The sequence below is a fragment of the Pseudomonas pudica genome (genome assembly GCF_015680405.1).
Taxonomy (GTDB): Bacteria; Pseudomonadota; Gammaproteobacteria; order Pseudomonadales; family Pseudomonadaceae; genus Aquipseudomonas; species Aquipseudomonas pudica.
On record NZ_JADLJS010000016.1, the window covers coordinates 1 to 57,671 of the forward strand.

Here is a 57,671-nt window from a genome sequence, read left to right on the forward strand (position 1 = left end):
CTCCCACAGGAATTGCGCAGCCCTTGAACGCTGCGGGGTACCTGTGGGAGCTGGCTTGCCGGCGACAGGGCCGGGGCAGCAATAATCAATCACTCGTCGTCCGCAGTCCCGTCGGCACGCCAGTAGGCCACAGCCTTGAGCGCATCCTCAGGCAAACCTTTCTCCAGCAACAGTGCCTTGGCCTGCCGGGTCAGGGCTTTTTCCAGTGCCACCCAGCCAAACAACCGGCCTTGCGGCAAGGTCAGGTTCTTCACCAGCGCCAGCAAGTCATCCTGTTGGCGACGTACCCAGATCACCTCCACCTGCGCCTTGCTTGGCAGTGGCTGGCGTTCCTGCTCGTCTTCGATCTGGATAACCGCCAGTACCTGGCGGCCCGCTGGCAACTCCTCCAGGCGGCGGCCAATGGCCGGGATGGCGGTTTCGTCGCCGATCAGCAGGTAGCTGTCGAAGATGTCCGGCACCACCATCGAAGCCCGCGGCCCGGCGATGTCCAGGGTTTGCCCGGGGGCCGCCTGGGCGGCCCAGGTGGATGCAGGGCCATCGCCGTGCAGCACGAAGTCGATATCCAGCTCATTGGCCACCAGATCGATGCGCCGTGGCGTGTATTCGCGCATGGTAGGCCGCGCGCCACCCTCTCGACCCAGGTTACGAGCCTCGATGGCCTGCTGTTGCTCCGGCGTTTCGGCGAACAGCAGTTTGATGTGGTCGTCGCTGCCCACGCTGGTGAAGCCCTGCAGCTCGGCTCCCCCGAGGGTGATGCGGCGCATGCGTGGGGTCAGTTCGGTGACCCGCAGCACCTGCAGGCGGCGTTGGCGGATTTCGTGGTTCACGCGGTGAATGGTGTCACTCATGGGGTGTCTCCCTGACAGGTTCGGTCGGCCCGGAGGCGATGGCCTTTGCGGTGTGGTTGAGCAGGTCGCGGACCCGCTCGATTTCTTCCGGTGTCCAGCGGCCACTGTGCATGTGCAGCGCGTGGCGCAGGTTACCGACCGCTTCATGAATCTCTGGTGGGCGGTCGTGGCCACGCAGGGCGCGCTTGCTGACTTCGATGCGCATGCGCACGCCGTCCAGTGCTACGGCCTGTTCGGCCAGGGCGGTGCGGCCGGCTTCGGTAATGGCATAGAGGCGTTTGCTGCCCTGCACCTGGCCGCTTATCAGCTCGGCCTCTTCCAGGAAGTTGAGGGTGGGGTATATCACCCCGGGGCTTGGGCTGTAGCTGCCGTCGAACAGGTTTTCGATCTGTCGGATCAGGTCGTAGCCGTGGCCTGGCTGCTCGGCGAGCAGAGCCAGCATCAGCAGCTTGAGGTCGCCGGGTGCGAAGACGCGAGGGCCGCGTTCGCCACGACCTGGGCGCCGCTCGAAGGGGTCATGGGGGGTATGTTCGCGCATGGGGGCAGGGCTCCGTCGTTTGCGATATATCGTAAGATATTACTCAAGATATATCTGAAGACAAGCCCTCAATTGCAGATGATTATCATCTAGTTGTTCGATGTGTCCTCTTGCGGCGTGGCTGTGTGCATGGCCACCTGCGGCGGCTTGCACTCGTTCGGATTGCCCGGTTGCAGGTACGGCATGAGAATCGGAGCCATGCCCTTGAGTACCTGCACTGGCAGCGCCGAGGTGAACTTGAAGGCCTCCGCAGAGCGCCCCGGCACGAACGCAGTCAAGGTGCCGAAGTGGTTGTCGCCCAGGAAGAACACGAAGGTGGCGGTACGGTTCAGCGAGCGTGAGCCGATCAGCCGGCCGCCGGCACCAAAGCTTTCGATTCGGTTGTCACCGGTACCGGTCTTGCCACCCATCACCAGTGGCGTGCCGTCCTGCAGTTTGAAACTGCCGGAAATACGCCGCGCGGTGCCGGCATCCACCACCTGCGACATGGCGCCTTTGAGGGCGCGCGCCACTTCGACCGGCAGAATTCGCACACCCCGGTCCGGGTCGGTGATCAGCTTGGTCTCGTAAGGCGTATTGGCCGCGAAGTGCAGGGTGTCGATCCGCAAGGTCGGCAGGCGCACGCCGTCGTTCTGGATGATGCCGACCAGTTCGGAGAGGGCGGCGGGGCGGTCGCCCGAGCTGCCGATGGCGGTGGCCAGCGAGGGTACCAGGTGGTCGAATGGATAGCCCACGCGCTTCCAGCGCTGGTGAATGTCGAGGAACGCTTCGATCTCGACCATGGTGCGAATGCGGCTGTCACGGGCGCCCTGATGGCGGCTCTTGAACAGCCAGCCGTAAACCTCCTGGCGCTCGAAGCGGCTGGCATTGACCATTTCGGTCAAGGTTGAACCGGGGTTCTTAAGCAGGTAACCCAGCAGCCAAAGGTCCAGCGGGTGGACCTTGGCGATATAGCCTTGGTCGGGCAGGTCGTACTTGCCAGGGCCATAGGCGTCGTACATCTCCGACAGGCGGCCATCGGTCAGTTTGCCCAGGACGATCTTGTCACCCTTGAGGTGGGCGCGGACGAAGGCGTTGAAAGTTTCCTGGCCAGCCTCGGGGAACAGGTAGCGGTGCACGGCCGCCAACCGTTGTGGGGTCACGCGCATGCTGTCGAGGAAGGTGTCCAGGCGCTGCTGCGAGGTCTTGCGCTGGTATTTCTTCCAGAAGCGCATCAGGTAGTTGGTGCCTTCCTTGTCGGCGAAACGGGCCAGGTATTCCTGGCGGCGCGGGTCGGAGTCGTCCTTGAGCAGCGGCACGCGGTTGTACGGCTGCTGGTAGGTCACGTAGCGCACCAGGTCGCGCATCAGGCGGATGAACGGAAGGTTGATCGACTCGCGCAATGCATCCTTGAGGGTTGGATTGCGGCTGTTGTCTTCCTTGCGGAAGTTGTTGAACACATGCATGCCGCCGCCGGTGAAGAAGGCTTCGCCGGTGTTGGCCGAATACTTGCGTTCCAGCGCCGCATCGAGCATCGCGTCCAGGCTCTGGTTCTTGCTGTTCTGCGCCAGCCATTCCAGCGACCACTGGCTGATACGGTCAAGTTCGGCGACTTCGACTTTCTTCAATTCGGCGGCAGGCTTGCCGGCGTACTTGTCGTGCAGCTCGGCGATGATCTCCAGGTAAGTGGTGAGCACCCGCAACTTGGCGGTGGAGCCCAGCTCCAGCTTGCTGCCCTCGTTGATGTCGAAGGGCTGATCGGTGCTGTCGGTCTGCACCCGCACCCGCGAGCCGTCGGCGGTGCGCTCGAACAGGGTGAAGCTGTAGCTCACCTGATCGGTGGTCTTGGCGGTGAGCAGGCGTTCGCCGATCAGGCCGATCTGCGCTGCAAATTCGGGGTCGGCAAGGTTTTTCAGGTATTGGCTGACCTGCAGCTGCAGGTCGGACTGCAGGGTACTGGTGGCCGAAACGTCGAGCCGGTCGAGGTCGTACAGGGGGCGGTTGAGCATGGCCGCCAGGCGGTTGCGTGCCAGGCTGATGCCCTTGTTGGTGACGATCGGCACGATGGTCGGTTGCGCCACCCAGTCGCGGTATACCGCCTTGCTGGCCAGTGCAGCGTCGGCCAGTGGCTGCTCGATGATCTTGTTGGCGGCCAGCACGCGGATGTGCGCGTCGGTCAGTTCGGCCAGTTCGAGCCGCCCTTTGGACAGATAGTGCGACGGCCGGCGCTGGGCAATCATCAGCGACAGCACCTGGCGCAGGGCCAGGCCGCGTGCGGCCATGCTCTCGGGGTCGCTGGCGGTGGAGTTCAGGGCCTGGTTGACCTGGTCGAAGTCAGCGCCGTACCACACCCGCAGCCCCTCGGCCATGCCATGTACTTCGCCATGCCCAGGCACTGCCGACAGCGGCACGCTGTTGAGGTAGTCCCGCACGATGCGCTGGCGTGCCTCCGTGGTGTCAGGGCCACCCTGGTAGGCACGCACGCTGGCGGAAATCATCTGGCGGATCTTCTCGGCGCCGGAAACGGTCAGGCCGTCTGGTGAATGGCGGTACTTTTCCAGCTGCGTGGCCAAGGTACTGCCGCCAGCGGACTGGCCGGGCAGGGCCAGGTACTTGGCCACCTGGCTGTAGGCGGCCTTGGCGAAGCGTGGCCAGTCCACGGCCGGGTTGTTGCGTGGGTCCTTGGTGTCGAGCAGGTCGCGGTTCTCGATGAACAGCAGGCTGTTGACGATCACCGGCGGGATCGCCGCAAAGTCCGGGTACAGGTGTTGCGGGTAATTGTACTGGTACAGCATGTCGCCGCGGCAGTCGGTGATCGACAGGCCAGCCTGGATTTTCTCGATATAGGGGGCGAACAGCCCATGGTCGACGTAGTTCATCAACGCCGGCGAGAACCTCACCTGCTCGCTGATCAGGTAGTCGCGCTTTAGCAGGCGCGGCAGGAATTCGCCCAGGGCGCTGTAGCCCAGGCGTTTATCGAACGGCCCTTCGCCGGGGTACACGATGGCATCGCTGGGGCCTGGTTGCAGCGAATAGGTGAGGGTGCTGGCCAGCTTGCTGAATTCCCGCGACTGCAGGTTGGAGGTGCGGAATTCGTCATACGCAGCGAAGCCGATGGCCACCAGCGCCACCAGCAGGATGAGGATGATCAGCCGCCACCATAGCCGACGCTGACGGGGGGATTTGGGTTGTGGCGTCTCGGCCGGAGGTATCTCGGGTGCTTCCGTTCTGCTTGGTTCCGATTGCCACAGTGCGCCCATAGTCTTCTATCCGGCCAGGTATTTTCGTCTTGCTTGTCTGAAGCTTAGACGTTGAGCGGGTCAGGTGAAAAATTTGTAAGAGACGGGAAAGTGGCGTAGGGCTATGCGGCTTTGGTGTGGGTTTCTTCATACGGCGATGTTGCTATGTTGGCCGGGCGATTTTGGGGCCGCTTGCGCCCCATTCGCAGCACAAGGCTGCTTTTCCAGGGGGAATGCGTATCCTTTGTAGGAGCAGCCTTGTGCTGCGAATGGGGCGAAGCGGCCCCAGAGATCTTGCTGAATTTTCCTGTTTATACAGCGAAAAACCCTGCAACGGTCTTCCTATACTGCTCGCCCCCTTCGCCTTGCCGGGCGCTCTATTCCGGCACACGGGCCGGCCCACAAGGCCAGCTCGGCAAGCCAACGCCATGCCTATCGGCCTGGCCGGTGCTGCACGAAGGTCAAATCCAATAACAAAATGAGGTTGTATTGCTATGCCAGTCGGCAACCACCCTGCCCACGGCCAGGCCACCGAAGGCGGCCCGCTCAAGCGCGAACTGGGCGAACGGCACATCCGCCTGATGGCGCTGGGCGCCTGTATCGGTGTCGGTCTTTTCCTCGGTTCGGCCAAGGCCATCGAAATGGCCGGCCCCGCCATCATGCTGTCCTACATCATCGGCGGCCTGGCCATTCTGGTGATCATGCGCGCCCTTGGCGAAATGGCCGTGCACAACCCTGTCGCCGGTTCGTTCAGTCGTTATGCCCAGGACTATCTCGGCCCGCTGGCGGGCTTCCTTACCGGCTGGAACTACTGGTTCCTGTGGCTGGTGACATGCGTTGCCGAAATCACCGCAGTGGCCATCTACATGGGCATCTGGTTCCCCGACGTACCGCGCTGGATCTGGGCCCTGGCGGCGCTGGGCAGCATGGGTGCGGTCAACCTGGTGGCCGTCAAGGCCTTTGGTGAATTCGAATTCTGGTTCGCCCTGATCAAGATTGTCACCATCATCGCCATGGTCCTTGGCGGCATCGGCATCATTGCCTTTGGCTTCGGCAATGACGGCGTGGCAGTAGGTATCTCCAACCTGTGGAGCAACGGCGGCTTCATGCCCAATGGCGTGACCGGCGTGCTGATGTCGCTGCAGATGGTGATGTTCGCCTACCTGGGCGTGGAAATGATCGGCCTGACCGCCGGTGAAGCACGCAACCCGCAAAAGACCATTCCACAGGCCATCGGCTCGGTATTCTGGCGCATCCTGCTGTTCTATGTCGGTGCGCTGTTCGTGATCCTGTCGATTTACCCGTGGAACGAAATCGGCAGCCAGGGCAGCCCGTTCGTCATGACCTTCGAGCGCCTGGGCATCAAGACCGCCGCCGGCATCATCAACTTCGTGGTCATCACTGCAGCGCTGTCGTCGTGCAACGGCGGCATCTTCAGCACCGGGCGCATGCTCTACAGCCTGGCGCAGAACGGCCAGGCCCCGGCGGCCTTCGCCCGTACGTCGAAGAACGGCGTGCCGCGCAACGCGCTGCTGCTGTCGATCGGCGCGCTGCTGCTGGGCGTGCTGGCCAACTACCTGGTGCCGGAAAAGGTCTTCGTCTGGGTGACTTCGATCGCTACCTTTGGCGCGATCTGGACCTGGGTGATGATCCTGCTGGCGCAGCTGAAGTTCCGCGCAGGCCTCAGCGTCACTGAACGCAAGGCACTGAAATACCGCATGTGGCTGTGGCCGCTGAGCTCGTACCTGGCGCTGGCCTTCCTGGTGCTGGTGGTCGGCCTGATGGCGTACTTCGAGGATACCCGCGTGGCGCTGTACATCGGCCCGGCGTTCCTGGTGCTGCTGACGGTGCTGTACTACGCGTTCCGCCTGGCGCCGAAAGACGCGCAGGGTGTAGCCAGTACTGCTTCCTGATCTGAAATGGCTGGGGCCGCTTTGCGGCCCTTTCGCGACACAAGGCCGCTCCCACAAGAGATAGCGTACTCCTGTGGGAGCGGCCTTGTGTCGCGATGGGCTGCGTAGCAGCCCCAGGTTCAATCAGGCCGCCACCTCGCTGTGCGGCTCGAAGCTGTCGGCCCGTGCCAATTGCCACATGCGCGAATAGAACTGCCCGTTCACCTCGCCAGTCAGCAGTTCACCCGGCTTCAAGAACACATGCATCTGTGAGAACAGCTTGATCTCGGTGGCTGAAATGCGCCGTACCAGGTGCTTGGCCTCCAGCTGCGCCGGGTGCTCCAGGCCTGCTGCCGCAAGCATTTCGGCCAGGGCACGCAGGGTATTGTGATGGAAGTTCAGCACCCGCTGGGCTTTGTCCGGCACCACCAGCGCGCGCTGGCGCAGTGGGTCTTGCGTGGCGACACCGGTCGGGCACTTGTTGGTGTGGCAGCTTTGCGACTGGATGCAGCCGATGGCGAACATGAAACCGCGCGCCGAGTTGGCCCAATCGGCGCCAATGGCCAGCACGCTGGCAATGTCGAAAGCGCTGACGATCTTTCCGCTGGCGCCCAGCTTGATCTTGTCGCGCAGGTTCAGGCCGACCAGGGTGTTGTGCACGAACAGCAGCCCTTCGCGCAGCGGTACACCAATGTGGTCGGTGAACTCCACCGGCGCCGCGCCGGTGCCACCTTCCTTGCCGTCGACGACGATGAAGTCCGGCAGGATGCCGGTTTCCAGCATGGCCTTGGCGATGCCCATGAACTCCCATGGGTGGCCCAGGCAGAACTTGAAGCCTACCGGTTTGCCGCCAGACAGTTCACGCAGTCGGGCAATGAACCGCATCATCTCGATGGGGGTGGAGAAGGCGCTGTGGCGCGACGGTGATATGCAGTCTTCGCCCATCAGCACGCCTCGGGTTTCGGCAATTTCCCGGGTTACCTTGTGCTTGGGCAGGATGCCGCCGTGGCCGGGCTTGGCGCCCTGGCTCATCTTGATCTCGATCATCCGCACCTGCGGGCTGCGCGCCTGGGCGGCGAAGCGTTCGGGGTCGAAACGCCCGTCCGGCGTGCGGCACCCGAAGTAGCCACTGCCCAGTTCCCAGACCAGGTCGCCACCATGCTCGCGGTGATAGGGGCTGATGCTGCCTTCGCCAGTGTCATGGTGGAAATTGCCCAGCTTGGCGCCCTGGTTGAGGGCGCGGATGGCGTTGGCGCTGAGCGAGCCAAAGCTCATCGCCGATATGTTGAAGATCGATGCCGAGTACGGCTGGCTGCACTGAGGCCCGCCGACGATGACCCGGAAGCTTGCCGGGTCGGCCAAGGGCGCCGGGCGCATGGAGTGGCCGATGAATTCGAAGCCGGACTCGTACACGTCGATCAGGGTGCCGAAAGGTTTGTCCGAGGCTTCGTTCTTCGCCCGTGCGTACACCAGCGAGCGCTGGGCGCGGGAGAACGGCAGGGCGTCGCTGTCAGCCTCCAGCAGGTACTGGCGGATTTCCGGGCGAATGGCCTCGACCAGATAGCGGATGTTGCCCAGGATCGGGTAGTTGCGGCGTACCGCGTGGCGTTGCTGCAACAGGTCGAACAGGCCGATCAGGCTGAGGATGGCGGTGCTCAGGGTGAACGGCCACAACCATTCGTGGTGGATGAAGGGCAGGGTCGCCAGGGTGAACAGCACACAGGCGGCGAAGAAGGCATAGCGGCTGAGAAGTGACAGGCTCATACAGGGTCCTTGCGATGGCGCGGTCAGGCTCAGGGCCTGGGGCAAACCCCGAACATAGCCAAGTTGCACGGCTGTGCAAATTAAAATCGGGGTAGCGAAAATCATTCTCGCCAAGCCTGGCAATAGTGTTCAGGCCAAGACGGGCTTTTGTAGGAGCAGCCTTGTACACATTGCCTTCGTCAATAATGGCTTCTTCGCAGCACAGGGCTGCTCCTACAGGTGCTGTGCATGCCTGAAATCAGCATCAAGGGATTCAGATAGAGTCGCGCAGCAGCTTCTGCCGCCAGCATTCCTGCTCTTGTGCCGGCGCTTCGACCAGGTACGAATAGTGCCCGGCCACCCGCACCGCTATCGGCACTCCGTCGCGATACAACAAACGGTTGCCACTGACCGCCGGCACTTTCGCACCTGGCAGCAACGACCCGACCAGATTCAGCGGGTCACTGGCACTTGCCACCACCAGTGCCCCGTCCAATTCACGGCGTCGTACCTGCCGCAGCAGCCCCACCGCCTCCGTCAAGGCGAACTGTTCGCCGGCCAGCCCGGCAATGAAGCGCCCGCCACGAATCTCGCCACGTGCTTCCAGCCGGTGATAGCAGCGCAGCAGTTCGCGCCAGGGCGGCAGCACATCGCTTTCGCGCTCCAGCAGGCGCCAGCAAACCACGCCATAGCGCCGAAGCAGGGCCCGGGCGATGTGCTCCAGGCGCTGGCTGTCGTCTACAGCGCCCCTGCGTAGCAAGGCCCAGCGCCCGGCCTGGGACATGCTGCTGGACAGCGGCGGGTGGCCGCGCCGGCTGTTGCGCGCTGTGCGTTTCGCCGCCGGGGTGATCAGGCTGCGCAGGCCGGTGAAGCTGTCGGCCCCCACCAGGCCTGCGCCTACCAGCTCCTGTAACGCCGTCTCCAGTTCGCTGGGCAGCAGGTGGGCGTCGTGTGCCAGCTCGTCGAAGAACAGCGCGCCATGTGTGTTCAGCACCTCGTGGACGCGTTGCGCCCGTGTACCGAGGCTATCAAGTGCTGGCAGGGGGGCAAGGCTGCGCCACAACCCAAGATGCTCGCGCGGCAGCAGCACCAGCGGTGTGCTCGACAAGGTGTTGCTCGACACGGTTGCCGCCAGCCGGCTCCAGGCGAACTGCCCGCTGCGGCAGGCATCGTCGAGCCAGTGTGGGCTGTAGTCCTTGATACGTGCCGGCAGCAATTCGGCCTCCCAGGCTCCGGCTGCACTCGGGAACCCTTGCAACTGGCCAAGTACCTCGGTCACGGCTTGCGGGCCGCGAAGGCGCGTGTCATCAGCCAGGTGCTGCCAGTCGAACAGAAAACGCATGAAGTCTTGCAGGCTGACCGGCTCGATCTCCCGGCGCAGGCGTTTTACCGTGTAGCGGTGGATGCGCGCCAGCAAATGGCGCTCGCACCACTGCAATTCGCTTGCGCCGGGGCTGAAATACCCACGCAGCACATAGCCTTCGGCCTCCAGGTGGGCCAGTGCCTGTTCGATGGCCGGCAGCGGTTTGCCAAGTGCTGCCGCAATCTGCGCACGGGTCAGCGGGCCATGGCCGCTCAGGCGGGCTCGGAGCAGTTCGACCAGCGCAATGTCCGGCTCGATGGCCTGATCGAAGCCTGGCAGTACCTGCAACGCAGGCTCAAGCCTGGAGCCGGGATACAGCACCTGCAGCAGGTTCAACCGCTCACGCGCCAGCCACAGTTTTTCATCCACCAGGCGCAAGGCCCGGCCGGCCTTGGCCAACTGCCTGAGCAGCAGCTCCCAGCTGGCATTGCCCTGCACTTCGTCCTGACTGATGGCCCCCAGGCCCATCAACGCTTCATGCATCTCATCGGCATTGCCCGGTTGTGGCCATGCCTCGGCTGCGACGGCGGCAATGGCATCGGCATCCAGCGCGCCCAGGTCGTCGCCGCTCTGCACTTCGCTCCAGCGCCGGCTGAGCACCGCCTGAGTGCGCCGTTCTTCCAGCGGCGCGTCATCCAGGAAGGCATAGGGCCGTGCATTGAGGATGGCTGCCGCCAGCGGCGAAGGAGCGGGCAGGTCGCGACACAGCAGGCGCACCGTGCCGCTTTCCATACGCCGCAACAGCGCCAGCCAGCCTTCGCTGTCCATCGCCTCGTGCAGGCAGTCGTCGAGTGTTTGCTCGACCAGCGGATGATCGGGAATCTGCCGCTCGCCGACGATGTTCTCCAGGCAGGCGATCTGGTCGGGGAACACGGCGGCAATCAGGTCTTCACTCTTCATCCGCTGGATCTGTGGCGCCACCTTGCGACCGCCGACAAAGCGCGGTAGGGCCATGGTCACGCTGGCGTTCCAGCGCCAGCGCACCCCGAACAGCGGGGCATCGAGCAGCGCCTGGACAAGAATCGGCTCGGCGCTGCGGCTATTCAGGTAACGCCACACGTCGTCCAGTTCGAAACTGTGACTGGAAGACAGCGACAGCACGATGGCGTCTTCGCTGGCAGCCGCCTGCAGCTCGAAGTTGAAGGTGCGACAGAAGCGCTTGCGCAGGGCCAGGCCCCAGGCGCGGTTGATGCGGCTGCCGTAAGGCGAATGGATGATCAACTGGGTACCACCGGACTCATCGAAGAAACGCTCCATCACCAGCATGTCCTGCGAGGGCAGGGCGCCGAGCACTTCGCGGGTGCGGGCCAGGTAGTCGAGCAGCTGGCCAGCGGCGTCTTCGCCCAGTTCGAAGGTAGCCTGCAACCATGCCAGCACCTCGGCCTGGTTGTTGTCAGCCAGCTGTTGGTCGATCTGCGCCTGCAGTCGGGCCACTGCGGCAGACAGCTCATCGCTGCGCCCCGGGGCCTCGCCCAGCCAGAACGGGATGGTAGGTGGCAGGCCCTGGGCATCCTCCACCCGCACCCGGCCCGGCTCGACCCGCAGGATGCGATAGGAGGCATTGCCCAGCTGGAAGATATCGCCGGCGATGCTCTCGACGGCAAAGTCTTCGTTGACGGTGCCAATGTTCAGCGCCTGCGGTTCGAGCAGCACGGCGTAGTCGGCGTTGTCGGGAATGGTGCCGCCGCTGGTCAGGGCGGTCAGCTGGCTGCCGCGTCGGCCACGCAGTGTGCCGCTCACCGCATCGCGGTGCAGGTAGGCACTGCGCACGCCCTGGCGGCCGTTGTAGCCCTCGGCGAGCATGCGCAGCAGGGCCTGGTAATGTTGCTGGTCGAGTTCGGCGTATGGCGTGGCCTGGCGCAGGCAGTCGAACAGGGCCTGTTCGTGCCAGGGCTGGTTGCTGGCTTCGGCGACGATCTGCTGGGCCAGCACATCCAGCGGCGCCCGGGGAATGTGCAGTTCGTCCAGTTCGCCCCGGCGTATGCAGTCGAGCAGGGCCACGCATTCGATGAGGTCATCGCGCGAGGTCGGGAACAAGCGCCCCTTGGGCACGCCATCGACCTGGTGTCCGGCGCGGCCAACCCGCTGCAGCAAGGCCGCGATCGAACCTGGCGAAGCGATCTGGCAGACCAGGTCGATGTCGCCGATATCGATGCCCAGTTCCAGCGAAGCAGTGGCCACCAGCACCTGCAGCTGGCCATTCTTCAGGCGTTGTTCGGCATCCAGGCGTAGCTCCTTGGCCAGGCTGCCGTGGTGCGCGGCAACCGCCTCCTTGCCCAGGCGGTCGCTGAGGTGGCGGGTGATGCGCTCGGCCAGTCGCCGGGTGTTGACGAACACCAGGGTGGTGCGGTGTTCGCGCGCCAGGGTGGCCAGGCGGTCATAGACCAGGCCCCAGACATCGGTGGCCATCACTGCCCCCAGCGGCACTGGCGGCACCTCGATGGCCAGGTCGCGCTGCCGAGCATGGCCGACATCGACGATTGCACAGGGGCGGCCGTTGCCGACCAGGAACTGTGCCACCCGCTCGACCGGGCGTTGCGTGGCCGATAGGCCGATGCGCCGCAACGGCCGGTTGCACAAGGCCTGCAGGCGCTCCAGGGTCAGTGCCAGATGAGCGCCGCGCTTGTTGCCGGCCAAGGCATGGATTTCGTCGACGATTACAGTATGCACGCTGGCCAGGCCTTCACGGCCAGAAGCCGAGCCCATCAGCACGTAGAGCGATTCGGGGGTGGTCACAAGGATGTGCGGCGCCAGCTTGCGCATGGCGGCACGCTCCTTCTGAGGGGTGTCGCCGCTGCGTACGGCGGTGGTGATGCGCGGGGCATTCAGGCCTTGGTCCGCGAGGGCTTGGCTGATGCCTTCGAGCGGGGCTTGCAGGTTCAGGCGGATATCGTTGGACAGCGCCTTGAGTGGCGACACGTAGACCACCTGGGTTTGCGCTGGTAGCTCGCCGTGGCGCTCCAGGCCTTGGCGGAACAGTTCGTCGAGCACGGCCAGGAACGCACTGAGGGTCTTGCCCGAGCCGGTCGGCGCGGCCAGCAGCATCGACTGGCCCGCATGGATCAACGGCCAGGCCTGGGCCTGGGCATTGGTCACCGTGGCGAAGTGGCGACGGAACCAGGTGCTCACGGCGGGGTGGAACAGCTCGAGCACCGGGTGGTGTTTGGCGGGCAGGTTCATGTGTTGGTTATGGAGGGTGTGGGGCGGGTTGGCAAGGGGCCGTTCGTCTGGCCGGTCGGCTATGTCCTGTGCCGGCCCTTTCGCGGGCATGGCCGCTCCCACAGGCACTGCGTTGCTCTCAAGAGCTGTGGAGGACTTGTGGGAGTGGGCGCGCCCGCGAAAGGGCCGGCGCAGGAAACACTGGCCTTGTCAGGCCAGGACCCTCATGGGATCCTCCCCGGCCATTGTTTCAAGCGAGCCCAGCCCATGCCCAACACCATCCGCATCGCCGCCGCCCTGTTGATCGACCCCCAGGGCCGCACCCTGCTGGTACGCAAACGCGGGACCCAGGCCTTCATGCAGCCCGGTGGCAAGATCGATGCTGGCGAAACCCCGGTGCAGGCGCTGGTGCGCGAGCTGCATGAGGAACTGGGCCTGCACATCGACCCGTCCCAGGCCGTGCACCTGGGCCAGTTCAGCGCCCCGGCCGCCAACGAGCCGGGCTTCGAGGTACAGGCCGAACTGTTCCGTGTCGACAGCGCCGCAGCCGTGCTGCCGGCTGCGGAGATCGAGGAGGTGGTGTGGCTGGCCGCAGACCAGGTACCCGCCATGCAGCTGGCACCCCTGACCCGCGACCTCATCCTGCCGCTATACCGCCAGGCCGTCAGCGCACCGCGCTGACACCATCGAGGGTGGCGAACGAGGTGTCCTTCGCCGTCAGCAGGAAGTCGCGCATGTATGGCGCATCGAGCATGTCGGTGCGCACGGCAGCATAAAGCGTGGCGAACAGGCCTTTTTCACCCAGGCGCTTGCCCTTCACATACCCGCGCGAACTGTACTCGTGCAGCGCCCAGTGCGGCATGCCGCACACACCTCGGCCGCTGGCCACCAGTTGCATCATCATCACCGTCAGCTCCGACGTGCGCACGGCGGCGGGCTCGATGTCGGCCGGCTCCAGGAAGCGGGTGAAGATGTCCAGGCGATCGCGCTCCACCGGGTAGGTGATCAGGGTCTGGTCAAGCAGGTCCTGCGGCACGATGTAGGGCTTGCTGGCCAACGGATGCTGGTTGGCCACCGCCAGCATCGCCTCGTAGGTGAACAGCGGCACGTAGGTGATGCCCGCCAGGTCCAGCGGGTCGGAGGTCACCACCAGGTCCAGGTCGCCGCGAGCCAGGGCCGGCAGTGGGGCGAAGGCAAAGCCGGAGGCCAGGTCCAGCTCCACCTCCGGCCAGGCGTCACGGAACTGGTCGATGGTCGGCATCAGCCACTGGAAGCAGCTGTGGCATTCGATAGCCATGTGCAGGCGCCCGGCGGTGCCACCGGCCAGGCGCGCGATGTCACGTTCGGCGCCGCGAAGCAGCGGCAGGGTGGCATCGGCCAGTTGCAGCAGGCGCAACCCGGCGCTGGTGAAGCGGATCGGCTTGGTCTTGCGCACGAACAGCGGCAGGCCCAGGCGCTCTTCCAGCTCCTTGAACTGGTGCGACAGCGCCGACTGGGTCAGGTGCAGGCGCTCGGCGGCCTCCACCAGGCTGTCGGCCTCGCGCAGGGCATGAAGGGTTTTCAGGTGACGGATCTCCAGCACAGCTGACTCCGGTGTGTGGACTTGAGGAAACAGGGGGTGAGTTGAGTTTCCCTCATGTTGCTGCGCCTGTCGACTGGGCGTTTGGCCGCACCGCCTGGCGGGAGTCATCAAAATGTCACTGAAGTGTGGCAGCGCGCCCGAACAGAATTCATCAGACTCGCGCTCTACTGGGGATTTGCATTCTGGTGTTTCTTTCATGCGGGCTTATTGGCTTCTTCTTTTCTTTGTATTCGGCGTACCTGCGAGTTTCGCTGAACAGCGTTGTGATGCCCACGTGCCGGTGCAGCGGGCCGAGCTGGGCGCGGTCAGCCTGGTGTACCAGAGCGTCGGTGCGCCACGCGACCCGGCCTTGCTGCTGGTGATGGGCCTTGGCGGGCAACTGATCCACTGGCCGGACGACGTGGTCGAAGCTTTGTGCCGCCAGGGCTTTCGGGTAATTCGCTACGACAATCGCGATGTCGGCCTGTCACGCTGGAGCCAGCTGCCACCGTCGGCCAACCTGACGGTCGAACTGCTGCGCTACAAGCTGGGCCTGCCGGTGGCTGCGCCATATACGCTGACCGACATGGCGGACGATGGCCTGAGCCTGATGGATGCGTTGGGCGTGCACGAGTTTCATGTGCTGGGGGTGAGCATGGGCGGCATGATTGCCCAGCACCTGGCGGCCATGGCGCCCGAGCGCGTGCGCAGCCTGACGTTGGTCATGTCCAGTTCAGGGGCGGCGGGGTTGCCGGCGCCGGATCCGGCGCTGGTGCAGCTGCTGGCCCGGCGCAGCGCGCCGAACCGCGAGGTTGCCATCGAACAGCAGGCCGACCTGCTGGCGGCGCTGGGCAGCCCCGAGGTGCGTGACGACCGTGCGGCCTTGCTGCAGCAGGCGGCCGTGGCCTATGACCGGGCGTTCAATCCTGAAGGCGCCAAGCGCCAGATCATGGCGATACTGGCCGAGCCGAGCAGGGTCGAATTGTTGAACCAGTTGCGGGTGCCGACCCTGGTGGTGCATGGCACGGCCGACCCGTTGCTGCCGGTGATGCATGGTGTGCATCTGGCCGCGCATATCCGGGGTAGCCAACTGCGTTTGATACCGGGGTTGGCGCACCGCTTCCAGGAGCCGTTCAAGGCGCCGTTGCTGGGGGCGGTGTTGCCCTACCTGCAGGCACATCGGCAGGATGTCACGCATATCGCAGGGCTGTGAATTTCCATGCTTCCAGGCTGATGCGATCCCCTGTAGGAGCGGCCTTGTGTCGCGAAAGGGCCGCAAGGCGGCCCCAGCAATATTCGCGGCGAAGCTGAAATCGGGGGCCGCTACGCGCCCCATCGCGACACAAGGCCGCTCCTACACGGACCGCGTCAGCCGACCGGCCTCAGTGCATCCGCACCCACAAGGTCACCAGCACGGTGGCGGCCATCAGCCAGGCCACCGTGGCCAACGCCAGCGATGCCTCCAGGCGCATGCGGTCGACCAGCACATACAAGGTCGCCAGGTACACGAAGTACGGAATGATCGACCACATGCCGAACAGGATGGTGGTCTTCAGGTCGGTAATGCTGCGCCCCTTGCCAACTATGTAGTGGGCAATCAGGGCAAAGGTGGGGAATAGCGGCACCAGCCCGGCGATGTAGTAATTGCGTGTTTTCGACAGCACCGCCAGCAGGAGCACCACGCCAGCGCCCAGGGCAGCTTTGAATACCAGGTCCACGATGTGTTTCCAGGTTGGGTTGAGGTCAGCCGAGGCCGTATTTCTTCACTTTGTCGAACAACGTGGTCTTGGCCATGCCCAGTTCCTGGCTGGCCTGGCTAAGGTTGCCGCCGGTGCGTTGCAGGGCATCGCCGAGCAGGTTGCGCTCGAACGCTTCCACCGCCTCGGCAAAGCCCAAGCCTTGGCTGGCACCACCGCTGGGGCCTTTCTTGAACGCTGGCAGGCCGAGGGCATAGCGTTCGGCGACGTTGCGCAGTTCACGCACGTTGCCCGGCCAGTCGTGGGCCATCAGGCGCGACAAGGTCTGGCTGTCCAGCGCAGGCGTTTCGCGGTCGAAGCGCAGTGCCGATTGCTGCAGGAAGTGCTCGAACAGTTGCAGGATATCTTCGCGGCGCTCGCGCAGCGGCGGCAGCTCCAGGGTAACCACGTTCAGCCGGTAATACAGGTCGCTGCGGAACTGGCCGCTCTGGCCCATGGCATCCAGGTCGGACTTGGTGGCCGCGATCACCCGGCAGTCCACCGGAATGCTCTGGTTCGAGCCCAGCCGCTCCAGGGTGCGCTCCTGCAGCACGCGCAACAGCTTGATCTGTAGGTTGATCGGCATGCTCTCAACCTCGTCGAGGAACAGCGTGCCGCCATTGGCATGTTCAATCTTGCCGATGCGGCGTTTGCCGGCACCGGTGAAAGCGTTGGCTTCGTGGCCGAAAATCTCGCTTTCGAACAGGTTTTCCGGCAGGCCGCCGCAGTTCAGTGCCACGAACGGCTGGCCCTGGCGGCGGCTGAAGTCGTGCAGGCAGCGGGCGACCAGTTCCTTGCCGGTACCTGTCTCGCCTTCGATCAGCACGTTGGCCGAGGTATCGGCGACGTTGGCGATCAGTTCGCGCAAGTGCTCCATGGCTGGCGAGCGGCCAATGATGCGCCCCTCCAGGCTGCTTTGCTCGGCCAGCTGGCGGCGCAGGGCCACCACTTCGCGCGACAGCCCGCGCTGTTCAAGGGCGCGGCGCACCACATCGACCAGGCGCTCCGGGGAGAAAGGCTTTTCCATGAAGTCGTAGGCGCCATTGCGCATCGCGCCGACCGCCATGTCGATATCGCCGTGGCCGGTGATCAGCACCACCGGCAGGCTGCGGTCGCGGGCCTTGAGGCGGTTGAGCAGCTCCAGGCCATCGATGCCCGGCAGGCGGATATCGCTGACGACGATACCGGCGAAGTCGTCGCCGATGCGTTCCAGCGCCTGCTCGGCGCTGCCCACGCCTTCGCAGGCGATGTCTTCCAGGGCCAACGCCTGTTGGCAGCCGAGCAGCACATGCGGGTCGTCTTCGACGATCAGGACGGTAAGAGGCGCTTGGTTCATGGTTGCTCTGCCGATTCGCTAGGGGGTGAGACCAAGGGCAGGGCCAGGACGAAGGCCGTGCCGCCGCTGGCGGGGTGCTCGACGTTGAGGCTGCCCTTGGCGGCGGCGGCAAGGCTCGCCGACAGGGTCAGGCCCAGGCCCAGGCCGTGTTCGCCCGGTTTGGTGGTGAAGAAAGGTTCGAAAAGATGCTTGCGCGCCTCGGCATCGATGCCGTGGCCATTGTCGCGCACCTGCAAACGGTACTTGTCGCCCTGCAGCTCGCCTTCCAGCCACAGTTGCGGAAGCGGCTGGGCGGTCATGGCATCCAGGGCGTTGCCGATCAGGTTTACCAGGATCTGCTCCAGGCGGGTCTGGTCGATGGCCAGCTGTTGGTCCTCGAACTGATTGTGCAATTGCAGGTGGCAGGCGCTGATGCGGTTGGCCAGCACCTGCAGGGTAGCGTCCACGGCCTTGGCCAGCGAGGCCTGGCCGCTGTCGTCGCTGCGTCGGGCGAACGAGCGCAGGCTGGCGGTGATGCGGCCCATGCGGTCGATCAGGTCGTTCATGGTGCGCAAGTTGGTGCTGGCGGTTTCCAGTGCCCCACGCTCGAGGAAGCGCACGGTGTTGCCGGACAACGTGCGCAGCGCGGCCAGCGGCTGGTTCAGTTCGTGGGCGATGCTGGTGGACATCTGCCCGATGGCGGCCAGCTTGCCGGCCTGTACCAGTTCATCCTGGGCGTGGCGCAGGGTCTGCTCGGCATGTCGGCGCTCGCGAATCTGGCCCTTAAGGCGCTCGTTGCTGGCGCGCAGGTCGGCCGTGCGTTCGGTAATCCGTCGCTCCAGCTGGCTGTTGGCTTCCTGCAGGGCCTCGCGGGCTGCCAGGCGGGTGGCGATGACCTTGCGCCGTTCGTTCCAGGCGATGCCCAGGATCGCCAGCAAGGCGAAGGCAACGCCCACCAGCACGCCCTGTACCATGGATTCGCGGCGCAGGTCCTGCAGCGGTGTCAGCAGGGTGAAGTGCCAAGGCGTGTCGACCAGGCGCCGGGTCTGGGCCAGGTAGGCCATTTCGCTGGCCTTGCCCTGTGCGGTTTCGCTGTTTGCCGGGAAGGTCAGCTTTTCCACACCATCGGCCAGGGTTTCCCGAGCCAGAGGCTGCAGTTCGTTCAGCGGCCACCAGTAGTACTGCAGGCTACGGGCCAGGCGCTCCTTGATCTGCGGGGTCAGCGGGCGTACCGACTTCAGGCGCCGCGCTGGGTCGCTGGAGAGGATGATGATGCCGTTCTCGTCGCTGACGAACGCTTCCAGGCGGGCACGCTGCCAGCGCTCCTCGAGGGTGTCCAGGCGCACTTTGATCACCGCCACGCCAATGATCTTGCCGTGTTCCTCCAGGCCGTGGGCCAGGTAATAGCCGGCCTCGCCGGTGGTGCTGCCGATACCGTAGAAACGCCCGGGCTCGCCGCGCACGGCAGTCTGGAAGTAGGCACGGAACGACAGGTCCTCACCCAGGAACGAGTCGGCATCGCGCCAGTTGCTGGTGGCCTGGACCCGGCCATTGGTGTCGAGGACGAAGATGGCCCGGCTGCGGCTGCGACGGTTCAGGCCTTCGAGGTATTCGTTGACGATCTGCCGCGAGCCACCGTCAGGGTCGGTGAGCAGGTGCGAGACGCTGTCTTCCAGCTCCAGCAGGCTCGGCAGGTAGGTGTACTTGCTGATTTCGCTCTCGACCGTGCGCGCGTGCAGCTCCAGCTGGCGCTCGCCGTTTTCGCTGAGGGTGCGGATGCCGTTGCTCTCGCTGATCAGGTAGCCAGCCATTCCCAGGCCGACCATCAGCAGGATGATCAGTGGCGGCAACAGCAATTGGCGGAGCAGGCGGGATTTCACGGCAGGCTTGGCAGGGAGAAGAAGCGAAGGATCGCATTTCATCACAGTGGCCTTGTCACGACCAGCGCCTGCTGCCCGAAAGGACAGCGGCGCCGACCGCTTCAGTGAGGCAAAATCAGTGTTGCAGGATCTTGCTGAGGAAGTGCTGGGTACGCTCGTGGCGGGCGCTCGGGTTGCCGAAGAAGTCTTCCTTCTGGCAATCCTCGATGATGTTGCCCTTGTCCATGAAGATCACGCGGTTGGCCACCTTGCGGGCGAAGCCCATTTCATGGGTCACGCACATCATGGTCATGCCTTCGTGGGCCAGCTCGACCATCACGTCCAGTACTTCGTTGACCATCTCCGGGTCCAGTGCCGAGGTCGGTTCGTCGAACAGCATGACGATCGGGTCCATCGACAGGGCGCGGGCGATGGCCACGCGCTGCTGCTGGCCGCCGGACAGCTGGCCCGGGTGCTTCTTGGCGTGGGCACCGAGGCCGACACGGTCGAGCAGGGCCAGGCCCTTCTTGGTCGCTTCCGCTTCGCTGCGGCCAAGCACCTTGCGCTGGGCAATGGTCAGGTTCTCGGTGATGGACAGGTGCGGGAACAGCTCGAAGTGCTGGAACACCATGCCAACGCGCGAACGCAGCTTGGGCAGGTTGGTCTTGGGGTCGGCGATCGAGGTGCCGTCGACCACGATGTCACCTTTCTGGAACGGCTCCAGGGCGTTGACGCACTTGATCAGGGTGGACTTGCCCGAACCCGACGGGCCGCATACCACCACCACTTCACCCTTCTTGACCTCGGTGCTGCAGTCGGTCAGTACCTGGAAGTCCCCGTACCACTTGTTGACGTTCTTGATGGAAATCATACGGTGATCCTTTTTTGCAGGCGCTTGACCAGCCACGAAGCGGAGAAGCTGATGAGGAAGTACACGACACCGGCGAAGATCAGGAACTCATGGGAGCGCCCGATGATGTCGCCGTTGGAGCGTGCCGAGTTGAGGAAGTCCACCAGGCCCACGGTGTATACCAGCGAGGTGTCCTGGAACAGGATGATGCTCTGCTGCAAAAGCAGTGGCGTCATCTTGCGGAAGGCCTGGGGCAGGATGATCAGGCGCATGGTCTGGCCGTAGGTCATGCCCAGCGCCTGGGCGGCGCCCATCTGGCCCTTGGAGATCGACTGCACGCCGGCACGGACGATTTCGCAGAAGTACGCGGCCTCGAACATCATGAATGCCACCACGCAGGAGGTGAAGGCACCCACCGGGGTGTCTTCACCAGTGATCCAGCGCAGCACGAACGGTACCGCCAGGTAGAACCAGGTGATGACCAGCAGCAGCGGGATCGAGCGGAAGTAGTTGACATAGGCGCCGGCCAAGTTCGACAGCAGCTTGCTCGACGACAGGCGCATCAGGGCCAGGATGGTCCCCAGCACGATGCCGCCGACCACGCCCATGACCATCAGCTGCAAGGTCATGACCATGCCTTCCCACAGGGCAGGCAGGGCCGGGATGATTTCGCTGAAATCCATGTCCATTTATTTGCCCCCTACGGAAATCAGGCCGGGCACCGAGACTTTCTTCTCGACCATGCGCATCAGCAGCATCAGGCCCATGTTCAGGGTGAAGTAGATCAGCGTGGCCAGGGTGAAGGCCTCGAACAGGTTGGCCGAGAATTCGGCGGTCTGCTTGGTTTGTGCCAGCAGCTCCATCAGGCCGATCAGCGACGCCACCGACGAGTTCTTGAACACGTTCAGGAATTCCGAGGTGAGCGGCGGAATGATGATCCGGTAGGCTTGCGGCAGCAGCACGTTGGTGTAGATCTGCGGCAGGCTGAAGCCCATGGCGCGGGCGGCGGCTTCCTGGCCCCGGGGCAGCGCCTGGATGCCGGTACGTACCTGTTCGCACACGCGGGCGGCGGTGAACAGGCCCAGGCAGATGACCACGCTGATCAGCGCCGAAGTGGTCGGGTTGAGGTCCTGCTTGAACCATTCCTGCAGGCCTTCTGGCAGCAGGTCCGGCACCAGGAAGTACCAGATGAACAGCTGCACCAGCAGCGGTACGTTGCGGAACAGCTCCACGTAGGCAGTGGCGATACCTGCTACCACACGGTTCGGCACGGTACGCATGACACCGAGGACCGAGCCCAGCAGCAAGGCGATGATCCAGGCGGAGATGGCGATGGCGATGGTCCATCCCAGGCCGGTGATGTACCAGTCCAGATAGGTTTCGCTGCCCACGCCGGTGGACTTGAAGAACACGCCCCAGTCCCAGTTGTAATTCATCGGGATTTCCCCTCAGACGATCGTTTCACGGGCACCTTCGAGCATCCGAGGGCGCTTGGCGCCCTCGGATGAAAGGTTAGACACTAATGAGTGGCCTGCAGTATTGATTGGTGCTGTAGAGCACCAGGCCACTATCTGAGAGTCAGGACTTCTTCTCGTCCGCAGCCTTGTCGGTCGGCTCGGCGATCAGTTTCTTCAGCTCGTCGCTCATCGGGAACTGCAGGTTCAGGCCCTTTGGCGGGATTGGCTGCTGGAACCACTTGTCATAGCTCTTGTTGACTTCGCCCGACTTGAAGTAACCAACGATGGCGTCATCGACCGCTTTCTTGAAGGCCGCGTCATCCTTGCGCACCATGCAGCCATAGATTTCGTACGACTGCGGGGTACCGGTGATGACCCAGTCCGACGGCTTGCGAGCCTTGGCCATTTCGCCGGCGAGCAGGGCGTCGTCCATCATGAAGGCCACGGCGCGGCCGCTTTCGAGCATGTTGAAGGCTTCACCGTGGTCCTTGGCGGAGATCACGTTCATCTTCATCTGCTTGTCGGCATTCATCGCCTTGAGGATGCGCTCGGAGGTGGTACCGGCGGTGGTCACCACGTTCTTGCCGGCCAGGTCCGGGAAGTCCTTGTATGCCGGCTGACCGTCCTTGACCTTGGTCAGCAGGCGGGTACCGACTTCGAAGATGCCGACCGAGAAGCCGACCTGCTGCTGGCGCTCGACGTTGTTGGTGGTGGAGCCGCACTCGAGGTCCACGGTGCCGTTCTGCACCAGCGGGATGCGGGTCTGGGAGGTGACGAGGTTGTAGCGGACCTTGATGTCCGTGCCCAGCTGCTTCTTCAGGGCGTCGACGACAGCCAGCTGGATGTCATGCGAGTAGCCTACGGGCTCGGGCTTGCCGGCCAGGTAGGAAAACGGGATGGAGGAGTCGCGGTGGCCCAGGGTGATGGTGCCCGAATCCTTGATCTTCTTCAGGGTGCCGGTCAGTTCCTCGGCCATGGCCGGCGAAGCGATCACAGCGGCCGCGATGGCGGCGCCCAGCAATTGACGAACGATGCGCATCAAATTTTCCTCGACGTGTTTGTTTTTTTTATGGAGCCGTTGGCGGACTCTTCGTTCAACGAATACAGAAATAAACGATTGCATTCGGCTACCAAGTGTAGAGCATGAGTCGTGCCAAGCCCTGACATTGATCATAACGCCGCAGATTCATTGGGAATCAAACTTTATTGCGCATCTTGTGACGGTACGTTTCATCCGCCATTCCGAATGAATTGCTGTTTTCTGTTCGGAAATCCGAACGAATTTGCAATTCCCCGGCTACCAAGCACTGGGGCGATCAGGCCGCCGTCACGAGAGGCCTGATCGCAGCGCTGTCCGCCATTTCAGTGGGGCATCAGCCGCTCTAGCGGCGACTGGTTCCAGCGCGCCCAAGCCTCGGTAGTGAGGGTGCGTATCAGCGTTGATTCCTCGGCGGCAAGTTCGCGCATCAGGTTCCGGGCGCGGTCTTCATAGCCTGCTTCCTGGCCGGCCATGGCTTGTGCCTCGAGCGCTTCCATTCGCTCGTGATAAGGCCGTGCTATCGCCTCGAAGCGGTCAGCATAGGTTTCTCGCAAGTAGTTCTGCCAGTAAGGGCGGCTTGCCAGCGCGTCCAGCATCGACAGGGTACTGTAGGTTTGCAGCACTTCTATTTCTGCCGCGTTCAGATCCCGCGTTGTAACGTGGGCGAATGAAGCGAAGTGCATTTCATCCGGTGGTGCTGGCAAGTCAAGTGCCCCTGTCAGCTGCAGGCGATAGAAAAGCCGAACTTCGATTTCATCCACTCCGCGCCCTGCTTCGCGCAGGGCCTGGACGTGGCGGTTGGCAATATCGTCAAGCAGGTCCAGGCGGTGCAACTGGCCTCCCAGATACAGCAGGCGGCTCTCTCTCATTGCAACCGGCACGCCTTCGATGCCCTGAAAGGGCCAGCACACCCACCTCCATCTGGTTGAGCAGCAGCAACAGGCGATCCTCGCAGGTACGCGGCCCGTCGGCCTCGCGAAATAACTGCTCGCGTAACGCTTCGTTGTTTTCGCAGGCTTCGAGGATATGCCAGATGCGGCGTCGATAATGCCGGGGATGGGCCTCGAAGTCCTCGCTCTGGGCGAAGTCAGCCAAAAATCTGAACAGGCCTCCCGAACCGGCTCCTCGCTCAGGCGGTCCCAGGCTGCCTCACGTTCTGCACGTAGCAGCACGTTTCTGGATGCTACCCAGTTCGCGCGGGTCTCCTCACCGATCGGCTCGTGGACATACGACGCGCTGCCTCGGGCACCTGCTTCGCTGGCTCCTTGTGCCTGGTCCAGATACTCGATGCTGTCTTCGCTCAAAGGGTTGTCGTGCAGATTCAGCCGTTGCAGGCGCAGGCGCAAGCCGCGCATCTCGCGTTGCAGTTCGCTGATTCTGTTGTCGCGCAAGTCGATATGGGCGCGTAGCGCCACGTTCTGGTGGACCAGGCCAATGTCCGCCTGACCCGTTGCTCGCAGGTGCAGGTCCCGCACATGTGGCAAGGCCGAGAGGTCGGGCATGCCGTTGAGCGGGTTGTTGTTGAGTATCAGCGTGTTCAGCCGTTGCAGTTGAGCCAGGCGGCTGTTGCCTGCGGCATCCAGCGCAATCAGGTTGTTGCTCAGGTTCAAGCGCCGTAGCTGGCCGAGAGCCTCGATGCCCTCGGGGACCAAAGTCAGCCGGTTGCCGCTGAGGTCCAGGTCCACGACGTTGGGGAACAGCCTGAGGAACCGCGCGTCGATCTGTTGCAAGCGCATGTTGCGCAAGGTCAGCCGGCGCACATGTCGGTATTCCACACCCTCCGGCAGGCCTGGCAACGCATTGATGTGCTCGCCATCGATGGTCAGTTCATACTGGTCGTTGCCGTCCACCAGTTTGCGCCGCCAACTGCGGCGAAGGGTATCGGCTATGCGGCGTCTGCGAATGGCGTCGATTGGCGATTGCCAATCGGCCTGCCAGATCTGTAGTGCTTCGCGCAGGTCGGCAAGCTGGCGTTGCAGCGCCTGGTAATGGTCCCACAAGCTCTCCCCGCGCTGGCGCACCGCTTCCAGATAAGCGTCCAGTTGCAGTTCGGAGAGTGTGGGGAATATTTGATGGATCCCTTGGCGAATAGCGCTCTGGCTGCTTTCACCTCCGCCGCTGAGTGCATAGGCCAGCCTGCCGTCGGCGAAACGCCGGGGCGGCCTGATATTTGCGCGGATGCCGGAAATGCCGAGCAGGCTAGCCGTAGAGTTGCGATCCTGTTCGGCCGCCATGGCCAGTACGTCACGTAATTGCTTGAGCTGCAGGTTGCGGTTTCCCAGGCGGGTTTTCTGCTCGTCGTCCAGGCACCCCAGGACCGCTGCCAGCAAGGGCTTCCCCTGGCTGTCTTCGCCTGCCAGGGCGTAGCCTTGCGTGTTTTTGACAATGGTTCGTACGTTCTGCGCGGTCTCGCTCTGGCTGGCAAATATCAGTAATCCATCCTGGGCGCCTTGGCGTAACTCTATTCGCACGGAGTCTGGCCATGGGGCGTCCCGTTCGATGAGGCGCAGCGCCAATAGGTCGCTATCTGTGTTGGCCAACTTTTGCAGACGCAAGCCAAGGCAAGCCCGATCAATACGGCTGGCGCTTTCATACCACCGCGCATGTTGCGCCATGCTCAGTGGCATCCGTCCGGAAACTCGCAACTGTTCTATCTGGGCGGTACTACTATGGTCGATGATTTCCTGGGCGCCCCTTGGTGACAAACCCCGGAAAACCCCGATCAGCCTGGCCTGGTCGGCAGATTGCGGTGTTTGCCACGCCTGAAGTTGCTGCTCGAAGGCGTGTCCTTTCAGGGTCGGATCCTGCTGGTGCAGCTTGATCCGGTCGTGGAGATCGAGCAGCCGCGCGGGTGGTGCAGCGTTCTCCAGGCAAAGTCGGCGCAACTGGTCCACGTTGAGGCCTGTGGCCTGTAGAAGTATCCGGCCATGATCTGACAAAGTATCGGCAAAGTGCTCCCCTTGCAGGCTTTCCAATAATACCGAGACATCTTCCTCGGCAGGCAGGTAACGGGAGTTTCTGGCCAGCCTGATGCCACCGGCAGGCAACACCATTGGCGCAAGACTGTCGACAAAAGGTGTTCGTCTCAGCGTGTGCAGAGCCCCTGCAGACAGGCCAGTGGTCGCTACGCCCTGGGCTATGTTGAACAAATGCTCCAGCGCTCCTTGGCGGTTACCTAGCTGCCAGTCCTGATAGCCTTCATAGACTTCATCGAGCAATTGCGCCGCGCTGACGACCAGTAGCAGGTCACCGAGCACCGGTACGACCAAAGCTGCCAGCCCCAGCAGGTCCAACCCGGCGCTCAGCATGTCCTGCAAGCGCCGGTGCCTGCTCAGGCGATCTTCAAGGTCCGTTGGAACAGCAAGGTAGGCTGCATCATCGAACATTCGCCCGAGCAGTAGCCCCCGTACATGTGCGAACACATTCCCCTTGACAGGCAGGTTTCGCCCGTCGAGCTGCAGTTTCATTGCTCCAGGCGACGCTGCGAGCCGTTGTGCAAGTTCCCTGGCGAACTCGCTTGTGTCCCGTGCCGTGATGAAACGCCGGAAAAACTGGCGGAATGACCACTGCTTGAGGCGAGTGGCCAGGTCGTTGTAAACGCTGTCCCAACTGTCGTAAAAGCGCAGGCTTTGCCCGGCGGCATCGGGTATCCAGACGATGATTTCGTCGATGTCTTCAGCCGGAGCAGGGCGCCACTCAAGTGTGATGACCCCCGTCACGCACTTGCCGAGCAGATAAAGTTGGCGAGCTGTCAGCGTGCCCTTGCCATAGGGTGCAAGGGCAGGGGCTTCGAGCATCGGCCGCAGCCGAAGCAGATCCCGCTCGTCCAGCTGCCCCTTGAACCGGGCCTCGTAAACCGCTGCCTGCATGCGCGTACGTACGCCGCTTTCAAAAAGGTGCTTTATTGTCGTGCGCGCTTGATCGCCCGACTGGCCACGGCCAGCCTTGGGCTCGAGCACCGTCCTGAGCAGCGTCTGATACTTGCCGCCCAGGTCCAGTGAGCGGCACAGGCGAACGAAGTGCTCGAAGGTCATGGCCAGCTTTTCGCCTTTCTCGTTCTCCAGGTGCGCTTTGCGCAACAGCCACGGTTCAGCTTCGTGTGCTTCGAAATTATGCAGGGCAGCGGCCAACAGCGTTTGTCGCGTTCTATGGGTAACCGTCGGCGTATAGAAATGCTCCGCCGCCGAAGGCAGTTGAAACTCTTCGCTGACGACGACGTGCCCAAGTTGCGGGTCGACATGCCCCAGCCCCTGCTCACGCAGGGCGCGTTCGAGCAGGGGCCTGGCGAAGTCTTCGAGGCGAGGGATTCTTTCGAGCAGATGGCCAAGCCTGTCCGCGGCCTGTTGCTGTGCAAGCAAGGCCCTGCCGTAGGCTTCCAGGTGCGTCGCATCGGCGCTGGTCAACCAGCCAGGTAGTTGCCGGGCGATCAGGGTGTCGACGGAGTACGACGGGTTGTATTCGGTGGGGGGCACGAGATATCTCCGGGTCTGAAAGACACCAGAGCATCACTGCCGGGAACGTGGGGTGGTGGTAGTTACTGCTGCACCGACCGACTGTGCCATCCGGGCCCGCTGGCGACTGGCCGGACGAGCCAAGGGGCGCTGGATGAGCATTGATTAATGCTCATCCCAAGCACGCAAGGCTGTGTTTGCGATAATCGCTCGATCGACCACGCCCGCCGGGCACGATACATTTGAAGACTTCGCCAACGTCAAAGACTGATTGTGGCGTTCCAGTACGTGCAAGCAGGCCATGGGTCACGCCGCTTGCGTGCGCGCCTGTTGCTCTCGTTGCAGATAGTCTGCAAGCGCCTGTTGCTCGCCCGTGCTGGTGAACAAGCCCAGCTTGGTGCGGCGCCAGAGAATGTCTTCAGCGCTGCATGCCCATTCGTTGTGTGCAAGGTAGTCCACCTCCCGGCCAAACAACCCACCGCCAATTGCCTGGCCTAGGTCTTCCGGCCCTTGAACGCCCTCCAGCAACTGCCATACACGGCTGCCATAGGTCAGCACCCAGCGCTTCGCGATATCGACAGGCAACCAGCCACAGCGCGCCAGCACCGCATCGACCAGAGCCTGCACCGTGGTCATGTACTCACCACCTGGTAGCGGCGCGCCAGCGGTCCAGCTGCCGCGCATCTGCGGGAAGTGCGGCTTGAGCTCGGCCATGGCCGACTCGGCCAGTTTGCGGTAGGTAGTCAGCTTGCCACCGAAAACCGAGAGCAACGGCGCTTGCCCTTCAGTGGCAGACAGCGCCAGGGTGTAGTCGCGGGTGACCGCGGACGGGTTGTCCGATTCGTCGTTGCACAGCGGGCGCACGCCGGAATAGGTGTGCACGATGTCGCTGCGGCTGATCTGGTGGTTGAAATGGGCATTGACCACCTTGAGCAGATAATCGGTTTCCTGCTCGGTGATCGCGACTTTGGCGGGGTCGCCGCTGTACTCGCGATCGGTGGTGCCGATCAGCGTGAAGCGCTCCAGGTACGGGATGCAGAAGACGATACGCTGGTCCTCGTTCTGCAGGATGTAGGCATGATCGCCTTCGTACATGCGCGGCACGATGATATGGCTGCCCTGGATCAGGCGGATGCCATAGGGCGCATCGAGCTTGAGGTCATCCTTGATGAAGCTGGCCACCCATGGCCCGGCAGCATTGACCAGAGCGCGGGCGCGAATGGTCTGCAGGCGGCCGTCAGCATGCTGCAGCTCGACCTGCCACAGGCCATCCACACGCTCCGCGCGCAGGCAACGGGTGCGGGTATGGATATGGGCACCTTTTTCACGTGCTGCCATCGCATTCAGCACTACCAGGCGGGCATCGTCCACCGCGCAGTCGGCATATTCGAAGCCACGGCTGATTGCAGGCTTGAGCGGGTAACCCGGGCCGAAGCGCAGGCTGCGCGAAGCACCCAGGCGCTTGCGCTTGCCGAGGTGATCGTAGAGGAACAGGCCGGCGCGAATCATCCAGGCCGGGCGCAGGTGCGGGCGGTGCGGCAGCACGAAGCGCATCGGCTTGACGATGTGGGGGGCTTTGGCCAGCAGCACTTCACGCTCGGCCAGCGCTTCACGTACCAGGCGGAACTCGTAGTGCTCCAGGTAGCGCAGGCCGCCATGGATCAGTTTGCTGCTGGCCGAAGAGGTGTGCTGGGCAAGGTCGTCCTTTTCGCAGAGAAATACCTTGAGGCCACGCCCGGCGGCGTCGGCAGCAATGCCCACGCCATTGATGCCGCCGCCGATCACGGCGAGGTCATAGCAGTCGGCGACTGGTGGCTGGGACGAAACGGGCTGGGACACGGGCAAGGCCTCCTGGGGCTGTTCACATCGAATATGAACATTGATGTTCGTTTTCGAAAATACTAGCGCAACAGAAAGCCGGTCGCCAGTCAGTCTTTATAGAAAAAACTGATCAGATGACAATGAAATGAACATTTACGAAAATTCTGGATGATCGGTTTGAAAGTTGTGGCGTCTGTGGGATCGAGCGCTGCGCGGACGACGCTCGATCTCACAGGCGCGACAAGCCTTGCGGCATGCGCCTGTCAGCCCTCAAACCACCTCAAGCCGGATCTTGTACTGGTTCAGCAGCTGGGTGAGTGCGGGGGTTGGCGCCTGGTCGGTCACCAAGCAGTCGACCAGGCTGATCGAGCCCATGCGCACCATGGCGTTGCGCCCGAACTTGCTGGAGTCGGCGGCAAGGATCACTTGACGGGCATTGGCGATGATCGCCTGGGACACCCGCACTTCCTGATAGTCGAAATCGAGCAGGCTGCCATCTTCGTCGATGCCGCTGATGCCCACCAGGGCGAAGTCGACCTTGAACTGGTTGATGAAGTCGACACTGGCCTGACCGACAACGCCGCCATCACGGCGCACCGTGCCACCTGCCACCAGCACTTCGAAATCGTCCTTGGCAGCAAGGATTGCGGCCACGTGCAGGTTGTTGGTGATGACTTTCAGGTGGTTGTGGTTGAGCAGCGCCCGGGCGATGGATTCGGTGGTGGTACCGATGTTGATGAACAGCGAGGCATGGTCGGGAATCTGCCGGGCAACCGCTTCGGCGATGCGTTGTTTTTCGTCACGCATCTGGTCGGCGCGCATGGCGTAGGCGGTGTTCTCGATACTCGAGTCGTAGGCTGCGCCCCCGTGGTAGCGGCGTAGCAGATTGAGCTCGGCCAGCTGGTTGATATCACGGCGGATGGTTTGCGGTGTTACGACGAACAGCTGCGCCATTTCTTCGATACTGACGTAACCGCGTTCGCGCACCAGTTCGAGGATTTGTTGTTGGCGAGGGGGCAGATTCATGGGCGGTCCTTTGGGGCTGCCGGACAAATGCTGCAATGATGCCGTAGGACGCGGACTACGACCAGTAGACTATCGGGCCTGCTGTTTCACGCGGTCCCCTGTGGGAGCGGCCTTGTGTCGCGAAAGGGCTGCAAAGCAGCCCCAGCAATTTCAACTATTGCGCATCAATCCTGGGGCCGCGTTGCGGCCCTTTCGCGACACAAGGCCGCTCCCACAGGTACAGCGACAACCTCGAGATCAACGCTGCACCCACAGAATTTGGACAAGCTATCGCGCCGGGGATCAGGCCTCGTGATCTTCCCAGTCACGGGTACGGTCGACTGCCTTCTTCCAGCCGGCATACAGCTTCTCTTTCTGCGCTTCATCCAACTGCGGGCTGAATTCGCGCTCGATGATCGCCTTGTCGCGCAGCTCGTCCAGGCCGCTCCAGAAACCACAGGCCAGGCCTGCCAGGTATGCCGCACCCAGCGCCGTGGTTTCGCGCATCTTCGGCCGCTCCACGCAGGTGCCGAGGATGTCGGCCTGGAACTGCATGAGGAAGTTGTTGGCCACCGCACCGCCGTCCACGCGCAACTCGGACAGGCGCTGGCCGCAGTCCTGCTGCATGGCGTCGAGCACGTCGCGGGTCTGGTAGGCGATCGATTCCAGTGCGGCGCGGATGATGTGGTCCACCTTCACGCCACGGGTCAGGCCGAACAGTGCACCACGGGCATATGGGTCCCAGTACGGGGCACCCAGGCCGGTGAAGGCAGGCACCAGGTATACCCCGTTGCTGTCCTTGACCTTGCTGGCAAAGTATTCGGTATCGAGTGCGTCGTTGACGATCTTCAGTTCGTCGCGCAGCCACTGCACGGTGGAACCACCATTGAACACCGCGCCCTCCAGCGCGTAGGCCACTTCGCCTCGCGGGCCGCAGGCGATGGTGGTGAGCAGGCCATGGGACGACTTGACCGCCTTGTCGCCGGTGTTCATCAGCAGGAAGCAGCCGGTGCCATAGGTGTTCTTGGCCTGACCCGGCTCAACGCACATCTGGCCGAACAGCGCCGACTGCTGATCGCCGGCGATACCGGCAATGGCGATGCCGCTCTTGGTGTGGCCGTAGATCTCGGAGGAAGGGCGTACCTCGGGCAGCATCTGCCGTGGGATGCCGAGGATTTCCAGGAGCTTGTCGTCCCACTGCAGGCTGTGAATGTTGAACATCAGCGTGCGCGAGGCGTTGGTGTAATCGGTGACATGCACCTTGCCGCCGGAGAACTTCCAGATCAGCCAGGTATCGATGGTGCCGAACAGCAACTCGCCGCGTTCGGCGCGTTCGCGGGCACCCTCGACATTGTCGAGGATCCATTTCAGCTTGGTGCCAGAGAAGTACGGGTCTGTGACCAGGCCGGTGGTCTCGCGAATGTAGTCTTCATGCCCGTCGCGCTTGAGCTGGGCGCAGATCTCGGTGCTGCGGCGGCACTGCCAGACGATGGCGTTGTACACCGGGCGGCCGGTTTCCTTGTCCCATACAACGGTGGTTTCACGCTGGTTGGTGATACCCAGTGCGGCGACCTGGGCGTGGCTGATGCCTGCCTGGGCCAGGGCCTCGACCATGGTCGCGCTCTGCGTGGCGAAAATTTCCATCGGGTCGTGTTCGACCCAGCCCGCTTGCGGGTAGTGCTGGGCGAATTCGCGCTGGGAGGTACCCACCACATTGGCGTCGCGATCGAAAATGATGGCCCGCGAACTGGTGGTGCCCTGGTCCAGGGCGATGATGTAGTTCTTATCCTGGGTATCTGTCATGGTCGTAGGCCTTGCGGAAATAGGGGTTCAGGGCTGGGCGTGATGCCGGCGTCAGTTGACTTGAGTATCGCCCTGGCGATTGTCATTTGTCTCAGGGTTCACGGCGGCTGCCATTGGCAGGTTGCGGGCGATCAGGCCGCGATAGGTCGCAGCACCCAGGCAGGCGCCAAGGATCGGTGCGAACACCGGAACCAGGAAATAAGGCATGTCCCGACCGCCAGTGAAGGCGATTTCGCCCCAACCGGCCAGGAAGGTCATGAGTTTTGGCCCGAAATCACGGGCCGGGTTCATGGCAAAGCCGGTCAACGGGCCCATGGCGCTACCGATCACGGCGATCAGCAGGCCGATCAGCAGTGGGGCCATGGCACCGCGCGGCAGGCCGTTGTTGTCGTCGGTCAGGGCCATGATCACTGCCATGAGGATGGCAGTGATGATCACTTCGACCAGGAACGCCTGGCCGGTGGATAGCGAAGGGTGCGGATAGGTGGAGAACACCGAGGCCAGTTCCAGGCTGGCTTCGCTACCGCGCAACATGGCATGGGCCTGTTCGAAATCGAAGAAAAGGTTGCTGTACAGGGTGTAGACCAACGCTGCACCACAGAATGCGCCGCATACCTGGGCCAGCATGTAGAAGGGCAGCTTGCGCTTGTCGAAACCGGCGAACAGGGTGAGGGCGATGCTCACCGCAGGGTTCAGGTGCGCGCCGGAAATACCGGCGGTGAGATAGATCGCCATGCTGACGCCCACGCCCCAGATGATACTGATTTCCCACAGGCCGAAGCTGGCGCCCGCGACCTTGAGCGCTGCGACGCAGCCGGTACCGAAGAAGATCAGCAGGGCAGTGCCGAGGAACTCGGCCAGGCATTGGCTGGACAGCGTGGGTTGGCGTAGAGCAGTCGTCATGTAGGACCTCGTTTTTTTTTGTTGTGAGGCGCGTGGCGCTCGACAGCAACGCCCGGAGTCTATCCCCGTTGACTCCAGGCAGATGTAGGAAATGCACCTTAAAAGTGCACCATTTATTCAGAAACGAAAAAATATAGACAAGAAACGCTGATGTCAAAGGTCGAAAGTGAACGGTTGGTCACGATGTGGATGCTGATTTTAGGCGCGGATCCGCGTACTAGACGCGCGCGACTGCGGTGCGCTGGCTGTGATGTGGGAATTGTCCTAAAGTAGCCGCCGAGCTGTCCCGACCGGAGCCCCCGCATGACCCCCGCCCTAGACCTGTTGAAGAAACACCGTGCCGAGCATCGTGTGCACAGTTACGAACATGACCCCAAGTCGGCGTCATATGGCCTGGAGGCGGCGGAAAAGCTCGGTCTCGACCCGCAGCAGGTGTTCAAGACCTTGCTGGCGAGCAGTGAGAAGGGGGAGTTGCTGGTGGCGGTGGTACCTGTGGTGGGTACACTCGACCTCAAGGCCCTGGCCCATGCTGCCGGGGTGAAAAAGTGCGAGATGGCCGACCCGGTGGTTGCGCAGCGGGCCACGGGGTACCTGGTGGGCGGGATCAGCCCGCTGGGGCAGAAGAAGCGCCTGCGTACATTCATCGATGATTCGGCGCAGAACTTTGCAACCATCCATGTCAGCGCCGGGCGGCGTGGGCTGGAGGTAGAGTTGGCGGCAGCGGTATTGGCCGAGCATACCCAGGGCAAGTTTGCCGGGATCGGGCGGGGCTGAGAATTTTCGGGGCTGCTTTGCAGCCCTTTCGCGACACAAGGCCGCTCCCACAGGTACAACGCCGCCCGTGAATGGTGCGCTGTACCTGTGGGAGCGGCCTTGTGTCGCGAAAGGGCCGCAAAGCGGCCCCAGGGTTTCGAATCAGGTCGCCGAACTGTACCGGCGCACGCCGTTTTCCTGCCGCGGCAACTGCGCTGCCACGCTGCCCGGCACCGGGAACAGCACCAGGTGATCGGCCTTTACCGCAATCCCCACATCCTCACCGACCTGATGGTCGTCATGGCTAGGGAAAATCGCCTCCAACTGGCTGCCGGTCGGCAACTGCAGGCGGTACAAGGTCGATGCACCCAGGAAGCTCTTGCCGACGATGTTCGCCTGCAGTGCACTGCCCGGCGCGTGGACGATATCGTCAGGGCGCAGCAGCACATCTACCGAACTGCCCGGCGCCATGATGTAGGCACGGTTGCCGCGCAGTTCACCCAGTTCGGTATTGACGGCCTCGTGGCTGATCATCTGCCCACGGATGAAATACCCCTGGCCAATGAAGCTGGCCACGAACGGCGTCTGCGGCTCGTGATAAAGGTTGTAAGGCGTGTCCCACTGCTCCAGGCGGCCTTCCTTGAACACGCCGACCTGGTCGCTGACGGCAAAGGCCTCTTCCTGGTCATGGGTCACCAGGATGGCGCTGGTGCCGCGGCTCTTGAGAATGTCGCGAACCTCATGGCTCAGGCGTCGGCGCAGCTCCACGTCGAGGTTGGAGAATGGCTCGTCAAGCAGCAGCAGTTGCGGCTCCGGTGCCAGCGCACGGGCCAGGGCGACCCGTTGCTGCTGGCCGCCGGACAGTTCGTGCGGGTAGCGCCCGCCCAGGCCGCCCAGCTTGACCAGTTCGAGCATCTCTTCGATGACCTCGGCCTGGCGCGGGTGCTTGGCAATACCGAAGGCAACGTTCTGCGCCACGGTCAGGTGCGGGAACAGCGCGTAGTCCTGGAACACCATGCCGATGCGGCGTTTTTCCGGGGCCAGGGTGAAGCCAGCCCGGGAAATGACCTCGCCAGCCAGCTGTATCTCGCCGTCGTGCACGGGTTCGAAACCGGCGATGGCGCGCAGGGTGGTGGTTTTGCCGCAACCGGATGAACCCAGCAGGCAACCAATGTCGCCTGCGTTCAGGTGCAGGTTGAGGTTCTGGACGATGCGCTGGTCGCCATAGCCGCAGGCGAGGTTGCGCAGGTTGAGCAGTAGGGGTTGACTCATGCGTGGTGGTAAGCCGGTTCTACAAGGAATTCGAGAAGGGCCTTCTGTGCATGCAGGCGGTTTTCAGCCTGGTCCCAGGCGACCGAACGTGGGTCGTCGAGCAGGTCATGGCTGATTTCCTCACCACGGTGGGCTGGCAGGCAGTGCATGAACAGGGCGTCGGGTGCCGCCAGGTCGAGCAGTTCGCGGGTGACCTGGTAAGGCGCGAAATGCGCCAGGCGCCGTGCAGTTTCCTCCTCCTGGCCCATGGAAGTCCAGACATCCGTGGTCACCAGATGGGCGCCGCGCACGGCTTCCTTCGGGTCACGCACGATCTGCACGTGGTCACCACCGATGGCCATGAAGCGTGGGTCCGGCTCGTAGCCTTCCGGGCAGGCGATGCGCAGCTGGAAGTCGAACTGCCTGGCTGCCTCGATGTACGAGTTGCACATGTTGAAGCCATCGCCGATCCAGGCCACGGTCTTGCCCTGGATCGAGCCGCGGTGTTCGAGGAAGGTTTGCATGTCGGCCAGCAATTGGCATGGGTGCGACTCGTCGGACAGCGCGTTGATCACCGGCACACGCGAGTTGGCGGCGAATTCGGTCAGGGTGGTGTGGGCGTGGGTACGGATCATTACCACATCGAGCATGCTCGACAGCACGATGGCGCTGTCGCCGATCGGCTCGCCACGGCCCAGCTGGGTGTCGCGCGGAGATAGGAAGATGGCTTGGCCGCCGAGCTGGATCATGCCGGCCTCGAACGACACGCGGGTACGGGTGGAGGACTTCTCGAAGATCATGCCCAGCACGCGGTTTTTCAGCGGCTCGAACAGCACGCCTCGCTTGCGCAGGTCCTTCAGCTCGATGCCGCGGCGGATCACCCCGAGCAATTCGTCGGTGGTGAAGTCCAGCAGGGAGAGAAAGTGCCTAGCGCTCATGATTGACTACCTTATCTGCAACGGTATGCAGGTCGACCGTATGGTTTTTTTTGACAACGGGAGTGACCTGCGGCGTAAGCCGCACGGGGGCGGACGAAATAGGGAAAGGCGCAATACTATAAGTAAATGTCGCCTGAAGCCAAGAGGGGAAACAGCTGCCCAGTACCAAAGGGTGTTGCAAAGGGTGTCTTTACCCGACGGACAGTGCTGTTTTTTATTTGCTACAGAGGGTTGTACACGGCTTGCCGCCAATTTGGCAAATGGCTGTCGCAAATCGTGTGCCTGATGTCGGTGGATTCACATCGCGAAGCGCGCTGGCCGGCGGCAGGGGCTGGGTGCATAGTCGATGTTCGACAACCCTCTACACATCCTCCATAACAACAAGGCAGAGGCGGCCATGACCAAGACCCTGCATCACCGTGCCTGTCACCTGTGCGAAGCGATCTGTGGGCTGAATATCGAAGTCAGCCATGACGACGACGGGCGGGCGCTGATCAGTTCGATCAAGGGCGACCCCCAGGACCCGTTCAGCCGCGGCCATGTCTGCCCAAAGGCCGTGGCCCTGCAGGACATCCAGAACGACCCCGACCGCCTGCGCCAGCCGCACAAGCGGGTGGGCGAGCATTGGCAGGCAATCGGTTGGGACGAGGCCTTTGCCCTGGCCGCCGACAGGCTGTGGGCGATCCAGCAAACCCACGGGCGCAATGCGGTGGCGGTGTACCAAGGTAACCCGAGCGTGCACAACTACGGCCTGATGACCCACAGCAACTACTTCCTGGGCCTGCTGAAAACCCGCAACCGCTTCTCTGCCACCTCGGTGGACCAGTTGCCGCAACACCTGGTCAGCCATCTCATGTACGGCCATGGCCTGCTCCTGCCGATTCCGGATATCGACCAGACCGGTTTCATGCTGATCCTTGGTGGCAACCCGCTGGCCTCCAACGGCAGCATCATGACTGTGCCGGATGTGGAAAAACGCCTCAAAGCACTGCAGGCAAGGGGTGGGCGCCTTGTGGTGGTGGACCCGCGGCGCAGCGAAACGGCGGCGATGGCCGACAGTCACCTGTTCATTCGCCCTGGAGGGGATGCGGCCTTGTTGTGTGGCTTGCTCAACACCCTGTTTGCTGAAGGCCTGGCGCGCGGCTCGCACTTGCCTGTCATCGGGCTGCAGCAGGTGCGCGAAGCGATCGCGCCGTTCAGCGCGGAGGCCATGAGCGCGCACTGTGGCATTGCCGCTACAGACATCCGCCAGCTGGCACGGGACTTCGCCGCGGCCGACAAGGCGGTGTGCTATGGCCGCATGGGGGTTTCGACCCAGGCCTACGGCACCCTTTGCCACTGGCTGGTGCAACTGATCAACCTGGTGACCGGCAACCTTGACCGTGAAGGCGGCGCGTTGTGCACCGAGCCTGCCGTCGACTTGGTGGCGACCACCTCGGGTGGCCATTTCAATGCCTGGCAGAGCCGGGTGTCGGGCTTGCCCGAATACGGCGGCGAACTGCCCGTGGCGGCCTTGGCCGAGGAAATGCTGACACCCGGCGAAGGGCAGGTGCGTGCGCTGGTGACGGTGGCTGGCAACCCCGTACTGTCCACGCCCAACGGCCGCCAGCTGGATGTGGCGCTGGAGGGGCTGGAGTTCATGCTCAGCATCGACCTGTACATCAACGAAACCACCCGACATGCCGACCTGATCCTGCCCTCCACCTCGGCCCTGGAAAACGACCATTACGACAGCACGTTCAACTTGCTGGCCGTGCGCAACGTGACCCGCTTCAACCGGGCGATCCTGGCCAAGCCCGAAGGGGCATTGCATGACTGGGAGATTTTCGTCGGGCTCGCACAGGCGTTCGCCAAACGCGCCGAGCTGGAGTTGAAACCGACCTGGGCGCCAGCGCAGATGATCGACCTGGCCCTGCGCCAGGGACGCTATGGTGAAGCGACGCCCTGGCAGTTGTCGCTTGCAGCGTTGGACAAGCACCCGCATGGCCTGGACCTGGGGCCATTGCGCACCAACCTCGCTGCGCGCCTGGCGACTGCCAGCAAGGCTGTCGAAGCGGCGCCCCAGGTGCTGCTGGACGACCTGGGGCGGCTGGCGCAACAAGTCCCTCCGGCACCGGGCGAACTGCTGCTGATCGGCCGTCGCCATGTGCGAAGCAACAATTCGTGGATGCACAATTTTCATCGGCTGGTGAAAGGAAAGCCGCGACATCAGTTGTTGATGCACCCGCAGGACCTGCAGCACAGGCAGCTGCAGGATGGCCAGAGGGTTCGTATCCGCTCGCGTACGGGGGAGCTTGAAGTCGAGGTGCAGGCCTGCGCGGACATGATGCCGGGCGTGGTCAGCCTGCCCCATGGCTTCGGTCATTCTCGGCAGGGCGTGCACATGCAGATCGCCAAGGCGCAGCCTGGCGTGAGCGCCAACGACCTAACCGATGAGCGCCTGCGTGACCAGGTTTCCGGTAATGCCGCCCTCAATGGCGTACCTGTGCAGGTAGAGGCCGCGTAAGGAACGGTAAGGCCGAGCATGCTGCTCGGCTTTCCGTTACAATGCGTCACCGTGCCGACGACCGTGTCGGAAAGTTCAGCCGAGGTGCTACATGGATATCATCGAAACGATCAAAGAGCAGATTGCCAACAATACCATTCTGCTTTACATGAAAGGCTCGCCGAATGCCCCGCAGTGTGGCTTCTCTGCGCGTGCATCGCAGGCCGTGATGGGTTGTGGCGAGAAGTTCGCCTACGTCGACATCCTGCAGAACCCGGAAATCCGTGCGAACCTGCCAAAGTACGCCAACTGGCCGACCTTCCCGCAGCTCTGGGTAGCCGGTGAGCTGGTCGGCGGCAGCGACATCATGCTGGAAATGTTCGAGAAGGGTGAGCTGCAGACACTGATCAAGGAAGCGGCTGCCAAGGCCAAGGCCTCCGAGGCCTGATTTTCCGGCAAGCATGAAAAAACCCGCTGATCGCGGGTTTTTTCATGGGGCGAATATTTATTCTTCGCCCATCTGCGACTGCAGGTAGTTCTCGATACCAATCTTGTCGATCAGCCCCAGCTGGGTTTCCAGCCAATCGATATGTTCTTCCTCGGACTCGAGGATGTCTTCGAGCATGTCACGCGAGCCGAAGTCGCCAGCGGTTTCACAATGGGCGATGGCTGCTTTCAGGTCGACCAAGCCTTTCTGTTCGATCTTCAGGTCGCATTCGAGCATTTCCTTGGTGTGCTCACCAATCAGCAGCTTGCCCAGGTCCTGGACGTTGGGGATGCCTTCGAGGAAGAGAATACGCTTGATCAGTTTGTCAGCGTGTTTCATCTCGTCGATGGATTCCTTGTACTCGTGCTTGCCGAGTTTGTTCAGGCCCCAATCTTCATACATGCGTGCGTGCAGGAAGTACTGGTTGATCGCGACCAGCTCGTTTCCGAGGATCTTGTTGAGATGCTGGATGACGCTTACGTCGCCTTTCATGTCGGGTTCCTGCCCTGTAGAAGTGTGCCAATACACGCAAGTTTGAGCCCGATACTTAGGTGTGTCAAACCTAAGTTCTTGAATAATAAGTGAAAATTAATGGAAATAAGAATGTTTGTGAACCGCGTTGGAGCGCTAACTTATTGAATTGCGGGCATAAAAAAACCGGACACAAGGTCCGGTTCTTGGAATTCTTGGTTTCAGGCCGCGGTAAATTCCACGGGGTAGGGCAGGGCTGCCTGGCTGACCTGGAGCTCGGTCAGGGTCTCGCGGACCACCTGCTTGGCCACGCAGGCACATTTGCCACACTGGCTGGCGACGTTGGTCGCGGCTCGCACTTCCTTGTAGCTGCAGCATCCTTCATAGATCGCATCGCGGATCTGTCCGTCGGTGACGCCGACACAAAGACACACATACATAAAGGCTGACCATCGTTGGTGGGCTCGATGGGGTGGAGCTTAATGTTAATGAGAATGCTTGTCAAAGGAGTTTCTGAAAGGACCGTGCTTGAGCGACCGGCGGCTGCTTCGTCGTTGGAGTCGGCCTGTCACCAGAAGCCGTGTATGATGGTCGGCCTTTGTTGGATGTCGGGCAAGCCCGTCTGGCCCGGCAAACGGTTTTTCACCCTCATCAGGAGATTACAATGAGCGTACTCGTTGGTAAGAAAGCCCCCGATTTCACCGTTCCGGCCGTGCTGGGCAATGGCGAGATCGTCGACAGCTTCAACCTGGCTTCGGCCATCAAGGGCAAGTACGGCCTGGTGTTCTTCTACCCGCTGGACTTCACCTTCGTCTGCCCGTCCGAGCTGATCGCCCTGGACAACCGCATCCCTGACTTCCAGGCACGCAACGTCGAAGTGATCGGCGTGTCGATCGATTCGCACTTCACCCACAACGCCTGGCGTAACACCCCGGTCAACAACGGCGGTATCGGCCAGGTCAAGTACACCCTGGCTGCCGACATGACCCACGAAATCTGCAAGGCCTACGACGTCGAGTCCGAAGGCGGCGTGGCCTTCCGTGGCGCCTTCCTGATCGACACCAACGGTGTTGTCCGTTCGCAGATCGTCAACGACCTGCCACTGGGCCGCAACATGGACGAGCTGCTGCGCCTGGTCGACGCTCTGCAGTTCCACGAAGAGCACGGCGAAGTCTGCCCTGCCAACTGGAAAAAAGGCGACAAAGGCATGAACGCTTCGCCGGAAGGCGTTGCAGCCTACCTGAGCGAGAACGCTGGCAAGCTGTAATTGCCGCGTGCATGAAAAAACCGGCCCTTGTGGCCGGTTTTTTTGTGCCGTTCTGTGCCGGCCTCTTCGCAGGTAAACCTGCTACCACAGGTATCCCAAAGGCCTCAGCCATTGTGCAATCTCTGTGGGAGCGGGCATGCCCGCGAATGCTTTTTTCAACTCAATCGTTGAAGTCGCGCCAGCCGCCCATCTCTTTCCAGCGGTTGACGATGCCGCAGAACAGCTCGGCCGTCTTCTCGGTGTCATAACGCGCCGAGTGCGCCTCACGCCCGTCGAAGTCGATGTCGGCGCTCTGGCAGGCCCGCGCCAGTACGGTCTGGCCATAAGCCAGGCCCGCCAGGGTAGCGGTGTCGAAGCTGGAGAACGGGTGGAACGGGTTGCGCTTCAGGTCATTGCGCGCCACCGCCGCATTGAGGAAGCCCAGGTCGAAGCTGCTGTTGTGTCCCACCAGGATAGCCCGCTTGCAGCCATTGGCCTTGAGCGCCTTGCGTACGCCGCGGAAGATGTCGGTCAGCGCGCTTTCCTCGCTGACCGCCATGCGCAGCGGGTGGTCCAGCTTGATGCCGGTGAACTCCAGCGCTGCTGCCTCGATGTTGGCGCCCTCGAATGGCTCCACCCGGTGGAAGTAGGTGTGCTCGGGGAACAGGAAGCCCTTTTCGTCCATGCCGATGGTGACGGCGGCAATTTCCAGCAGGGCGTCGGTAGCGCTATTGAAGCCGCCGGTTTCAACATCTACCACTACCGGCAAATAGCCGCGGAAGCGCTCGGCCATGGGGTGGCGCGAGCCGCTGCTGCCTTGGTTGTCCAGATCGTCTTCGTAGAGGTCTTCGCTCACGCGTTTTCCTCCAGCAGGCGCCAGCGCAGTTTTTCGCCGGCGCGCAGCGGGACCACGGTCTGCTCGCCAAATGGCAGGCTGTCCGGGGCGGTCCATTCCTCGCGGACCAGGGTAATGGTGTCGGTGTTCGCCGGCAGGCCATAGAACGCCGGGCCATGCAGGCTGGCGAAGCCTTCCAGCTTGTCCAGCGCGTTACGCTGTTCGAACGCTTCGGCGTACATCTCGATGGCTGCGTAGGCTGTGTAGCAACCGGCGCAACCGCAGGCGGCTTCCTTGGCGTGACGGGCGTGCGGTGCCGAGTCGGTACCCAGGAAGAACTTCGGGTTGCCGCTGGTGGCCGCGTCCAGCAGCGCCACCTGGTGCGTGTTGCGCTTGAGGATCGGCAGGCAATAGAAGTGCGGGCGAATGCCGCCAACCAGCATGTGGTTGCGGTTGTACAGCAGGTGCTGCGCAGTGATGGTCGCGCCGACGTTGGCCGGGGCCTCGGTGACGAACTGCGCGGCATCGCTGGTGGTGATGTGCTCGAACACCACCTTCAGTGTCGGGAAGCGCTCGACCACACGGCGCATGTGCTCGTCGATGAAGCGCTTCTCGCGGTCGAACACGTCGATCTCGCTGCGGGTCACTTCGCCATGCACCAGTAGCGGCATGCCAACTTCCGCCAGCGCCTCGATGGCCGGGAAGATGTTGTCGATGCTGGTCACGCCCGAATCGGAATTGGTGGTGGCGCCGGCAGGGTACAGCTTGGCGGCGTACACGAAACCGCTGGCCTTTGCCGCGCGGATGTCCTCGGGGCTGGTGCGGTCGGTGAGGTACAGCACCATCAGCGGCTCGAAGCGGCTGCCGGCCGGGCGGGCGGCCAGGATGCGCTCACGGTAGGCGCCGGCCTCGGCGGCATTGCGCACCGGCGGAACCAGGTTGGGCATGATGATGGCACGGGCGAAAGTACGCGCCACGTCGCCAACGGTGTGGGGCAGGACGGCACCATCGCGCAGATGGATGTGCCAGTCGTCGGGACGCAGGAGGGTCAGGCGATCGGACATTGGGGATTCCAGGCGGGTCGAACTCAAGCCCCAATGCTACCGGAAAACCCTGGGTGGAGCACGGCTATCAAGTTTTCCGCCCAGCGTCCGATAGCCTGCAGGTAAGCCGTCAGAATTTGTGGAGCCGCCCGTGCGCCAGCGTTACCTAGCCCTGTTGACCCTGTTCGCCAGCCTGCCGGCCGGCGCGCTGACCTTCCAGACGCGCATGGAGAACATCGCCTGGAAGGTCGAGGGTGACCAGTTCGAATGCCGGCTGATCCAGCCGATCGACGGCTTCGGCAGTGGCGAGTTCGTGCGCCGCGCGGGCGAGCAGCCGGTGTTCCAGCTGCGTTCGGACAGCAACGTTCTGGGGGCGGGCACGGCCACCTTGCTGGCAGCCGCTGCGCCGTGGCAACCCGGGCGCAGCGACATCAACCTGGGCAGTGTGCGCATGGCTCGCACCGGGGTGCTGTTCAGTTCGTCCCAGGGCCAGGCCAGCCGCCTGATCAACGGCCTGCTCGATGGGCGCAGCACGGTGGTACGCAATTACGCCGGCGAGGCGGGCAGGCCGATGGAAGTGCGTGTGCTACCGGTCAGCTTCGCCAAGGCCTACAGCGACTATCAGGCCTGTGCCGGCAAGCTGCTGCCGATGAATTACGACCAGGTGCGCCAGACCCAGGTGGGCTTCCCCGGGGGCGGCTTCGAGCTGGATGGTGCGGCCAAGGCGCGGCTGGACGTGATCCTCGACTACATGAAGGCTGACCCGACGGTGAACCATGTCGAGCTCAACGGCCACTCCGACAACAGTGGCAACCGCCTGACCAATCGCGACATGTCGCGCCGCCGGGCACTGGCGGTGGCCGACTACCTCAAGGCCCATGGCGTTCCGGAAGAGCAGATTACCGTGCGTTTCCACGGCGAGCGTTACCCATTGGCGAAGAACACCAATGCAGCCAACCGGGCGCGTAATCGTCGGGTGAATATTGAACTGGATCGGGTGACGGTAATCGAGAAGCCGGTTGAGAAGCCTGTCGAAAAGGCCCCTGAGCCAACACCTGCCAAGTCCTGAAGGCTGCGGAGCTTTCTGTAGGAGCGGCCTTGTGTCGCGATGGGCTGCACAGCAGCCCCGGCAGTTTTCGCTGCATAGCTGAGATCCAGGGGCTGCTGCGCAGCCCATCGCGACACAAGGCCGCTCCTACACGGCATTTCATACTTTCCGACGGTAAGTCGCCCTTCCGAAACTTCCTGTCGCTTTGTCGTCAGAAGCTGTCGCCCCACTGTAAATTTATCCGTAACGTCGTTAGAATCGATCCCTTTCCGTACAACCCCGTGGAGTGATGGCATGGCGGACGTAAAAAAGGTCGTACTGGCGTATTCCGGCGGCCTTGATACTTCGGTGATTCTCAAGTGGCTGCAGGATACCTACAACTGCGAAGTGGTGACCTTCACCGCTGACCTGGGGCAGGGCGAAGAGGTCGAGCCTGCTCGTGCCAAGGCCCAGGCAATGGGCGTTAAAGAGATCTACATCGATGACCTGCGCGAAGAGTTCGTGCGTGATTTCGTGTTCCCGATGTTCCGCGCCAACACCGTCTACGAGGGCGAGTACCTGCTGGGTACTTCCATCGCCCGTCCGCTGATCGCCAAGCGCCTGATCGAGATCGCCAACGAAACCGGCGCCGACGCCATTTCCCACGGCGCCACCGGCAAAGGCAACGACCAGGTACGCTTCGAGCTGGGTGCCTATGCCCTGAAGCCAGGCGTCAAGGTCATCGCCCCATGGCGCGAGTGGGACCTGCTGTCCCGCGAGAAGCTGATGGACTACGCCGAGAAGCACGGCATCCCGATCGAGCGCCACGGCAAGAAGAAGTCGCCGTACTCGATGGACGCCAACCTGCTGCACATTTCCTACGAAGGCGGTGTCCTGGAAGATACCTGGACCGAGCACGAAGAAGACATGTGGCGCTGGAGCGTCTCGCCCGAGAACGCCCCGGACCAGGCTACCTACATCGAGTTGACCTACCGCAACGGTGACATCGTTGCCATCGACGGCGTCGAGAAGACCCCGGCCACCGTCCTGGCCGACCTGAACCGTATCGGTGGTGCCAATGGCATCGGCCGTCTGGACATCGTCGAGAACCGTTACGTTGGCATGAAGTCGCGTGGCTGCTACGAGACCCCTGGCGGTACCATCATGCTCAAGGCCCACCGTGCCATCGAGTCGGTCACCCTGGACCGCGAAGTCGCTCACCTGAAGGATGAGCTGATGCCGAAGTACGCCAGCCTGATCTACACCGGCTACTGGTGGAGCCCGGAGCGTCTGATGCTGCAGCAGATGATCGACGCTTCGCAGGTCAACGTGAACGGTGTGGTTCGCCTGAAACTGTACAAGGGCAACGTCACCGTTGTCGGCCGCAAGTCGGACGACTCGCTGTTCGATGCCAACATCGCTACCTTCGAGGAAGATGGCGGCGCCTACAATCAGGCGGACGCAGCGGGCTTCATCAAGCTCAACGCGCTGCGTATGCGCATTGCTGCCAACAAGGGCCGCTCGCTGCTCTGATAGCGGCCACGTGCATCAAGGACCCCGGCCCAGGCCGGGGTTTTTTTGGCCTGTGGAAAACCTGAGGCATTCAACGGCCGTCGTTCGCCACCTGTCCATCAAGCGTGCTGATCGATAGTTGTGCACACTGACGCCTATCCAGATTGCAAAAACGCCAGGTGCGCGCTTGCTGAGGCGGTTGGGCAAGGGCGGATAGCAATTGCTGCTCCATCATGCGATAGGCATCGGGGCCGGAAAACATGAATGTGACAGGCTCGCCCTGCAGCGCTTCGCTGGTGTTGCCGGGCATTGCATGTTTCGCCACATCGCTCTGTGTCGACTTGTTGTCATTTGCCGTCCTGTTTGACGAGGGGTCATAGAACGACTTGTAATTGAAGTTGAGCGTGAGGAAGAACAGTGCCGTCAGGAAGAATGGGAAGCCCACCAGGAACCAAGTATAGAGCTTCTGGCTGGACTCGCTGAGAAACGGCAATGTGGCAAGGGCGGAGGCTTCGATAATCCCTGCGAAGATGGCAATGATCGTCAGCGGGGCGACAGGTTGTACTTGGTGCATATGGGTCGTCTCCAGCGATTTTGCACATCTTTACCTTACGGCGTTGCTCAACTAAAGACTGGACTGTTTCCCGGGTGAGAATAATCGCTCGAAATCCTGATGGCCGCGTCTGTTCAGCGTATTTGAATCGAATATTTCCCTAAGTGTCGGCCGGTTTTCAACTGGTGCACTTTTGCAGGCCGGTGATACCGTTTATTTGGTAACAAGGAATTTGAATGTTACAAGCACATCGGTTGAGTGTAGGAAATTTCTGTAAGTGTTGTAGGTTCCATCTGTTCATATATTTCGCCGGTAAATCACCGCACCAGCCAAGCGTTGTGTAGGTTATCTTGGCGGGCCAAAGCAAAAGCAATGAATGGATATCGCATGAATAAAGTGCTTATCGTGGATGATCATCCGGTCATACGCCTGGCCGTACGCATGCTGATGGAGCGGCATGGGTATGACGTCGTGGCGGAAACCGACAACGGGGTGGCTGCGCTGCAACTGACACGGCAACACCTGCCGGATATCGTGGTGCTCGATATCGGTATCCCCAAGCTGGATGGCCTGGAGGTGATCGGCCGCATGACAACCTTCAGTCCGGGTAGCAAGGTACTGGTGCTGACATCGCAGGCACCCGGCAACTTCTCGATGCGCTGCATGCAGGCGGGGGCGGCGGGGTATGTGTGCAAGCAGCAGGAACTCACCGAACTGCTGAGCGCCATCAAGGCCGTACTGTCGGGCTACAGCTACTTCCCCAACCAGGCGTTGCATGTGTCACGTGGGAGGGGAGGAAGCGAGGCGGATATGGTCAACCGCCTCTCGGCGCGCGAGATGACCGTGTTGCAACAGCTGGCGCGAGGACGTTCCAACAAGGAGATTGCCGACAGCATGTTCCTCAGCAACAAGACGGTCAGTACCTACAAGTCGCGCCTGCTGCTAAAGCTCAATGCGCGGTCGCTGGTGGACCTGATCGAGCTGGCGCAGCGGCAAGGGTTGAACTGACCGCCAGGGCCGTAAAGCCTCCAGTCAGGAGGCTTTGCCAAGGTTACAGATCGTAGTCGAAGTCGGCCAGCTGCTTCTGCAGGCGCCTTTCTTCCAGCATATTGTCGATGGTGCGGCGCTTGCTCAGGTTGGTCTTTGCGGTTTCCACCTGGGGTTCCGCTTCGTCGTCCGCGGCAACAAAATCATCTTCGATCGACAGGTCGTCTTTATCGCTACTCATGAGTCGCTCCAAGCCAAGGGGCCATTGGCCGTCCTTATAACCAGAAAGCAGACGCCGGTAAAAAAGATTTTTTCAATCGAAACAGGTGGTTTCCAACTATCGACTCAATCGTCGGAGGTCTTGTGCTTGTACTCGCACAAGTCTTCGATCCTGCAACTGCCGCAGCGTGGCTTGCGTGCCTGGCACACATAGCGCCCATGCAGGATCAGCCAGTGGTGGGCGTCCAGCAGGTAATCCTTTGGTACGAACTTGATCAGCTTTTTCTCCACTTCCAGCACTGTCTTGCCTGGTGCAATGCCGGTACGGTTGCTGACCCGGAAGATATGGGTATCCACAGCCATGGTCGGCTGGCGGAACGCCGTATTGAGCACTACGTTGGCGGTCTTGCGGCCCACGCCTGGTAGCGCCTCCAAGGCTTCGCGGGTTTGCGGTACCTGGCTGCCATGGCGCTCGATCAGCAGCCGGCAGGCTTCGATGACGTTCTTGGCCTTGCTGTTGTACAAGCCAATGGTCTTGATGTACTCGCTCAGGCCTTCGACGCCCAGCGCATAGATGGCCTCGGGGGTGTTGGCGACCGGGAACAGGCGTGCGGTGGCCTTGTTGACGCCGACATCGGTGGACTGCGCAGACAGGGTTACGGCGACCAGCAGTTCGAACGGGGTGGTGTAGGCCAGTTCGGTCTTCGGGTCGGGGTTGTCTTCGTGCAGCCTGCGAAAGATCTCCAGGCGTTTGGCGGCATTCATGAAATCAGAGCTTTCCTTGACGACGTGGTTGGGCGGGGCCCGGACGCAGGCGATTGTACAAGGCCAACAGCAGTCCGAGCAGTAGCAAGGCGCCCGGGGCCAGGCTGGCCAGGTGCAGGCCGGTACCGTCGGCCAACCATTGGCGGCTGGCGCCGAGCAGCAGGCATGTGGCAAGCAGTGCGCAAAGGTGGCCGGCGAGCAGGCGCCAGCGCCCTTGATCGGGCAGCAGGTGGTCAGTGGCCAGGCATTGCAGGCACAGCAGTGCGGGATAGTGGCCGAGGGCAAGTGCCACTGGCAGCAGCCAGGCACGCAGTGCCAGTTGCAGGCAACTGGCCAGGGCCGCCAACAGCAGCAGGCTGGCCAGCACATAGGTCCAGGTGGCAAGCCGCTGGCGCAGGGGCGCCAGCAACAGCTGGTGAAGGCTGCTCATCAGCACCGCACACACGCCGATGGTGGCCCCTTCGCTCAGTGTTCGGGTGGCGCCCAGCAGGGGCACCAGGCTTGCGCCGAGCAAGTAGAACCTATTCATGCATGGCGCCCTCCAGCAACGCGCTGCGCTGCTCATCGAAGTATCTCAGCGCCTCTTGCAGCGCGCCGATTACTGCTCGTGAGGTCACGGTTGCGCCAGCCAACTGGTCAAAGTCGCCCTGGTCGCGCTTCAGCGCCCAGCGATCGCCCAACTGGCGGTTGGCAAATTGCTCCAGCCAGTTAAGCTGCGGATCTCCCAGGCGTGCACCTAATCCGGGGCTTTCCTGTTGTTCGACCACCTGGCTGCCGATCAGCTGGCCGTCCGCGCTAATGGCCACGCTGAGCACGATCGGCCCGGCATAGCCCTGGGTCTGAGTGACCAGGATGATGGCGGCCGGCTTGCCCGCCAGCGTCGCCCGGTAAGCTGCCAGGATCCGGCTGTTTGGCCGCTGTGCGGCGGGCCTGGGCAGCGGGTTGTCCAGGGGGTGGTTGTCGTAACTTCCTTCTGGCAGCACCGCCAGCCGCTGGCGGCTATTCAGTTGTTTCTCGGCGTCGGCGATGGCCGCGCTGGTCCAGTGTCGCCAGGCCAGGGTTGCCGACAGTGCCAGTGCCCCGGTCAGTACCAGCAGGCCGACATCACGTACCAGACGCTTCATCGTGCAACCTGCTGGCGCTGCGCAGCCAGGCGTTCGAGGCTCGGCGCCATGAGGTTCATCAGCAGGATGGCGAACGCCGTGCCGTCCGGGTAGCTGCCCCAAGTACGGATCAAGTAGATCAGCAGGCCCGCCCCCAGGCCGAACCCCAGCTTCGCCCACTCCTGCCGCGGGCCGGACACCGGCTCGGTGGCAATGAAGAACGCCGCCATCATGGTCGAGCCGGAGAACAGGTGCAGCAGGGGGGAGCCGTTGGAGTCCGAACCCGAGCCATTCCAGCCCAGCAGGCTGAACAGGAGCAACCCTGCCAGCAGGCCAACCGGCGCATGCCAGCTGATCACCTTGCGTTGCAGCAAAAACAGGCCGCCCAGCAGGAACGCAAGGTTGACCCATTCGCTGCCCCACCCTCCGATGCTGCCGAATCCCGGGTGGCTGGCGAACAGTTCATCGATGGTCAGGCTGCGATTGTGGCGCAGGCCGTCGAGCAGTGTCGGCCGGGCCCAGGCATCGATCTGCTCGCCGCCGGCGAACACCAGCTGCAGGCTATCGAGCAGGCCAGGTGCCGGCCCCGGCCAATGGTTCATCTGCAACGGGAAGCTCAGCAGCACGAAGGCATAGCCGACCATGGCCGGGTTGAACAGGTTGCGCCCGACCCCGCCAAAGGCCTGCTTGCCGATGCCTATGGCAACGCTGGCTGCAACTACCGGCAACCACCACGGCGTCAGGGTCGGCAGGGCGGCGGCCAGCAGCACGGCAGTCACCAGCGCGCTGCCGTCGTTCAGCGCCGTGCTCAGCGGTTGTGCTCGCAACTTGAGCGACAACATCTCGCACAGCAGCGCGGCACTGGCGCATAGCAACAGGTTGATTAGCATGCTCCAGCCATGCAGCCAGAACAGCGCCAACAGGCCAGGTACGCAAGCCAGCAACACCAGCCCCATGCTGGTGCGTAGCCGCGGGTCGGGCTTGGCAGTCATTGGGTGAGCAGCCCGTTGAAGCCGGAAAACGCCATCGCCATTACACTGGCACCGAGCAATTCGATGGGCAGGCCGCGCATTGCCCCGGGGACGTCGGCATGATTGCTACGCTGGCGCAGGTCGGCGAACAACGCCAACGCCAGCCAGAAGCCGCCGCCGGCCAGCAGGCCTTGCAGCACGGTAGCGAGCCATGTGCTGTCGTCGCTTGTCTGTTGCAGGGCCAACCCCAGTACTACCGCGTTGCTCAACAGCAGCGCGGGCAGTTGCGTCACCGGCCAGCTCGGGCGCCACCTTGTCAGCAGCCATGGCGCGCCCCAGGCAAGCACGGCCAGCCAGGGCAACAACAGGAACAGGGCAAGGTCCTGGGCTTGCAGCGGGGCAAGCACCCCGCGCACCAGTATTCGTGCGCCGATCATGCCCAAGGCAATGCACAGTGCGCAGGCGAGGCCGTGCACGTGGAGGTGCAGCCTGGGAAATGGCTGTTGTTGCAGGCACAGGTGATTGACCAGCGCAGCGCTGATCAGGACCAGGATGTAGTCGCTCATGAGATGACGATAGCCGGGAATCGGGGCGATTGTCCGGGTTGGCGTCAAGGTGCCGGAATCATTGTGGGAGCGGGCAGGCCCGCTCCCACAAGTTCAAGCAGTTTTGTTACTTGATGCGCTGGCCCGGCTTGGCACCGCTGTCCGGGCTAAGCAGGTAGATCTCTTCGCCGCCAGGCCCGGCCGCCATGACCATGCCTTCGGACACGCCAAAGCGCATCTTGCGTGGCTTGAGGTTGGCCACCATCATGGTCAGGCGACCTTCCAGCTGGGACGGGTCGGGGTAGGCCGACTTGATGCCGGAGAACACGTTGCGGCGCTCATCACCAATGTCCAAGGTCAGTTGCAGCAGCTTGTCGGCACCCGGTACGGCCTCGGCCTTGACGATCAGCGCCACGCGCAGGTCGACGGCAGCAAAGGTGTCGAACTCGATTTCCGCCGACAGCGGGTCCTTGGCCAGCTCGCCGTTGCCGGCTGGGGCCGTGGCTTCGGAGGCCAGCAGGTCTTCCTTGCTGGCGGCGACCATGGCTTCGACCTTGGCCGGTTCGATGCGGCTCATCAGCGCCTTGAACGGGTTCAGCTGGTGGTTTTCCAGGCGTGACAGGTGGTCGTTCCAGGTCAGCGGTGCCACGTTGAGGAAGGCCTCTGCGTCCGCGGCCAGCACCGGCAGCACCGGCTTGAGGAAGATCACCAGTTGGCGGAACAGGTTGATGCCTTGGGCGCAGATGGCCTGCACTTCATCCTGTTTGCCTTCCTGTTTGGCCAGCGACCATGGGGCCTTGTCGGCGATCCAGGCGTTGGCGCGGTCGGCCAGCGCCATGATTTCGCGCATGGCACGGCCGAAATCGCGGCCTTCGTAAGCGTCGGCGATCGACGGAGCTGCCGCCAGGAAGGCTTCGGTCAGCTCCGGTGCGGCATCGCCAGCCACCATCACGCCTTCGTTGCCCTTGTGGATGAAACCGGCGCAGCGGCTGGCGATGTTTACCACCTTGCCGACCAGGTCGGAGTTGACCTTCTGCACGAAGTCTTCCAGGTTCAGGTCCAGGTCATCGACGCCACGGCCCAGCTTGGCGGCGTAGTAGTAGCGCAGGTATTCCGGCTGCAGGTGGTCGAGGTAGGTGCGGGCCTTGATGAAGGTACCGCGCGACTTGGACATCTTGGCGCCGTTCACCGTCAGGTAGCCGTGCACGTTGACCGCGCTTGGCTTGCGGAAGCCTGCACCTTCGAGCATGGCTGGCCAGAACAGGGCGTGGAAGTTGACGATGTCCTTGCCGATGAAGTGGTACAGCTCGGCCTTGGAGCCCTCGTTCCAGAACGCGTCGAAATCCAGCTCCGGGCGGCGTGCACAGAGGTTCTTGAAGCTGGCCATGTAGCCGATCGGTGCATCCAGCCACACATAGAAGTATTTGCCTGGCTCGCCCGGGATCTCGAAGCCGAAATACGGCGCGTCGCGAGAGATGTCCCATTCCTGCAGGCCCGAGTCCAACCATTCGGCCAGTTTGTTGGCTACAGCGTCCTGCAGCGTGCCGCTGCGGGTCCACTGCTGCAGCATGGCCTGGAAGTCCGGCAGCTTGAAGAAGAAGTGCTGGGAATCGCGCAGTACCGGAGTGGCACCAGAAATGGCCGACTTGGGGTTCTTCAGCTCGGTGGGCGCGTAGGTGGCGCCGCATTTCTCGCAGTTGTCGCCGTACTGGTCTTCGGCCGCGCACTTGGGGCAGGTGCCCTTGATGAAGCGGTCGGCGAGGAACATGCCCTTTTCCGGGTCGAAGTACTGGGTCACCGAACGGGTGGCGATGTGCCCGGCGTCACGCAGGCGTGCGTAGATCAGGCCCGAGAGCTCGCGGTTCTCTTCGCTGTGGGTGGAGTGGAAGTTGTCGAAGTCCACGAGGAAGTCGGCAAAGTCGCTGCTGTGTTCGGCCTGGACGTTGGCGATCAGTTGCTCCGGGGTGATGCCTTCCTTCTCGGCGCGCAGCATGATGGCCGAACCGTGGGCGTCGTCGGCGCAGACGTAGATGCACTGGTTGCCGCGCAGCTTCTGGAAGCGGACCCACATGTCTGTCTGGATGTACTCGAGCATATGGCCCAGGTGGATCGAACCGTTGGCATAGGGCAAGGCGCTGGTGACGAGAATCTGACGTGGCTCGGACATGGTGGCTTGGCTACTTATCTGGCGACGGGGTAAAAATGAGGTTGATCGGCCACTATAAAGGGCTGGCGAAGATATTTCACCCCGCATGCGCATCTGCTGACGATTGACGGGTTAGGATAGGCGTCTGTTTTACATTCAGTTTGCCATTGGGAGTCTCCATGAGTGCCGTCACCCGTGCCGCCGTCGAGGGCGTGCTTCGCCAGTACACCGACCCCTATCTGAACCAGGACCCGGTCAGCGCCGGCTGCGTGCGCGCCATCGATATCCAGGGCGGGCAGGTCAGCGTGCAGTTGCAGCTGGGTTATGCCGCAGGGCTGTTCAAGAACGGCTGGGCCCAGGTGCTGCAGACCGCCATCGGCAACCTCGAGGGTGTCAGCAGTGCCCAGGTGTCGATCGACTGCGTGGTGGCCGCGCACAAGGCCCAGGCTCAGGTGCCGGCCATGGCCAACGTCAAGAACATCATCGCAGTGGCCTCGGGCAAGGGCGGTGTGGGCAAGTCGACCACCGCGGCCAACCTGGCCCTGGCGCTGGCCCGCGAGGGTGCGCGGGTGGGTATTCTCGATGCCGATATCTATGGCCCCAGCCAAGGCGTGATGTTCGGCATCGCCGAAGGCACCCGCCCACAGATTCGCGAGCAGAAGTGGTTCGTGCCGATCAAGGCCCATGGCGTGGAAGTCATGTCCATGGCGTTTCTTACCGACGACAACACGCCGATGGTATGGCGTGGCCCGATGGTTTCCGGCGCGCTGCTGCAGCTGGTGACCCAGACCGCCTGGGACGACCTGGATTACCTGGTGATCGACATGCCGCCGGGCACCGGTGACATCCAGCTTACCCTGGCGCAGAAGGTGCCGGTGGCCGGTTCGGTGATCGTCACCACCCCGCAGGACCTGGCCCTGCTGGATGCCAAGAAGGGCGTGGAAATGTTCCGCAAGGTCAACATCCCGGTGCTGGGCGTGGTGGAGAACATGGCCGTGCACATTTGCTCGAACTGCGGCCATGCCGAGCACCTGTTCGGCGAAGGCGGTGGCGAGAAGCTGGCGAGCCAGTACGGCGTCGACCTGCTGGCGTCGTTGCCTTTGTCGATGCTGATTCGCGAGCAGGCCGATAGCGGCAAGCCGACGGCTATCGCCGAGCCGGAAAGCCAGATTGCCATGGTCTATCAGGAACTGGCCCGCCAGGTGGGCGCACGGATCGTGCTACAGGAAGCTGCGGCGCCGGCGATGCCGAGCATTACCATCAGCGAAGATTGACTGGCAGACCGAGTCGCCTGCTTCGCGGGGACAGCGCAGCCTTCAAGCACCGCGCTGTCCCTGTGGGAGCGGGTTTACCCGCGAAGCAAGCGACTCGGTCTTTCGGCCAGGCATAAAAAAACCCGCCGGAAGGCGGGTTTTTTTGAAAGCTAGGAAGCTTCGATCGACTTAGGCGATCTGAACTTCTTCAGCCTGCATGCCTTTCTGGCCGCGGGTAGCGACGAAAGTAACAGCCTGGCCTTCTTTCAGGGTTTTGAAGCCGTCAGCTTGGATGGCTTTGAAGTGCACGAACAGGTCGTCGCCCGACTGAGGGGTGATGAAGCCGTAGCCTTTTTCATCGTTGAACCACTTAACAACACCGGATTGACGGTTGGACATTTTTCTGTCTCCTTGGACAATTTGATAACGGTCAGGAAAAACCCTGGCCGGGACTGAGCGCAAAGAGAGCAGAAAATTCAGCGATGGGCCGATCAGGATCGTGCATCAAACTAGAGATTCTCGGTGTCACGTGCAGCACAGTGGCGCCACCTTACCCCACTTTCCGCAACCTGCCAATGGTCAGAAGGCGCTTTACGCAAATTCGGATCGACGGCGGCTGCAGCCCCCGCCCGGCGCGGGATGAGGCATGGAACTTTAACCTGGGCGCCGGGACCGGTAAGATGCGCGTCTCGAATTTTCACCTCGCAACTCTTCAGGACACCCCGCCATGAGCATCAAATCGGACAAGTGGATTCGCCGCATGGCGCAGGAACACGGCATGATCGAACCGTTCGTCGAGCGCCAGGTGCGCGGCGAACAGGACAGCCGGGTGATCTCCTTCGGCGTTTCCAGCTACGGCTATGACGTGCGCTGCGCCGACGAATTCAAGGTGTTTACCAACATCAATTCGGCCACCGTCGACCCGAAGAACTTCGATGCCGGCAGCTTCGTCGACATCAAGAGCGACGTATGCATCATCCCGCCGAACTCCTTCGCCCTGGCGCGCACCGTCGAGTATTTCCGCATTCCGCGCGACGTGCTGACCATCTGCCTGGGCAAGAGCACCTACGCCCGTTGCGGCATCATCGTCAACGTCACCCCGCTCGAGCCCGAGTGGGAAGGCCATGTGACGCTGGAGTTTTCGAATACCACCACGCTGCCGGCGAAGATTTACGCCAACGAAGGTGTGGCCCAGATGCTGTTCCTGCAGTCCGACGAAGAATGCGACGTGTCGTACAAGGACCGTGGCGGCAAGTACCAGGGCCAACGCGGCGTCACCCTGCCGCGTACCTGAGCCGACGAGCGCGGGGAATTCCCCGCGCCTTTGGCACTCCAACTGGATAACGCCGGTGCGCATGATGCGCAGCGGCCTTGTCAGGAGCAGCCAATGAAACTCCACCCCGCAATCAGTGCCAAGCTGGCAGTTCTGCAGCCCAACCACGTCGGGTTGCTGCCATGGTCACTGCTGGCACACCCGCTGCCCATGCAGGCGGGCGGTGTGCCCCACCAGCCTGACCCGGATACCCCGCAACCGCCGGAGCCCGGTGAAACACCACCCATGGAACCGGGCGAGCCAACCTTGCCTGATGAGCCTCCTCCGGCGCCTGTAGCCTGAACGACCTCGGCTAGAGTGCCCAGACACGGTTTGCTCCGGCGAGATACACCCGGCTGGTGCTCGTGGGCGCGATTTCCCAACCCCCGGTGAATTCACCGAACGCCGGCAGCAGGCTGACTTGGCCGTCGATCAGGAAGCAAGGTAGCCGCAGGCGTTGCCGAGCCTTGCCACGCAATACGAATACCGGATGTACATGGCCTGCCAGTACCGGATGGCTCGGGTGTGGATCGGGTTCGTGCTGTAGCGCGAAGGGTTCCAGCAGCCAGGGTTCGCTCAAGACTTCTATTTCGAGCGACACGGGTGGATCACCGGCGTTCCTATCATGATTGCCGCGTATCAGCACAATTTTCAGGGCCTTGTGCCGTTCCCGCCACGTCTGCAGCTTGGCGAGCGTTGCCGGCGCACGCGCTGTTCGTGCATGCAGGAAATCGCCAAGAATGATCAGTTGCTCGCAATCATGTGCGGCCAGCAATGCATCTAGGCGATCGAGTGTCGCGTCGGTGGTGCCGCGTGGTACCGGTTGGTGCAGGGCGCGATAACTCGCTGCCTTGCCGATGTGCACGTCGGCCACCAGCAGGGCACGGCGGGCTGGCCAGTAGATCGCCTTGTCCGAAAGCAGCCAGAGCACTTGGCCATGGTGTTCGATGGATAGAAAGTTGGTCATACCGTAGCGTCCGCCACACTGTTCAGCTCAGCGACCATCCTGGCAATCCGGTCCGCCAGCTTCTCGGTGCTCAATGTCTCGCGCATGCCTTCCACCAGCAAGGCAAAGGCCAATGGCCCAGGCCGCTCAAGCTGTCGCAGCTCCAGCCGTAACTGCCCCATTTTCAGCAATTGCCGGTGCAGCCGCTCGATCTCCAGTTCCTCGTTCAACACTTCGTCCCGTGCCTGGGTCAGCAGCAGGTTGCCAGCGTCGTGCTTGCGAAATACCTCGTAGAACAACCCGCTGGAGGCCTGGATCTGCCTCAGGCTTTTCTGCGCCGCCGGATACCCGCCAAACACCAGCCCGGCAATTTGCGCGATCTCGCGAAAGCGGCGCAATGCCATTTCTCCTGCATTGAGGCTGGCCAGCACATCGTCCAGCAGGTGTTCGGTACCGAGTGCCTGCGGCAGGTGCGTTGCCCAGTCCACGTTGCCAGGGCTGAGCAGTTCGAACCCGTAGTCATTGACGGCAATCGAAACCGAAAGCGGCTGCACGCGGCTCACTCGCCAGGCAATCAGGTTGGCCAGGCCAAGGTTTGCCATACGCCCGGCGAACGGATACAGGAACAGGTGCCAACCCTGGCGCGACTTGAAGGTTTCGGCCAGCAGCGTGGTGGGAGTGGGCAGCGCCGACCACTGCGCCTGCAAGGCAAGCAAGGGGCGCACTGCGCGCATCTCCGGGCCTTGGAAACACCCCTGAGATGCTGCGCCGAACTGCTCGACCAGTGCGTTGGCCAGTTCGCTGGAGAGCGGCATGCGGCCACCATTCCAGCGTGCAACCGCCGCCTTGCGCGCGGTGCTGCGGCGTACGTAAGCGGTCATGTTTTCCACGCGCACCAGCTCCAGCACTCGCCCGGCGAACACCAAGGTATCGCCAGGGCGCAAACGGGCAATAAATGCCTCTTCAACGCTGCCCAGCGCCTTGCCCCCACCACCCTTGCTCCAGTACTTGAGCTGCAGGCTGGCGTCGCTGACGATGGTACCGATACTCATGCGATGGCGGCGTGCCAGACGTTCGCTGGCAACCCGGTAAGCGCCGTCGGCCTGGCGCTCGACGCGCTGGTAATCCGGGTAGGCGCTCAGTGAACTTCCGCCATGACAGACGAAGTCCAGCGCCCATTGCCACTGGCTGTCGCGCAACTGGCGAAAGGCCCAGGTGCTACGCACTTCGTCCAGTAACTGCTCCGGATGAAAGCCACTGCCCAGGGCCATGCTGACCAAGTGTTGCACCAGCACGTCCATGCACAAGCGCGGCGAATGACGGGCCTCGATGTGCCCGGCTGCCAGGGCCTGCCTGGCGGCGGCTGCTTCCACCAGTTCCAGGCTGTGGGTGGGCACCAAAGTAACCCGGGAGCGGCGCCCCGGCGCATGGCCGGAGCGCCCGGCCCGTTGCACGAGGCGGGCAATGCCCTTGGCAGAACCGATCTGCAGTACTCGCTCCACGGGCAGGAAGTCTACTCCCAGGTCCAGGCTGGAGGTGCAGACCACTGCCTTCAGCCTGCCTTGCTTGAGGCTGCGCTCCACCCAGTCACGGGTATCGCGGGCCAGCGAGGCATGGTGCAAGGCAATCAGTCCGGCCCAGTCGGGGCGTGCTTCGAGCAGGGCCTGGTACCAGAGTTCGGCCTGCGCCCGAGTGTTGGTGAATACCAGGCAACTGCTGCTGGCGTCGATTTCCCGACTGACCTGGTCGAGCATCTTCAAGCCCATGTGCCCAGCCCAGGGGAAGCGCTCGATGGCCGTTGGCAGCAGGGTATCGACCTGTAGCGGCTTGTCTTGTCGGCCTTGTACCAGCAAGCCACCTTGTGGCAGCAATACGTCCAGCGCATGTTGAAGATTGCCGAGGGTGGCAGACAGGCCCCAGGTCGGCAGGGTCGGGTGCCAATGGCGCAGGTGGGCCAGAGCCAGTTGCAGTTGTACCCCACGCTTGTTGCCCAGCAGTTCGTGCCATTCGTCCACCACTACCAGGCGCAGCGTGGCGAAGTCGTCGCGGGCTTGTGCCCGGGTCAACAGCAGCGTAAGGCTTTCAGGGGTAGTGACCAGTACGCTGGGCAGGCGCCGTGCTTGCCGGGCACGTTCGGCACTGCCGGTGTCGCTGCTGCGAACGCCCACGTTCCAGGGCAGGCCCAGGTCGTCCAGCGGCAGCTGCAGCGCGCGGGCGGTGTCGGCGGCCAAGGCTCGCATGGGGGTGACCCACACCACC

48 protein-coding genes (1 of these 48 running past the window's edge) are annotated in these 57,671 nt (G+C 62.7%); 13 read left to right on the forward strand and 35 right to left on the reverse strand.

All coding sequences use genetic code 11. The annotated features are described in order from the left end of the window. Positions 1-89: 89 nt before the first annotated feature. The 3 genes from IRZ77_RS13380 to IRZ77_RS13390 all read right to left on the reverse strand — a co-directional run bounded on the left by IRZ77_RS13380 (position 90) and on the right by IRZ77_RS13390 (position 4,628). Positions 90-851 (reverse strand): siderophore-interacting protein, encoded by a 762-nt coding sequence (locus IRZ77_RS13380; protein ID WP_046614773.1) that lies wholly within the window; start codon positions 849-851, stop codon positions 90-92. Next, positions 844-1,389, reverse strand: coding sequence for a PadR family transcriptional regulator (locus IRZ77_RS13385; protein ID WP_085601570.1), 546 nt, complete (start codon positions 1,387-1,389; stop codon positions 844-846). Before IRZ77_RS13385 ends, IRZ77_RS13380 begins: the two co-directional genes overlap by 8 nt. Positions 1,390-1,478: 89 nt before the next feature. Further along, on the reverse strand, positions 1,479-4,628 hold the full coding sequence (locus tag IRZ77_RS13390; protein WP_046614771.1) for a transglycosylase domain-containing protein: 3,150 nt from the start codon (positions 4,626-4,628) through the stop codon (positions 1,479-1,481). Between the two features lie 473 nt (positions 4,629-5,101). Between IRZ77_RS13390 and IRZ77_RS13395 the strand changes: the two genes are divergently transcribed. Continuing rightward, entirely contained in the window at positions 5,102-6,520 is a 1,419-nt protein-coding gene (locus tag IRZ77_RS13395) for an amino acid permease (protein WP_108481795.1), read from the forward strand. Between the two features lie 123 nt (positions 6,521-6,643). Here IRZ77_RS13395 and IRZ77_RS13400 read toward each other — a convergent pair whose 3' ends face one another. Together IRZ77_RS13400 and IRZ77_RS13405 are read right to left on the reverse strand one after the other, a co-directional pair. Beyond that, positions 6,644-8,263, reverse strand: a complete 1,620-nt coding sequence (locus tag IRZ77_RS13400; protein ID WP_153671574.1) for an FMN-binding glutamate synthase family protein — start codon at positions 8,261-8,263, stop codon at positions 6,644-6,646. Between the two features lie 253 nt (positions 8,264-8,516). Continuing rightward, on the reverse strand, positions 8,517-12,785 hold the full coding sequence (locus IRZ77_RS13405) for a DEAD/DEAH box helicase (RefSeq protein ID WP_196173656.1): 4,269 nt from the start codon (positions 12,783-12,785) through the stop codon (positions 8,517-8,519). 246 nt (positions 12,786-13,031) lie between these two features. On the opposite strand from IRZ77_RS13405, the gene IRZ77_RS13410 reads away from it, so the two are divergent. Further along, the gene (locus IRZ77_RS13410) at positions 13,032-13,445 is read left to right on the forward strand and encodes an NUDIX hydrolase (protein WP_085601566.1); all 414 of its coding nucleotides are present in this window, start codon (positions 13,032-13,034) and stop codon (positions 13,443-13,445) included. Here IRZ77_RS13410 and metR read toward each other — a convergent pair. Continuing rightward, positions 13,429-14,346, reverse strand: coding sequence for a transcriptional regulator MetR (gene metR / locus IRZ77_RS13415; protein ID WP_003258025.1), 918 nt, complete (start codon positions 14,344-14,346; stop codon positions 13,429-13,431). The two genes, IRZ77_RS13410 and metR, sit on opposite strands and share 17 nt — an antisense overlap. Positions 14,347-14,542: 196 nt before the next feature. On the opposite strand from metR, the gene IRZ77_RS13420 reads away from it, so the two are divergent. Further along, positions 14,543-15,538, forward strand: a complete 996-nt coding sequence (locus IRZ77_RS13420) for an alpha/beta fold hydrolase (RefSeq protein ID WP_196173658.1) — start codon at positions 14,543-14,545, stop codon at positions 15,536-15,538. A gap of 169 nt (positions 15,539-15,707) precedes the next feature. Here the strand turns inward: IRZ77_RS13420 and IRZ77_RS13425 are convergent, their stop codons facing one another. The 12 genes from IRZ77_RS13425 to IRZ77_RS13480 form a co-directional block, all read right to left on the reverse strand. Then, positions 15,708-16,043, reverse strand: a complete 336-nt coding sequence (locus tag IRZ77_RS13425; RefSeq protein ID WP_046614765.1) for a GlpM family protein — start codon at positions 16,041-16,043, stop codon at positions 15,708-15,710. A gap of 25 nt (positions 16,044-16,068) precedes the next feature. After that, positions 16,069-17,397, reverse strand: coding sequence for a two-component response regulator AauR (gene aauR / locus IRZ77_RS13430; protein WP_046614764.1), 1,329 nt, complete (start codon positions 17,395-17,397; stop codon positions 16,069-16,071). Next, on the reverse strand, positions 17,394-19,298 hold the full coding sequence (gene aauS, locus IRZ77_RS13435; protein WP_046614763.1) for a two-component sensor histidine kinase AauS: 1,905 nt from the start codon (positions 19,296-19,298) through the stop codon (positions 17,394-17,396). The genes aauR and aauS overlap by 4 nt, the downstream gene beginning before the upstream one ends. 73 nt (positions 19,299-19,371) lie before the next feature. Continuing rightward, positions 19,372-20,106, reverse strand: a complete 735-nt coding sequence (locus tag IRZ77_RS13440) for an amino acid ABC transporter ATP-binding protein (RefSeq protein ID WP_003258023.1) — start codon at positions 20,104-20,106, stop codon at positions 19,372-19,374. Further along, positions 20,103-20,774, reverse strand: a complete 672-nt coding sequence (locus IRZ77_RS13445; RefSeq protein ID WP_043206507.1) for an amino acid ABC transporter permease — start codon at positions 20,772-20,774, stop codon at positions 20,103-20,105. Before IRZ77_RS13445 ends, IRZ77_RS13440 begins: the two co-directional genes overlap by 4 nt. Next, a complete protein-coding gene (locus IRZ77_RS13450; protein WP_046614762.1) occupies positions 20,775-21,521 on the reverse strand; it encodes an amino acid ABC transporter permease in 747 nt (248 codons plus the stop codon). A gap of 142 nt (positions 21,522-21,663) precedes the next feature. After that, positions 21,664-22,581, reverse strand: a complete 918-nt coding sequence (locus IRZ77_RS13455) for a glutamate/aspartate ABC transporter substrate-binding protein (protein ID WP_025340398.1) — start codon at positions 22,579-22,581, stop codon at positions 21,664-21,666. A gap of 323 nt (positions 22,582-22,904) precedes the next feature. Beyond that, complete coding sequence (locus IRZ77_RS27160; protein WP_456239166.1) at positions 22,905-27,053, reverse strand: dermonecrotic toxin domain-containing protein; 4,149 nt, start codon at positions 27,051-27,053, stop codon at positions 22,905-22,907. 285 nt (positions 27,054-27,338) lie between these two features. Further along, positions 27,339-28,871, reverse strand: coding sequence for a glycerol-3-phosphate dehydrogenase (glpD, locus tag IRZ77_RS13465; protein ID WP_085601563.1), 1,533 nt, complete (start codon positions 28,869-28,871; stop codon positions 27,339-27,341). Positions 28,872-29,123: 252 nt separating this feature from the next. Beyond that, positions 29,124-29,879, reverse strand: a complete 756-nt coding sequence (gene glpR / locus IRZ77_RS13470; RefSeq protein WP_046614760.1) for a DNA-binding transcriptional repressor GlpR — start codon at positions 29,877-29,879, stop codon at positions 29,124-29,126. A gap of 282 nt (positions 29,880-30,161) precedes the next feature. Then, entirely contained in the window at positions 30,162-31,661 is a 1,500-nt protein-coding gene (gene glpK, locus IRZ77_RS13475) for a glycerol kinase GlpK (RefSeq protein WP_046614759.1), read from the reverse strand. Positions 31,662-31,712: 51 nt separating this feature from the next. Further along, positions 31,713-32,564 (reverse strand): MIP/aquaporin family protein, encoded by an 852-nt coding sequence (locus tag IRZ77_RS13480; RefSeq protein WP_015271568.1) that lies wholly within the window; start codon positions 32,562-32,564, stop codon positions 31,713-31,715. A gap of 303 nt (positions 32,565-32,867) precedes the next feature. Between IRZ77_RS13480 and ybaK the strand changes: the two genes are divergently transcribed. Then, the gene (gene ybaK, locus IRZ77_RS13485) at positions 32,868-33,338 is read left to right on the forward strand and encodes a Cys-tRNA(Pro) deacylase (protein ID WP_085601562.1); all 471 of its coding nucleotides are present in this window, start codon (positions 32,868-32,870) and stop codon (positions 33,336-33,338) included. 141 nt (positions 33,339-33,479) lie between these two features. Here ybaK and IRZ77_RS13490 read toward each other — a convergent pair whose 3' ends face one another. Both IRZ77_RS13490 and argF read right to left on the reverse strand, forming a co-directional pair. Beyond that, on the reverse strand, positions 33,480-34,589 hold the full coding sequence (locus tag IRZ77_RS13490; RefSeq protein WP_085601561.1) for an ABC transporter ATP-binding protein: 1,110 nt from the start codon (positions 34,587-34,589) through the stop codon (positions 33,480-33,482). Continuing rightward, positions 34,586-35,506, reverse strand: coding sequence for an ornithine carbamoyltransferase (gene argF / locus IRZ77_RS13495; protein ID WP_196173661.1), 921 nt, complete (start codon positions 35,504-35,506; stop codon positions 34,586-34,588). The genes IRZ77_RS13490 and argF overlap by 4 nt, the downstream gene beginning before the upstream one ends. A gap of 397 nt (positions 35,507-35,903) precedes the next feature. On the opposite strand from argF, the gene IRZ77_RS13500 reads away from it, so the two are divergent. Together IRZ77_RS13500 and grxD are read left to right on the forward strand one after the other, a co-directional pair. Then, the gene (locus IRZ77_RS13500; protein ID WP_196173663.1) at positions 35,904-38,012 is read left to right on the forward strand and encodes a molybdopterin oxidoreductase family protein; all 2,109 of its coding nucleotides are present in this window, start codon (positions 35,904-35,906) and stop codon (positions 38,010-38,012) included. A gap of 91 nt (positions 38,013-38,103) precedes the next feature. Next, on the forward strand, positions 38,104-38,439 hold the full coding sequence (gene grxD / locus IRZ77_RS13505) for a Grx4 family monothiol glutaredoxin (RefSeq protein ID WP_003254949.1): 336 nt from the start codon (positions 38,104-38,106) through the stop codon (positions 38,437-38,439). Positions 38,440-38,496: 57 nt separating this feature from the next. Here grxD and bfr read toward each other — a convergent pair whose 3' ends face one another. Next, positions 38,497-38,970, reverse strand: a complete 474-nt coding sequence (bfr, locus tag IRZ77_RS13510) for a bacterioferritin (protein ID WP_003258014.1) — start codon at positions 38,968-38,970, stop codon at positions 38,497-38,499. 200 nt (positions 38,971-39,170) lie between these two features. After that, positions 39,171-39,389: a bacterioferritin-associated ferredoxin gene (locus IRZ77_RS13515; RefSeq protein ID WP_003254947.1), complete on the reverse strand. Its 219-nt coding sequence runs from the start codon at positions 39,387-39,389 to the stop codon at positions 39,171-39,173. 224 nt (positions 39,390-39,613) lie between these two features. Here IRZ77_RS13515 and IRZ77_RS13520 point away from each other — a divergent pair, with 224 nt between their 5' ends. After that, complete coding sequence (locus IRZ77_RS13520; RefSeq protein ID WP_003254945.1) at positions 39,614-40,216, forward strand: peroxiredoxin; 603 nt, start codon at positions 39,614-39,616, stop codon at positions 40,214-40,216. 160 nt (positions 40,217-40,376) lie between these two features. Here IRZ77_RS13520 and rnt read toward each other — a convergent pair whose 3' ends face one another. Further along, entirely contained in the window at positions 40,377-40,988 is a 612-nt protein-coding gene (gene rnt / locus IRZ77_RS13525; protein ID WP_225917480.1) for a ribonuclease T, read from the reverse strand. A 59-nt stretch (positions 40,989-41,047) separates the two neighbouring features. Then, the gene (pyrC, locus tag IRZ77_RS13530; RefSeq protein ID WP_046614753.1) at positions 41,048-42,094 is read right to left on the reverse strand and encodes a dihydroorotase; all 1,047 of its coding nucleotides are present in this window, start codon (positions 42,092-42,094) and stop codon (positions 41,048-41,050) included. Between the two features lie 130 nt (positions 42,095-42,224). On the opposite strand from pyrC, the gene IRZ77_RS13535 reads away from it, so the two are divergent. Then, positions 42,225-43,142 (forward strand): flagellar protein MotY, encoded by a 918-nt coding sequence (locus tag IRZ77_RS13535; protein WP_025340390.1) that lies wholly within the window; start codon positions 42,225-42,227, stop codon positions 43,140-43,142. A gap of 273 nt (positions 43,143-43,415) precedes the next feature. Then, entirely contained in the window at positions 43,416-44,633 is a 1,218-nt protein-coding gene (locus IRZ77_RS13540; RefSeq protein WP_196173665.1) for an argininosuccinate synthase, read from the forward strand. Between the two features lie 70 nt (positions 44,634-44,703). On the opposite strand, the gene IRZ77_RS13545 is transcribed toward IRZ77_RS13540, so the two are convergent. Then, entirely contained in the window at positions 44,704-45,186 is a 483-nt protein-coding gene (locus tag IRZ77_RS13545; RefSeq protein ID WP_046614751.1) for a hypothetical protein, read from the reverse strand. 366 nt (positions 45,187-45,552) lie between these two features. Here IRZ77_RS13545 and IRZ77_RS13550 point away from each other — a divergent pair, with 366 nt between their 5' ends. Next, positions 45,553-46,173 carry a response regulator transcription factor gene (locus tag IRZ77_RS13550; RefSeq protein ID WP_046614750.1) on the forward strand — a complete coding sequence of 207 codons (621 nt, stop codon included), beginning with the start codon at positions 45,553-45,555 and terminating at the stop codon, positions 46,171-46,173. Between the two features lie 43 nt (positions 46,174-46,216). Here IRZ77_RS13550 and IRZ77_RS13555 read toward each other — a convergent pair whose 3' ends face one another. The 7 genes from IRZ77_RS13555 to metG all read right to left on the reverse strand — a co-directional run bounded on the left by IRZ77_RS13555 (position 46,217) and on the right by metG (position 51,922). Then, positions 46,217-46,393 (reverse strand): PA3496 family putative envelope integrity protein, encoded by a 177-nt coding sequence (locus tag IRZ77_RS13555; protein ID WP_003258006.1) that lies wholly within the window; start codon positions 46,391-46,393, stop codon positions 46,217-46,219. Between the two features lie 104 nt (positions 46,394-46,497). After that, on the reverse strand, positions 46,498-47,136 hold the full coding sequence (nth, locus tag IRZ77_RS13560; RefSeq protein WP_025340388.1) for an endonuclease III: 639 nt from the start codon (positions 47,134-47,136) through the stop codon (positions 46,498-46,500). A 4-nt stretch (positions 47,137-47,140) separates the two neighbouring features. Beyond that, a complete protein-coding gene (locus tag IRZ77_RS13565; protein WP_108481803.1) occupies positions 47,141-47,665 on the reverse strand; it encodes an Rnf-Nqr domain containing protein in 525 nt (174 codons plus the stop codon). Continuing rightward, positions 47,658-48,260: an RnfABCDGE type electron transport complex subunit G gene (locus tag IRZ77_RS13570; protein WP_153671570.1), complete on the reverse strand. Its 603-nt coding sequence runs from the start codon at positions 48,258-48,260 to the stop codon at positions 47,658-47,660. Before IRZ77_RS13570 ends, IRZ77_RS13565 begins: the two co-directional genes overlap by 8 nt. After that, positions 48,257-49,231: an RnfABCDGE type electron transport complex subunit D gene (locus tag IRZ77_RS13575; protein ID WP_085601557.1), complete on the reverse strand. Its 975-nt coding sequence runs from the start codon at positions 49,229-49,231 to the stop codon at positions 48,257-48,259. The genes IRZ77_RS13570 and IRZ77_RS13575 overlap by 4 nt, the downstream gene beginning before the upstream one ends. Further along, positions 49,228-49,776 (reverse strand): Rnf-Nqr domain containing protein, encoded by a 549-nt coding sequence (locus IRZ77_RS13580; protein WP_108481806.1) that lies wholly within the window; start codon positions 49,774-49,776, stop codon positions 49,228-49,230. Before IRZ77_RS13580 ends, IRZ77_RS13575 begins: the two co-directional genes overlap by 4 nt. Positions 49,777-49,882: 106 nt before the next feature. Further along, the gene (gene metG / locus IRZ77_RS13585; RefSeq protein WP_196173667.1) at positions 49,883-51,922 is read right to left on the reverse strand and encodes a methionine--tRNA ligase; all 2,040 of its coding nucleotides are present in this window, start codon (positions 51,920-51,922) and stop codon (positions 49,883-49,885) included. A 158-nt stretch (positions 51,923-52,080) separates the two neighbouring features. Between metG and apbC the strand changes: the two genes are divergently transcribed. Then, complete coding sequence (gene apbC, locus IRZ77_RS13590) at positions 52,081-53,175, forward strand: iron-sulfur cluster carrier protein ApbC (RefSeq protein ID WP_016713757.1); 1,095 nt, start codon at positions 52,081-52,083, stop codon at positions 53,173-53,175. A 168-nt stretch (positions 53,176-53,343) separates the two neighbouring features. Here the strand turns inward: apbC and IRZ77_RS13595 are convergent, their stop codons facing one another. After that, positions 53,344-53,553 (reverse strand): cold-shock protein, encoded by a 210-nt coding sequence (locus tag IRZ77_RS13595; RefSeq protein WP_003254922.1) that lies wholly within the window; start codon positions 53,551-53,553, stop codon positions 53,344-53,346. A gap of 328 nt (positions 53,554-53,881) precedes the next feature. On the opposite strand from IRZ77_RS13595, the gene dcd reads away from it, so the two are divergent. Together dcd and IRZ77_RS13605 are read left to right on the forward strand one after the other, a co-directional pair. Further along, a complete protein-coding gene (dcd, locus tag IRZ77_RS13600; RefSeq protein ID WP_046614743.1) occupies positions 53,882-54,448 on the forward strand; it encodes a dCTP deaminase in 567 nt (188 codons plus the stop codon). A gap of 93 nt (positions 54,449-54,541) precedes the next feature. Continuing rightward, positions 54,542-54,769 (forward strand): hypothetical protein, encoded by a 228-nt coding sequence (locus tag IRZ77_RS13605; protein WP_046614742.1) that lies wholly within the window; start codon positions 54,542-54,544, stop codon positions 54,767-54,769. A gap of 10 nt (positions 54,770-54,779) precedes the next feature. Here IRZ77_RS13605 and pdeM read toward each other — a convergent pair whose 3' ends face one another. Then, positions 54,780-55,433, reverse strand: coding sequence for a ligase-associated DNA damage response endonuclease PdeM (pdeM, locus tag IRZ77_RS13610; protein ID WP_046614741.1), 654 nt, complete (start codon positions 55,431-55,433; stop codon positions 54,780-54,782). Then, positions 55,430-57,671, reverse strand: the 3' portion of a protein-coding gene (locus tag IRZ77_RS13615) for a ligase-associated DNA damage response DEXH box helicase (protein WP_153671569.1). 212 nt of this gene lie beyond the right edge of the window; the window shows 2,242 of its 2,454 coding nt (coding positions 213-2,454); its start codon lies off the right edge, out of view — the gene reads right to left on this strand; its stop codon occupies positions 55,430-55,432. Before IRZ77_RS13615 ends, pdeM begins: the two co-directional genes overlap by 4 nt.

Bases quoted from the DNA above. Each gene is read 5' to 3' on its own strand.
- IRZ77_RS13545 (WP_046614751.1), bottom strand. From the start codon at position 45,186: ATGCACCAAGTACAACCTGTCGCCCCGCTGACGATCATTGCCATCTTC.
- apbC (WP_016713757.1), top strand. From the start codon at position 52,081: ATGAGTGCCGTCACCCGTGCCGCCGTCGAGGGCGTGCTTCGCCAGTAC.
- IRZ77_RS13400 (WP_153671574.1), bottom strand. From the start codon at position 8,263: ATGAGCCTGTCACTTCTCAGCCGCTATGCCTTCTTCGCCGCCTGTGTG.
- IRZ77_RS13410 (WP_085601566.1), top strand. From the start codon at position 13,032: ATGCCCAACACCATCCGCATCGCCGCCGCCCTGTTGATCGACCCCCAG.
- pyrC (WP_046614753.1), bottom strand. From the start codon at position 42,094: ATGTCCGATCGCCTGACCCTCCTGCGTCCCGACGACTGGCACATCCAT.
- dcd (WP_046614743.1), top strand. From the start codon at position 53,882: ATGAGCATCAAATCGGACAAGTGGATTCGCCGCATGGCGCAGGAACAC.
- nth (WP_025340388.1), bottom strand. From the start codon at position 47,136: ATGAATGCCGCCAAACGCCTGGAGATCTTTCGCAGGCTGCACGAAGAC.
- IRZ77_RS13555 (WP_003258006.1), bottom strand. From the start codon at position 46,393: ATGAGTAGCGATAAAGACGACCTGTCGATCGAAGATGATTTTGTTGCC.
- IRZ77_RS13520 (WP_003254945.1), top strand. From the start codon at position 39,614: ATGAGCGTACTCGTTGGTAAGAAAGCCCCCGATTTCACCGTTCCGGCC.
- argF (WP_196173661.1), bottom strand. From the start codon at position 35,506: ATGAGCGCTAGGCACTTTCTCTCCCTGCTGGACTTCACCACCGACGAA.
- IRZ77_RS13595 (WP_003254922.1), bottom strand. From the start codon at position 53,553: ATGTCCAACCGTCAATCCGGTGTTGTTAAGTGGTTCAACGATGAAAAA.
- IRZ77_RS13540 (WP_196173665.1), top strand. From the start codon at position 43,416: ATGGCGGACGTAAAAAAGGTCGTACTGGCGTATTCCGGCGGCCTTGAT.
- rnt (WP_225917480.1), bottom strand. From the start codon at position 40,988: ATGGCCGAGCGCTTCCGCGGCTATTTGCCGGTAGTGGTAGATGTTGAA.
- IRZ77_RS13490 (WP_085601561.1), bottom strand. From the start codon at position 34,589: ATGAGTCAACCCCTACTGCTCAACCTGCGCAACCTCGCCTGCGGCTAT.
- aauS (WP_046614763.1), bottom strand. From the start codon at position 19,298: ATGAAATGCGATCCTTCGCTTCTTCTCCCTGCCAAGCCTGCCGTGAAA.
- IRZ77_RS13390 (WP_046614771.1), bottom strand. From the start codon at position 4,628: ATGGGCGCACTGTGGCAATCGGAACCAAGCAGAACGGAAGCACCCGAG.
- IRZ77_RS13570 (WP_153671570.1), bottom strand. From the start codon at position 48,260: ATGAAGCGTCTGGTACGTGATGTCGGCCTGCTGGTACTGACCGGGGCA.
- IRZ77_RS13480 (WP_015271568.1), bottom strand. From the start codon at position 32,564: ATGACGACTGCTCTACGCCAACCCACGCTGTCCAGCCAATGCCTGGCC.
- IRZ77_RS13380 (WP_046614773.1), bottom strand. From the start codon at position 851: ATGAGTGACACCATTCACCGCGTGAACCACGAAATCCGCCAACGCCGC.
- glpR (WP_046614760.1), bottom strand. From the start codon at position 29,879: ATGAATCTGCCCCCTCGCCAACAACAAATCCTCGAACTGGTGCGCGAA.
- grxD (WP_003254949.1), top strand. From the start codon at position 38,104: ATGGATATCATCGAAACGATCAAAGAGCAGATTGCCAACAATACCATT.
- IRZ77_RS13500 (WP_196173663.1), top strand. From the start codon at position 35,904: ATGACCAAGACCCTGCATCACCGTGCCTGTCACCTGTGCGAAGCGATC.
- IRZ77_RS13420 (WP_196173658.1), top strand. From the start codon at position 14,543: ATGCGGGCTTATTGGCTTCTTCTTTTCTTTGTATTCGGCGTACCTGCG.
- ybaK (WP_085601562.1), top strand. From the start codon at position 32,868: ATGACCCCCGCCCTAGACCTGTTGAAGAAACACCGTGCCGAGCATCGT.
- bfr (WP_003258014.1), bottom strand. From the start codon at position 38,970: ATGAAAGGCGACGTAAGCGTCATCCAGCATCTCAACAAGATCCTCGGA.
- IRZ77_RS13450 (WP_046614762.1), bottom strand. From the start codon at position 21,521: ATGAATTACAACTGGGACTGGGGCGTGTTCTTCAAGTCCACCGGCGTG.
- IRZ77_RS13605 (WP_046614742.1), top strand. From the start codon at position 54,542: ATGAAACTCCACCCCGCAATCAGTGCCAAGCTGGCAGTTCTGCAGCCC.
- pdeM (WP_046614741.1), bottom strand. From the start codon at position 55,433: ATGACCAACTTTCTATCCATCGAACACCATGGCCAAGTGCTCTGGCTG.
- aauR (WP_046614764.1), bottom strand. From the start codon at position 17,397: ATGAACCAAGCGCCTCTTACCGTCCTGATCGTCGAAGACGACCCGCAT.
- IRZ77_RS13455 (WP_025340398.1), bottom strand. From the start codon at position 22,581: ATGCGCATCGTTCGTCAATTGCTGGGCGCCGCCATCGCGGCCGCTGTG.
- IRZ77_RS13550 (WP_046614750.1), top strand. From the start codon at position 45,553: ATGAATAAAGTGCTTATCGTGGATGATCATCCGGTCATACGCCTGGCC.
- IRZ77_RS13395 (WP_108481795.1), top strand. From the start codon at position 5,102: ATGCCAGTCGGCAACCACCCTGCCCACGGCCAGGCCACCGAAGGCGGC.
- IRZ77_RS13565 (WP_108481803.1), bottom strand. From the start codon at position 47,665: ATGAATAGGTTCTACTTGCTCGGCGCAAGCCTGGTGCCCCTGCTGGGC.
- glpK (WP_046614759.1), bottom strand. From the start codon at position 31,661: ATGACAGATACCCAGGATAAGAACTACATCATCGCCCTGGACCAGGGC.
- IRZ77_RS13440 (WP_003258023.1), bottom strand. From the start codon at position 20,106: ATGATTTCCATCAAGAACGTCAACAAGTGGTACGGGGACTTCCAGGTA.
- IRZ77_RS13515 (WP_003254947.1), bottom strand. From the start codon at position 39,389: ATGTATGTGTGTCTTTGTGTCGGCGTCACCGACGGACAGATCCGCGAT.
- IRZ77_RS13405 (WP_196173656.1), bottom strand. From the start codon at position 12,785: ATGAACCTGCCCGCCAAACACCACCCGGTGCTCGAGCTGTTCCACCCC.
- metG (WP_196173667.1), bottom strand. From the start codon at position 51,922: ATGTCCGAGCCACGTCAGATTCTCGTCACCAGCGCCTTGCCCTATGCC.
- IRZ77_RS13445 (WP_043206507.1), bottom strand. From the start codon at position 20,774: ATGGACATGGATTTCAGCGAAATCATCCCGGCCCTGCCTGCCCTGTGG.
- IRZ77_RS13575 (WP_085601557.1), bottom strand. From the start codon at position 49,231: ATGACTGCCAAGCCCGACCCGCGGCTACGCACCAGCATGGGGCTGGTG.
- IRZ77_RS13385 (WP_085601570.1), bottom strand. From the start codon at position 1,389: ATGCGCGAACATACCCCCCATGACCCCTTCGAGCGGCGCCCAGGTCGT.
- IRZ77_RS13580 (WP_108481806.1), bottom strand. From the start codon at position 49,776: ATGAGCGACTACATCCTGGTCCTGATCAGCGCTGCGCTGGTCAATCAC.